This window comes from Microcoleus sp. D3_18_C4, assembly GCF_036702355.1.
Lineage (GTDB): Bacteria > Cyanobacteriota > Cyanobacteriia > Cyanobacteriales > Microcoleaceae > Microcoleus.
The window spans coordinates 57,672-115,342 of record NZ_JAUBTF010000006.1 but is presented as its reverse complement, the minus strand read 5'-3'; the positions used below and the strand labels follow the sequence as shown (position 1 = coordinate 115,342).

The following is a 57,671-nucleotide window of genomic DNA, read 5'->3' as shown; positions in this document are numbered from 1 at the left end:
ACTGGAGCGAGTTCAGGCATTGGGCAGGCGATCGCCATTCGTCTCGCCCAAGAAGGTTGCAACATTGCCGTTAACTATCGCAAAAGCTTAGAAGAGGCAGAAGATACTGAAGAAATAGCTCTGCAAAAAGCCTGTGGACAAGCATCGGAATGCGGGGTTGAAACGCTATTAGTTCAGGGAGATGTCTCCAAAGAAGACGACATCCTTCGTATGGTGAATACTGTCATTGATAAATTTGGTAGTCTGGATATCCTAATTAATAATGCTGGGATTCAAACAGAAAGCGCATCCCATGAAGTGCCAACCGATGAATTCGATCGCGTGATGGCAGTCAATTTGCGAGGTGCATATCTCTGTGCGCGGGAAACCATTAAGCATCTATTGAGTGAGCAGCGCTCTGGGGTGATTATCAATATTTCGAGTGTGCATGAAATCATTCCTCGCCCGATGTATATCAGCTATTCCATCAGCAAAGGCGGCATGGGAAATTTAACGAAAACCCTAGCGTTGGAATACGCAAACCGAGGCATCCGCGTCAATGCTATTGCGCCCGGTGCAACAATTACACCGATTAATGAAAGCTGGACGGACAATCCAGAACAAAAGGCAGTAGTGGAAAGCCATATCCCAATGGGGCGGGCAGGCACATCGGAGGAAATGGCTGCAGCAGCGGCATTTCTGGCATCAGATGAAGCGGCTTACATTACGGGACAAACGCTCTATATTGATGGTGGATTGACCCTCTATGGTGACTTTCGCGAAGCTTGGTCTGCCTAAATTAACTCGGAGAAACTATTTGGAGGAAATAGGCGATCGCTGTCATTCGATTTTAGATTTTAGATTTTAGATTTTGAATTGGCCCACGGATAAATTCGGGGCCTTGAGGATTTTAGATTTTAGCTTTTGGATTGATTCCACAGATAAATCTGGGGCTTGTACCATCAAGAAATTCGCTTGTCATTTTACCTAAACAAGGATTTTTTTTGGGCGATCGCTTTCTTTACTCACCGGACACTAGACTAAAACGCACTAAGGTGTCATGCAGATATGATTGAACGTGGCAGCCAGGAAGGTATTGCGGAGGAGTTATACGGCAAAGATGTCAAGTAGTGGTATCTTGCTGCATAAAAATCCAATAATTTATTTAGGTGATGAAATTAACAGAGAAGAATCATCGCTCTCGCTGGCGTGAATACGCTCCAGCAATCAATAGTTTCTGCTATTAATGTAAGTCATGAAATTAATTAATTAATTAATTAATTAATTGTGTTGACATTTGATTCGGATTTGGGAGCGATTTCCGGGGGGAATTTTTTCCACTTTTGCCCTTTTTTCGTGGGCAAAAAATGGTATTTTCCAGCGCCAAGACGCTGTGAGCTATAGATGCCCGCATGGCCTGAAAAAAGGTAGCTCATCACACAAGCGATCGCCACAAACACCCCAGATTCTAGTCCAAAAAGTTCAATTCCCATTAAAGTAGCAGCGATCGGTGTATTTGCAGCGCCGCCAAAAACTGCCACAAATCCCATGCCCGCCAATAAAGGTGCTGGTAATGCCAAGATTAATGACAAAGCATTACCTAATGTGGCGCCAATAAAAAATAGAGGAGTAACTTCACCGCCCTTAAAACCAGCCCCTAATGTCAACGCCGTTAAACCTATTTTTGCCGCAAAATCCCAAGGTGGTAACTGAGTATAAAACGCATCGACAATGGTAGGAATACCAAGACCAATATACTTAGTTGAGCCGATCGCCCAAACAGTCAATGCCACAATAACACCGCCAATTGCAGGACGTAAAGGAGGGTAGGATATCTGGGCTTTAAAGAAGTGGCTAATTTGATGAGTTAGTTTCGCAAAAATCATCGCTACAATGCCGAAAATTATACCAGCTATAATTGCATAAACTAGCCCCATTGGAGTTATGCTTGGTACAAGCGGAGCGTGGCGGTATGCGGTGTGATGCAACCCCAGATTTAAGGTAATGCGATCGCCCACAACTGCTGCAACTAAACAGGGAAAAAGAGCATTATGCTTAATCGTACCAATCGCTAAAACCTCTAAACCAAAGATAGTTCCAGCTAAGGGAGTTCCAAAAACCGAAGCAAATCCTCCACTAATCCCCGCCATTAATAAAATTCGGCGCTCCCTGGGTTTAAAGTGGAATATTTTAGTCAACTGATCGGCAAGAGATGCCACAATTTGTAGGGCTGTCCCTTCTCGACCTGCTGAACCTCCAAATAAATGGGTTAAATCTGTCCCTAACAGCACCATAGGAGCCATTCGTAAGGGAATAATACTTTGGGGATGATGAATCTCTTCGAGTAAAAGATTATTTCCGGATTCTACTTTTTTGCCATATTTATGATAAATCCAACCGCTGAAGAATCCACCTAGCGGTAGTAAGGCGATCGCCCATAAATGAGATTCTCGCCAATTGGTTGCCCATTCTAAAGATGCGAGGAGAGCAGAGGAACCAAGACCGGACAGCATACCAACTATACAAGAAATAATGAACCACTTGCTGAGTTGCGGAATGATGGTGAACTGCTCAAATTGAGGGAGACGTTTCATAAGAAATGATTCTTTGGGGTAAAGTTAGGCTCGTTGCGAGCGAGCCTAAATCTGCGTTAAATATCGCCTTGATTATGAACCGCAGAGGGCGCAGAGGACACAGAGAGGGGAGAAGAGGATCAAGGGGATATAAAACCCATATTTGGTATTACTTGTAACTAGATTCTACCAAGATGACAGGAATAGGACTGCTTTCTAAGACGGCTTGAGAAACTGAACCTACTAGCACTTGTTCCCACGGTTGATGCCCTCGTTTCCCGATCGCAATATATGCCACTTGCCGAGCTTGCGCCACGCGGATAATCTCCTCTGGAACTGTACCAGAAAGACTCAGGAACTCATAGCGAATATCTGATAATATTCGTTGTGCTTGTTGTTGTAATTGTAAGTTTGTGCTTTGATCTCCCACATTATCTACATACAAAACAATCACATCCCCATCACTGCGCCGAGCTAAGTCTGCGGCTTTAGTTAAAACATCTGTTGTTAGGGGGGAAGCGTCTACTGCGGCGAGAAAAACTGGACGACCGAAAATAGCTACTTTGGTAGGGTCAACTTCGCCTTTTTCTAATAGTTTGGGGGCAAAAGTGGGAATTGCCCAAGCACCCAAGGGAGCTGTTACTAAAATTGAGAGGGCTGCGATCGCCAAAATCGTCTCGCCACCAGCAATGCCCTGAGCTAGGGGAATTGCCCCAATTGCCGCCTGTACCGTTGCCTTAGCGGAATTTCCTGCTAGCAAAAACAGCCGTTCTTTCCCAGTCCAATTACTACCTAAAGTGGAAAGATACCAACCGAGCGATCGCCCAATCAGAGTCCCGATCGCCAACACCAACAGACCAACCAGCAAGGTATTGCCTAATACATTAAGTTGAATACTGGCTCCCAGCAGCACAAACAAAATAATTTCGGCGATCGTCCACAAACTGTCAAAGCCACCCCGCAATCTTCGTGCTAAAGGCACATCCAACTCTATCAGGAAAAACCCCGCCGCCATGACAGCTAAATAGCCAGAGAAAACCGGAATATGTTCGGCTGATACTACCAGCCCTAGGGCAAAGCCAGCAGCCACTAGGGAGTCCTGAACCGCAGTTTGAGTCCAGTTTTGGTTGACTAATAGTGACACCAAAAGTCGAGCAGCAACCCATCCCAACAGCACCCCCAAGGTAATTTGGATGATGATTTGAAATGGCAGCAATTGCAGAGGGCTGAGGGTGATTCCTCCCAGCAGGGTAATGGCTGTAGCTTTCCCTTGGGACAGAAATGCTAGCAGTAGGCTAAACACTAGCAAAAGCAATACATCGGACAAGGCACTTCCCGTCAGAATCGCATCGGGAATTCCTTTTTTTACTCCCCAACCTAAACTTTTTAACCGCAGCATCCCGGGAACAATTACTGCTGGAGATTCCGCGCCAATGATGCAGCCTAGCAGTAGCCCCGTCAAAAAATCAAACTGAAGTAGCCACATCGCAGCGACAGCAATAGAAATAGCCTCGCAAGCTGCTGGCAGAAAGCCTAATCGCAGCGCCACGGTTCCTTGTTGGGATAGCTTTTCGCGATCGAGTCCTAATCCCGCCTTCATCAAAATCACCATCACGGCAATGGTGCGAAGGGAATTCGCAGCGGCCAAAACCTCTGGGCTAATGACATTCCCCAGTTGCGGGCCTAATAAAATGCCCACCAGCACCATACCTACGAGTGCTGGAGCTTTCAGCCGTCGAGCAATCTGCCCGACAAAAAAGCCCATTAATAAAATCCAGATCATACTTTCTAACATCACGCCACCTTGAAGCTGAATGGAGAAACGTGACTTGTAGGGGAAAGATCGATCGAGGCATCCGCACCATCCTACCCTTCCGCCACAAGTCGGAACAGTAGGAGCCATCAGCCTTTTAAACGTTATGAAGATTATTAATAACGCAGGGCGGTTTCGGCGAGCTCCATCGCCATCATTACTTTTATACCACTATTGAAGCTGATAAGCTGTTCGGCATTTAAAAGACGATATTATGGTGCGTCAGTACAGAAGTGTTTCCCGCATAAGCGCGTAAGTGTTCACTCCTGACGCACCCTACAAGCCTCGTTAGTTGTTTAAATGCTCCACAGCTTATTCCATTTCCGTGCCTCCCGGAATGCCTACCCTTGTTCATAGACTTCGACGGTTTGAACCTATCTTTTTGGGATGGAAACTAGCTCATATCCTGGAAGGAATGCTATAGCAATCCTTCCAGGATTCTTACAAAGATGTAGGGGTAATGCCTTTCTTTGCCTACCCGGCTCCATGGGGGCAACCACGGGGGGTTTGCCCCTACAAGAATTACACAAATGATGCGAGCGAGGATTGCTATAGGTAATTGAGAACGGTGCAATATCTCAGTTATATTGGATTTTGCCCAAAATTAAATAACTTTCCTTCTCCTAGCTTTTTATCAATTTATAAGGGCGATAGTTTGCCTAATTTCGCTCGATCGCCTCGCAGCATCTGCCACCTTCAAAGCGTACAAACTACTGGCAGTATTCACGTACAAAGGCGTACCGTTTGACAAATATTCCAACACCATATCGGTGTCTTTGGCAAATAAACCGCGCCGCGTTCCTACTTTGAGGTTGCGCCGATTTTCTCCCTGAATTAATTGACCTGATTCGGGAGTAAAAACCAGCGTTCCTGTTTCTCCGTAGATGGTAAAAATGTTTTCCGACTGCCAAAAAGTCTCTCCTTTTCCATAAACAGCTTCAGCGACAAGGCCATTGGCAAAGCGCAACTGTGCGTTGCACAAACAAGCTTTGTAGAAATCCGGCTGACTGTCCCAAAATTGAGCTTGACAGTTAACGCTTGCCACTTCCCCGAACAAATCAGTAAATCGGTGCAGTCGCGAAATTGCACCAACTAACGGAAAGCCAAAGAGGGAATGTTGATAAGTCCACCGCTGCGCCGCTGGATGTTGAGGAGTCATAGTAATGTAGCGGGCGTAAAAAACTTTACCGATTAAGGGCAAAGATTCTTTGATTGCTTGGTGCAACCCGCCTAACAGTTCGATGTGTTCGATGTGGAGGAGTTTTTGCTTTTGGGCGGCAAGTTCGATCGCCCTTTCTGCTTCAGATACGTCTAAAGATAGAGGATATTCCACCACAACGTGCTTGTCATTTTCGAGCGCGGCCAGGACGATCGCCCCGTGATCCCGGTTCACCGTACAGACAATCACCAAATCTAAATCGTCTCTTTCTACCAGCTTGCGCCAGGAAACCGCAGCTTCTGCCCCGAAGCCTTGACAAAATTCTGCGGTTTTCTCCGGGGTGTGGCCCGCAACCGCTACCAAGTGCGATCGCCCATCAGCTTGAATTGTCTCGGCCCTCAACTTAGCGGCAAAACCAGTACCCACAATTCCCACGCGAATTGGAGAATTAACCGAAGAACCAAAGCGAGTATCAATATTAGTCATGGGATTTGAGATTTAAGATTTTAGATAGTTACAGACTTGCGCTGCTGGGGTTTAGGGTTCTATCGCCCCGATTTTAAGCTGTGGTTGTGGTGCGATTTATTCGATCGAGCCTTCAACACCCAAGTTTTGATGCGATCTAACTATACATTTCAGTGCCTGCTGGGACTTGCCTTGCACCAAGTCTTGCGGAAACTCGATCGACACACCGCATACCAACAACGTGGTTTTTGTGCTGTAGGGCTCAAAACAGGATTTTTCCTGGAAACCGGATTATTTCGCGCAAGTCTTGCGGCAACAGTATCACAAGGCTGGACCCAAGATAGGTATAAGTAATCAAGATGAAATTAGAAAAAGTTATAACTAATCCCATTCAAATGTTTTGTAAATAAGTGTGTCAACCTCCCTTCTATCCCCTACTATCATAGAGGGAACGAACCTAAGACCTAACCTCAAAGCTAATAGAGCCTTGAAGTTTGCATTAGGAAAAATTATCAATCTTGTTGAATTTTTGAGAGGATTTAGTGCATGGCAACTTACAAAGTTACCCTCATCAGCGAAGCCGAAGGAATTAACCAGACCATTGACGTTGATGACGATACTTACATTCTTGATGCTGCAGAAGAAGCAGGACTCGACCTCCCGTACTCTTGCCGCGCTGGAGCTTGCTCCACCTGCGCCGGCAAAATCACCAAAGGCGAAATTGACCAATCCGACCAATCTTTCTTGGACGACGACCAAATCGAGGCCGGATTTGTCCTCACCTGCGTCGCATATCCTAAGTCTGACTGTACGATCGAAACTCACCAAGAAGAATCGCTCTACTAAGAAAGGACGCTCTGCGTGATACCCTAAGAAACCCGGTTTCTCGTTTCCAGAATTAAGCTGAAATACGGCAATTATGTTAAGAAACCGGGTTTCTGTGTCTAACATTGCAACAAAGCCGCCAGCAGTCTGTCACTCCCAGCTATGAATTCATAGCTGTTTGAGCAGATAGCTGACCAAATAATTTTAGATTTTAGATGGCAGATTTTAGATTAACTGTGAAACCAATCTAGAATCCAAAGTCTAAAATCTAAAAGTTTTACGGCTGATATTTAGTCCGCAAAGGCGGGCTTTGTTTGTGTAGTGGGGAATTAAATCGCCGCCTCTTATGCCGAGTGCGATCGACTATTCGCGCCAAAATGTAATGTTATCGCTGAGCGGCACAACTTGAGCGCCGGGAAAATAAAAGCTGAGAATTTGAGATCCATTCCAGCCCAAATTAGCCAAATTGTAAGAACCAGTCTGACTCATTCCCACTCCGTGCCCGAAACCGCCTCCGACAAAAGCATAACCGTTGAGAGTTTTGTCTGGATTGTAAATTGGTTCTAGGTAAAAAAGCGTGCTAATCGGCGGGTAAAAAGCATTGCGAATCTCGTCTTTGTCGATATCGATGGGGCCCAAGTCAGTTTGAACCTTCATTTGCAAAACTCGACCTGCGGGCGACCTTTCTACCACTTCCACCTGAGTGACAGTTTTCAAATTAGCCATCGGGTGCTGTTTCTTCTGAAGATACTGTTTGAGAAATCCACCAATCGCTGTCAAAGAAGCGGGTTCGCGCCACCGAAAAGTGTCTTCTTTTTCCTCATTAAACCCTTTTTCCAAACTGATAAAGCGACGGAAATTGTTTTCGTCAGACAAACTCTGCTTGGACAAATCCCAAATATTATTAGGCGAATCGACGATCGATCGCAAATATGGACGTTCCGCGCCCTGCCACACATCGTTAAAAGAGGCTGTCACACCGCCGCTAGACGCGGAATAGAGTGCGTCTACTAGCTGATTTTCGTAAGCTAGCACCAAACCAGTCGTTTGGGCGATCGCCTTATCACTTTGCGGGTAAACCTCGGTTAAACCGTGATAAACTTGGCAGTTAACATCAGCGCACAACTCATAATTATCCACAGCAAACCGGCGCAAATTTCTCAGGGCGTAGGTTCTCGCCAAAATAGTTTGAGCGACAATCGCAGCGTAAGGCGAAAAAGCCCCTATTTCGTGAGGAACAACACCCCGCAAATAAGTTTCCGTCAGCACTTTATTTACCAAAGTATAAGTGCCGTAAGAATTTTTTTGCAGGTGCAAACTGCCGCCATAACGGCGAGTTTGTTGAATAGCTTTTTCGGGTTCAATGGCTGTCGCCTCTTGGGTAGTTTGTTCCAATACCTCAATCACATTTTTCCCCGCCGTCACATCCAACTCATTGCGGTTGAAACGAAAGCCGTTTAAAACCCAAAATGCCTGGGGTACTTGTTTAAAAACTTTGGAATCCAAAAAAGCTGTTGTGTTCCCTTGAGCTTGCAAACTTTGCAACAGCCAGCGCCGCACCAAAGGAGAGTTATAAACATCTCTTTTCGCCCAAACTTGCCAGCGCAAAGGTTGAGCAATTTCTACTTCTATTCCCTGGGCGCGCCACTGATTGGCGCTATCTTCTGCACTCTCGAAACTGCGGTGAGAACTTAGTACCACTCGTTCTTCTACTAAGGGCGATTCCAGCGGTTTTGGGGCTATTTCTAACTTGACGCTAGCAGCAGTTTTGGTTTCTATGCCTTGAGGAGTTTTGTAACGCAAAGTTAAGCTGTCGCCCGGTAATGCTTTCAGCGTCAGTTTGTCGGTTGCTTTCGTGCCAAACCGCTGCACTACGCCGATTTTGATGGGTCTATTTTGGGAAGTTTGGGCGTATCCCGCAGCGCTGAAAAGAGGAAACAGGCACAATGCGGTGAAAACAGTGCTAGAAACGCAGCTAAACCATTTGTAATTGGGAGTTGGAGGTGCTTGAGCGAACACGGTTATCTGTCTCGCGATAGTTGAAATTGGGGGATTTTTGATTGTACGTTAGCACATTTGGCCGCTGCTAGACGCGGATTCCGGAAGATTAGGTGGTTTGGTTCGTTAAACCGATAGTCCGACAGGGGTTGAAACCCCTGCCTCCAAGCAAAAGTCCTCTAAAAGAGGACTGAATAATTCATTAGTCCTCTTTTAGAGGACTTTCGCTATAAGCCCCGTGGAATTCATTCCCTGGCGGACTGCCGGGTGGGCGGGAGGAATGGCGGACAAAAAGCTTAAGTTGACACCCCTTGGGCACTGGCGGTTTCCTGGCTGTGGGTAATATTAATTCCGATGCTACCGAATTTGAGATGAAACGCAGTAATCGCAAAAGTTGGGGGAGCTTTACATCCTGTTAAACGCTAAAGTTTATTTGCACCTACCGACTGATTGGCTAATCATTTTTTCTGAGCGCTAATCTCATCGCAGAGGTGTTTATCGCTTTCATCAGCATTATTCTGCAAATAGTCGTGCAGCCAATCGCAGCCTTGCACCAGCATTTCATCTAAACTTTTAATTCGCCACAACCGCGCTGTATTGTCGCCTGATGCCGTAGCGATGTATTTGCCGTCGGGACTAAAAGTGACACTCCATACCGAATCTTGATGTCCTTTAAATTCCTGTATCAGCTTCCCTGTTAAATCCCACAACCGGGCTGTTTTGTCGTTTGATGCCGTAGCGATGTATTTGCCGTCGGGACTAAAAGTGACACTCCATACCGAATCTTGATGTCCTTTAAATTCCTGTATCAGCTTCCCTGTTAAATCCCACAACCGGGCTGTTTTGTCGTTTGATGCCGTAGCGATGTATTTGCCGTCGTGACTAAAACTGACACTCTCTACCGAATCTTGATGTCCTTTAAATTCTTGTATCAACTTACCTGTTAAATCCCACAACCGGGCTGTTTTGTCCCTTGATGCCGTAGCGATGTATTGGCCGTCGGGACTAAAACTGACACTCAATACCTCATCTTGATGTCCTTTAAATTCCTGTATCAACTTACCTGTGACATCCCACAACCGGGCTGTTTTGTCTGCTGATGCCGTAGCGATGTATTGGCCGTCGGGACTAAAACTGACACTCCATACCGAATCTTGATGTCCTTTAAATTCCTGTATCAGCTTACCTGTTAAATCCCACAACCGGGCTGTTTTGTCGTTTGATGCCGTAGCGATGTATTTGCCGTCGGGACTAAAACTCACACTCAATATCGAATCTTGATACCCTTTAAATTGCTGTATCAGCTTCCCTGTGACATCCCACAACCGGGCTGTTTTGTCCCTTGATGCCGTAGTTATGTATTGGCCGTCGGGACTAAAACTGACACTCAATACCCCATCTTGATGTCCTTCAAATTCTTGTATCAGCTTGCCTGTTAAATCCCACAACCGGGCTGTTTTGTCCCTTGATGCCGTAGCGATGTATTTGCCGTCGGGACTAAAACTCACACTCCATACCCATTCTTGATGTCCTTTAACTTCTTGTATCAACTTACCTGTGACATCCCACAACCGAGCTGTTTTGTCCAATGATCCCGTAGCGATGTATTGGGCGTCGGGACTAAAACTGACACTCAATACCCAATCTTGATGTCCTTTAAATTCTCGTATCAGCTTGCCTGTGACATCCCACAACCGGGCTGTTTTGTCCCTTGATGCCGTAGCGATGTATTTGCCGTCGGGACTAAAACTGACACTCAATACCTCATCTTGATGTCCTTTAAATTCCTGTATCAACTTGCCTGTGACATCCCACAACCGGGCTGTTTTGTCTGCTGATGCTGTAGCGATGTATTTGCCGTCGGGACTAAAACTGACACTCCATACCCAATTTTGATGTTCTTTAAATTCTCGTATCAGCTTGCCTGTGACATCCCACAATCGGGCTGTATGGTCTCGTGATGCCGTAGCGATGTATTTGCCGTCGGGACTAAAACTGACACTCAATACCCCATCTTGATGTCCTTTAAATTCTTGTATCAACTTACCTGTGACATCCCACAACCGAGCTGTTTTTTCCTCTGATGCCGTAGCGATGTATTTGCCGTCGGGACTAAAACTGACACTCCATACCCCCTCTTGATGTCCTTTAAACCGGTTTTGTTCTCGGATGTTGTCGAGAATCTGGTTGAGGGCAATCTGGGGAGTAGATATCGGGTAATCAGCAAGGGAACAAACGTCCTTGACTGTAGCTTTGAGTTCTTTTCCAGTCTTCACGGCAGAGATTAAAGCATCTATTTGGTTATTGTGCAACTCAAACTGTCTCAAAGCATCACTGGCAGATCGCTCTAATTCAGTCAATTTCTGTGCTGTTTCTAACAACTCTTCTGCTTGCAGCCGCGCCTCTGCTAATATCTGATTTTCAGCTTCAGTCTGCTTGAGTTTTTGGCGTAATTCTAGTAATTCCGCACCCCGCTGTTTGCGGATAAAAGGCACTAAATAATCGTGGACAAGTTGGTAACGTTCAATCGGAGTTGCTGGCACTTCTAACACCAATCCCGATTTAACGACAATCTCTAAAACCAACGGTAATCTTTTTGACTCTTTTCCTAAATCTGCTGCTAACTCAGCCAGAGTTTTCTGAGGACGAGTATTGTCTTCATCCGTCAGCAAGTACAAGACAAGTTCGGCAATATCTTTATTCTCCTGGCCGCAGTCGGCGATAACTTCTGCTAAAAATTCCTCAACCAGTTTGACCTTAGCCTGACTGCCTAGTTGCTGATATTCACTCAGTTGAGTAATCTGCCTTTTTTCCAGTTGCATTCCCACGACTTGAAGTTCGATCGGCCGTACTTCTCCCACTTCACCTGCTAAATCTGCTACCAGTGCGTTTGCCAAATCATCGTCCAAGTAAAATTGAGATCCTTTTGTTAAAGTTTGAACAATAGCTTTCGCATCTGGAATTGAGAAATTTCCCAAGTAATAGCAGATTTTTTTCGTAAGAATGTCGTTGTCAATAATTGATAAATTGGTGGCGCGATTGAACTCTAACAAGTAGAAAAGATAATCTTCCCGCAGCGACAGGATAATTTTGAGGTCGCTAATCTGATTTAAACATTCAGCCATAAAATCATATAACTCTCGCCTACCAATTGGATCTCGATAAGAAAAGAAAAATTCCTCAAACTGGTCAAAGATTAATACAGTTAATAAATTACGCTCTTGATTCAGTCGCAACTGTTTTAAAATAGCTGTTGGAGTGTCGATCGCCCCTGACAAATTCACAGCTTTTAATTGTTCAATTCCTGCTTTCAAACACTCACCGCAATCCCTCGCCCAATCATGATATGATTGCAATAAAATAGGCAATATGTCCCGCGCTTCAAAAGTTGTCAGTTGCAGTGCCGGAACTAACCATGCCTGAATTATCGAACTTTTTCCTACCCCTGATTGTCCGTGAACGATCGTCAGCTTGCAAGCAGGTGTACGTATCCGTTTACTTATCTCTTTAATATCGCGCGATCGCCCGGAAGCTGCTTCAATTTCCTCAACAATTTCGGCTTTTGATTTACCGGATTCTAAACCGCTGTCAATTATTTGTTGCGGCGACTGCAAGCGGCTGGCACCAATAAAAGCTTGCAACCCATATTTGCTTTTAACTGCTTGTTGTTCGAGTTTGATATCAAAGGCTTTTAAATATTCGCCTTGCTCAAAATAGAGAGTTTTCAACTCTTCTAAAATCCTCAGATAAAGCTGGACATCATCTTGAGGCTGGGTAATTACTTTTGCTTGTGTTAAAATTTCTATAATCTCAAGAGGGGAAAAAACTGACTGACTCCCCCCCTTAGCAAGGGCGGGCTGGGGGGGGTTAACTGTCGAACAGGGGATAAGATTTCGCTGCCCTTTTGCCAAAAGTAGCAGATACAAACCAGTCTCTTTTTTATTTATTCCTGCTTGTTCCAAAACCGACAATGCTAATTTAGCCGATTCGCAAGCTTTTTCCCACTGAGATTGTTGCAGTGCCACCTCAGCCAAAAAGCCGTAATCTTCAGCTATTTGACTCAGAGTGCCGTAATTTACGTGAATTTTTAATGCTTTTTTAGCTAAATTTTCCAACTCTTCCCAAGCTTGTAAAAGTCGCAGCACTTCGCAGAGTTCGCTAATACATTTGGCAGCTAAATCATGTCGCAGCACTGGCTCAAAAATCTCCAGAGATTGCTGTAAATACTTTCTAGCTTCTTGCCAATAACCTTGATTTCCAGCCCGGTGCAATTCAGCTTTGCGGTTGTAAGCTTCAGCAATCTTCTTGCCGACAATTCCTTGTCTTTCTAACTGGTGATTTTGCTGCCAAAATGTCAAACTTTGCTGATAATGTTCGAGTGCTAAATCTATTTGATTTTTCTTAACTTCAACTAAACCGCGAATAAATTGCCAACTAGCTTGCAATTCCGGGCCTAATGCTGCATTTAGCAGGTCATTCTCCAACAACTCAATTTCACAGTCATCTAACTTGAAATTCTCAACATCAGCAAAAGTCTGGTCTGCTTTTTGTCGCAAAAAAATCCTCAAATCATCGGGCGACATCGTAAACTGAATTGGAGGAGGAGCCCAAGACTTCAAATCATTCGCCGATCGACTGAATTTAGACAGTACGGAATCCGTCACCCATAATATCAAAGGAAAAGCAAAATCTTGCTTGAATTGATCTCGCGCTCTATTAGCCCCCGCTAGCAGGTCATCAAGAGCAACCACCGATTCGATACCGACAATTATTAAAGCTTTCGGCGGTTGCTCTTGGACGGCATTGAGAATGGTTTGATAAAGTGTTTTGGTAGCAGGTTCGAGGGCTAATTCTTGATATTCAACAGTCGAGCGATCGCGCAGCTTTTCCAGCATTGCAGAACGCAAGGTAGCATAATTGCAGCGCACTAGAGTTAAAGAAAACTTTCCTTGAAAGCGGGCGAGCGTCCTTACTAAAATAGAGAGCGATCGCTCATTTTCTGCTGCAATATCTTCGGCTAGATTTGAGTTTACCATAATCTCACGAATTTTGCTGCTGCCACAGCTTAAATTTGTCAGTTTCCATCAACAGCGGATTCAACGCAAACCAATTTCCTTGAGGGTCTACATATTCAAAAACCCACAGGTTTCGCAGCAAATCTTGGTATTCTTTATCTCCATTAATGCTTTGTTCTTTCACCACCTTAAAAAGTAATTTCCACTCATCATTATCAATGCCATTCCTCAGAGTGTCGCGGGAACTGCGAATCACTGATTTCAACACATTTTGCGAAATTGGAGGATCATCTTGCTGCAAGCAACCAAACAGCATCCCCATCAAATTTCGCAGATGACCTCCGCTGACGCGACACAATTCATCTAAAGTTTCAGGAGTGTCAAAAACTTCGGTAATTAATGTGATATGTTCCTCGGTTGGCATATCGGGAAAAGCCCGCGACATCACCATGCGCCGCAGCAAATCCATCCCCTCAACACATTCGCTGCCGTCTCTCTTCTTTACTGGTACCATTGGCAAAACTTTTGGGTCAACTCCGCCTCCCAAGCGATTTTTCAAAATTTCACTTTCATTGCCAAAAATCAATCCCAGCGGCAGGGTATAAACTAAATGGCAATTCAGTTGCCGCAACTGATCGCCCCGGTCAATAAAGATATATTCTGGCAACAGTCGCCCCGCTGCATTGGGTCGAGAAACTATCCTGTCTAAGTTGTCAACAATCACCACCAATCCTTTTTTACCCCGCTGCTTTAGCTGATTAATTGCTACATCAATAATTTCTTGATTAATCAGTTCTAACATTTTATTAGCTTGCGGTTCCATGTACTGTCTCAGTTTAGATCGCAAGTCGGGATTACTTTTGGTTTTGGCAGTAATTTTGGCGATGCCTAAAGGCAGAGAGACTTCCAGATTTCCGTCTGTATTGCCCTTATATTTGCTGCCAAAAAGTTCTCCTTCAGCTTCTAAAGTCACAGGGGTCTGTAAAAAATCCCAACTATTTTTTAAGAATTCTTTAAAGCGCTGGGGCTGCAAGGAAATTTTGCCCTCTTCCAAGCTTTGGGTGACTCGCCGTGCGATCGCTAACATGATATCTGTCAAATCGAGATCCATTTCATCGAGGTCTTGTGTTGACTCGAAGTAAACTACATGAAACCCCTCATCTGTCAACTCTTTTTCCAGTCGCGACAATTCAGTAGACTTGCCGCAACCAATATGTCCGCTAAATAATTGGCAAGTCGGTTTATCTGGTGACACGCGGGTAATTGTTCGTTTGAGTATGTTAATGATTTTCCCGCCGCGCACCTCAGCAAAATCAATGTAGTAGCGCCGATCTTCGGCATAGCCCAATATCAGGGAGCGACTGGGGTTGCAGGCGTCGCAGAATCGCTCAAAATCTAGGTTCATAAAATTTTCTAAATTAGTTTTTGTAGTTATTGTAGGGTGGGTCAGGGCTGAATGTTTTTACTAGAGACTAAACATTTTTCCGGCTAACCACCCTACTGTTAGTTAGCTGACCACCCATACGTCGAAGACTATTAGTGTGAACCTGGATGCTGTTTCCAATATTGGTAGGCGGCATAGGCTAGGGTGACAGCGCCGGTCACAATGGCCGCTTCATCAACCTCAAATTGCGGGTGATGGAGGGGATAGTTCGGTTTGTCAGTCAGTCCCACTCCTAAGCGAAACATGGTTCCCGGTGCGTGTTCTAAGTACATCGAAAAATCTTCCGCGCCGAGGGATGGTTCTGGTAAAATTTGGACGCGCGATCGACCTAAAGCTTCTAAAGCCGCAGTTTCGACTAATTGCGTGAGTTTTGGGTCGTTTTGGACTCCCGGCACGCCGCGCTTGTAGGTGAGTTCGTACTTAGCGCCGTAAGTCCCGCAAACGCTAGAAACAATTTGTTCGATCCAAGCCGGCAGGTTTTCGTGGGTTTCCGGATGGAGCGATCGCACGGTTCCCAATAATTTTACTCGATCGGCAATTACGTTCGGCGCTCGTCCGCCGTTAATTTGCCCGATCGTCAAAACCAGTGGCCTCAAAGGATTTTGCGTGCGGCTAATTGCCTGCTGCAAGGTGGTAATTATCTGAGAAGCTATCCAAATTGCGTCGATCGCCTCGTGGGGACGCGCACCGTGGCCTGATTCGCCCATCACAATCAATTCTATGTCATCTGCCGCCGCCGTCAGTGCCCCGTGGCGGATACCGATGCAACCGCCGGGAATCGTGGGGAAAACGTGCACTCCGAGGATGCCGTCAACATCTTGCATCGCGCCATCTTTAATCATCCATTGAGCACCTTGGGCAATCTCTTCCGCCGGCTGAAACAAGAAGCGGACGTGACCGGGCAATTTTTCCCCTAGCTGAGACAATATCATGGCTGCGCCCAAACCGACGGTGGTGTGGATGTCGTGGCCGCAGGCGTGCATCACTCCCTCGTTGCGGGAGGCAAATTCTAAGTTAGTGCGTTCTTGAATCGGCAAAGCGTCCATATCGGTGCGAATTGCCAGCCACCGGGACTCGTTGCTGTGGCCTTTGATTTCGCCGAGCACTCCTGTTTTGCCGATTCCTTCGATCGCGCGGACTCCGCTGGAAGCGAGAACTCCGGCTACGTAGGCGGCGGTTTGATATTCTTGGCCGCTGAGTTCGGGGTGGGAGTGGATGTGGCGGCGAATTTCGATTAAGCGGGGTGCTAGGGTGGCGGCTAATTCTTGGATGCGGGGAAGCATGAATTTACTTGGGGAGTGCGTTAATTAACTAAGGTAACGCAGATGCTTGGGGTTGAACCCGCATCAAGGGTGATTCTCGCTTAACAGGCTTTCCGGCCTGTTCCAGCGGATTAATCATCTTTGGATTCTTTGGATTCATTAAACTTGCCTTCCTTCTGCGCTCTTTCGAGTCCTTCTTCCACCAAAAGTAATGCCATTTGGGAAATCGAACGACGCTCAATGCTCGCCAGTTTTTCTAACTTCTCCTTGATTTCGGGCGGCGGGTAAAAGGCAACTCTGGGAGATTTTGCAGGACTCACATTGTTTGGGGGTAGCGTGTTAACGATGTTATTTTAGCTGACTGCAAATTTTTTAGAGTTTTTTTAACCCAAGGTAGCACACCACAATCTAGTTTAGGCTATGGCAATCTAAACACCCAAAAACCAAACCCCACTCCAACACAAAATCAACGGCCCGACAGGTTGGCAGTTGAGAATGACTCATCAGCGTAGAGATCAAAGGTTAATTGCTGCTGGGTTCATCTTCTGTAGTCTTTTTAGCCAAATAAGCATCTACAGCTTCAGAGACAATCCGACTTACGAGATTGCTGACTGTCCGGTCTTCTTTCTTGGCCCAATCTTCCAAGACGTTGTAGGCGTTTGGAGGAACGTAGCTGGTGACTCGTTTTAGGTTTTTTGCTGGCAAGTTAGGCAACTGGGAATTTACTTCATACATCGATCGTACTTTCTTTGTACGCCTCTTGCATAGTGACACACGGTGTGATACCGTGTAAATAGTCAAACACAAAACCCCCACCGGTCAGAGTTGCAATCGTTCGGTGGGGGCTTGAACTCCCATATTTAGGAGGAAACTCTATGATATCACCGCCAAAGTCAGTTCCCGAACTGCTCCGGGAAGAAATTCCTGATGTACCTCAAGGTAAGCAACCGATCCGTTTGCTGTTGTGTGGCGTTCCCAAAGCGGTAGACAGCATCGTTAATCTGTTGCACGTTTTAGGTTTTGCAGAAGTTGGGGAATGGAGCCCGCCTCTACCATCGCCGATAGCGGGTGAGGTGATTCGGATTTTAACCCGTTACTGGAAAGAGTAATCTTTGAGGGCGATCGCACGTTTTTTTGTGAAGTGCGATCGACCCTTAACTCAATTCCAAAAGTTGGCTCAAAAATTCAATAAAATTTGCCAAAGCCGGAACCTGCTGCTGTGTCTGTTCGCTCACCCAATTATTATCAGCAATACTTGCTGTATTAGTTTTGCCGGGTTTGAGAACGCTGACAACAGTAGCCACTAAAACTTTTTGTCTATCGAAATTTTTCCATTTTAAAGCTTTTATATCTGATTGTGAGAACTCATTTAGATATGAACTAGCTTTCTCCATGTACGCGGGATAAGCTATCTGTCCGCACTCGCACAGTAAAGTATCTAAAACACCTTGCTGCTGATTGTCTGGCAAAACATAGATTCCTGTACGCGGGCTATTAGTATCTACAACACCAGGGTTAACTGGAAAATTAGGAAAATAACTGCGGAACTTGTTAGAATATGTTGCGACAATGTGATCGGGAGTTGATTTGTCACAATCGGCAACTATCCCGAATGCTGCCAAGTTTGTTTGATACTCAGAATTAGCAGACAAAATGTCATCCAAATTAGTCACAATATTGCTTCCTTCGCCTTCATAAATTGCTACCGATAGGCTCTCTGTGAACAGAATAGAAGGCATATTAAGACGTTTGTACAAGCTTCCTTGTTTGGGATACTTAGGAATAAATTTGTGCCAGAATTTATCAAATTTACTTTCCAATTCTTTTGACATATCCAATCTTGTCAACTTATCCAATTTATCCCACTCTTCCCGAAAATATTTAAAACCCAAAAGCTTGAGAACCTTGCCGACAAATGCCTGATCGTGCGGGCCTTCTACTCCAATAATGGCATATCTCACACGCGAACCTCCAGACCTAAATCCTCCCGCAATCTTTGCAATCTTTCCCGTTCAATTCTAACGGCTTTAGTTTGTGACTCCTGTTTCTCTAAACGATAAAGAACTAAGTCCGTCTCCGTATCGCTAGCATCCAACATCGCATCAACTGTTTCTAAACTGTGAGTAGTTGCAAATAACTGAACATTCATTTGCTTGCACCACTGCACAATCCAAGCAAATGAACTGCGAAGTGCTTCAGTATGAATTGCTGTTTCTATCTCATCAATTAGCAAAACTCCACCTCTGACTTTTGTCAGTGTTAGAGCAATAAATAGCAAGCGACGTACTCCATCACCAAAAGAACTTAATGGTGAAATACCCACCTGTTTGTGGTCAATATAGAGACTGCTACGATTGCCGCCATGCGAGAGAATCACTAAATCAATAATTCCTGAATCCATCACTTGCAATAGCTTAATCACTTCCGGCTTAAAACGCTGAAAAATAGCTTCTGAGAGCAAGCCAACTTGTGACTGTTCTATGCGGTGAGAAAAAGGTGTCACAGTATCAACTGACAGCATTGCATCTGAGCGAATTCGCCGATTTGTTAAACGCTCATTTTCCCAAATTTCAAAAAATTCAGATAATTCATTTGGTGAATCCGATATAATAGCTTTCAGCTCTATTTCTGCACCTCGCAGAGTATTATCAAATCCAAGATCGTCTGAGGATTGACTTTCGTCATCATCCGATAATTCCACTCCCTCAAATTCTTGGTAAATTGCCCTCGACTCTCTCACTAGAAACTTACCATTACCAGAAACACGAGTTTCCATTTGGTAAAAATCCAATTGTTCTTCTTCTTTCTTTTGAGGAAACAGCCATTTTAGTGCCTCCAGTCTTGGCTTGCGAGAATATTTGATTTCTCGCCGCCACGATGTGTTCAGCCATTCCAGCGGATCTAAGGGGCGACAATAGGTTGATATCGCCTCTAAAACACTGGTTTTACCTGAGTTATTCCCACCAACCAATATGTTGATTTGGCCCAAGTCCTGCAAAGTTAAATCTCGCAGACCTCGGAACCGATGAATGGTTAAATTGTCAAGGTGTTTCATAATTATGACTTGGGCGTATAAGTCGATCGCACTTGCAACTCCTTCAACTGCTTCTCATCCACACCAGACGGCGCATTTGTCAGCAAACAACCCGGCTGCTGCGTCTTCGGAAACGCAATCACATCTATTCACTGTAATGATACTTACAAGCCACGATCGCAATTTCTTGCTCCGTAACTCGGTAAACTAAACGATGTTCGTTATCAATGCGCCTAGACCAAAAACCACTTAACTCGTATTTCAGAGGTTCAGGTTTTCCCAATCCTTCAAACGGTGAGCGGTCTATATCTTTAATCAATTCTACAATTTTGCGATAAATCTTTTTGTCTAATTTTGCCCATTCATTAAAATCTGCAAAAGCAGAAGATTCACAAACAATTCTTCTGCTCATTGCAAATTCTGTAAGTTAACTTCAACTAAATTTTGCCCCTCTTTAACATTTTCAATAGCTTTTAAAAGTCTATTTTTGTTGACTTCTGATTTCAAAAGATATTCTGTTTCATCACACTCAGAAACAATTATTTCAATCTCTTTATCTCCAAAAGTCGCCTTGATTTGTTCTAAAAAATGATGATTGAGTTCGCTGGCTTTTAAACGATAAACTGTTGACATCGTTTTTACCTATTTTCGATTATGCTAATTATAGCGTTTTTAGTCTCAAGACCTGGAATGTAACTCTAGCATACAGTATCAGCCAAAGTTTTGACTCAATGACAGTCCAGGACGCAGAATAGTGTCTGTCATGCTGAACAAAACGCAGTGTAGTGAAGCATCCAGCGAGATGCTTCCCTTCTCTCAGCATGACACATAGGCTTTGCCTAAGTCCCCATTCGCTTATGACTTGGGCGTATAAGTCGATCGCACTTGCAACTCCTTCAACTGCTTCTCATCCACCCCAGCCGGCGCATTCGTCAGCAAACAACCCGCCTGCTGCGTCTTCGGAAACGCAATCACATCGCGAATCGATTCCTCACCAGCCAACAGCATCACCAACCGATCCAAGCCGTAAGCAATGCCTCCGTGGGGCGGAGTTCCATACTCAAACGCATCCAACAAAAAGCCAAACTTATTATAAGCTTCCTCAGTCGATAAGCCGATCGCCTCAAACACCTTTTCCTGAACTTCCCGCTGATAAATCCGCAGGGAACCGCCGCCGACTTCTGTACCGTTTAACACCAAGTCGTAAGCTTGAGCTCTCGCAGTTTTCAAATCATTAATATCGTCGGGATGCGGCGCAGTAAACGGGTGGTGCAATGCTTCCAAACGCTTCTCGTCAGCGTTCCATTCAAACATCGGGAAATCTGTCACCCACAGCAGATTCATCTTGTCTTTGTCAATCAATCCCAATTCGTTACCGACAAACAAACGCAATCTATCCAAAGTCTTATTGACAGTTGTCGCGTCAGCCGCAGCAAATAACAACAAATGACCGGGTTGCGCGCCCGTGCGATCAAGCAATTCCTGTTTTTGCGCTTCCGTCAAATTATCCTTAATAGCGCCGATCGTATCAATTTCGCCATTATCCCGCACGCGAATGTAAGCCAATCCCTTCGCACCCGCTTCGCTGGCTTCCCTAAACAAATCGCCACCCGGTTTAATCCGCACGTTAGAAATCGCATCATTCCCGCCGGGAATCGGCAAAACTTTCACAATTCCGCCCGCAGCAACCGCCCCGGAAAATACCTTAAATCCCGAATCTTTCATCAAATCGGAAACATCGACTAATTCCAAACCGAAGCGAGTGTCTGGTTTGTCGCTACCGTAGCGATCCATTGCTTCCGCGTAAGTCAAGCGCGGAAAAGGACGAGGCAATTCTATGCCTTTGACACTTTGGAAAATCTGGGAGACTAAACCTTCGTTTAATTCGATAACTTCTTCTAAAGACATGAAACTCATTTCCATGTCTAATTGTGTGAATTCCGGCTGTCTGTCGGCACGCAAATCTTCATCGCGGAAACAGCGGGCAATTTGATAATATCTGTCCAAACCCGAAACCATTAACAATTGTTTGAACAACTGCGGCGACTGCGGCAAAGCGTACCATTCGCCCAAATTGACGCGGCTGGGCACTAAATAATCTCTCGCACCTTCAGGAGTCGATCGCGTTAAAATCGGTGTTTCAACTTCAATAAAACCTCCCACATCTTCCAAGTGGCGACGCATAGCTTTCACAACTTGGTGGCGAAGCTGCAAATTGCGACTCATACGATCGCGCCGCAAGTCCAAATAGCGATATTTCAGGCGCAAATCTTCCCGCACGCTTTCATTTTCCGCCGTCGCCACCTGAAACGGTAACTGTTTGCGAACCGCATTTAACAACTCAATTTCGTCAGCATAAATTTCCACCTCACCTGTAGGCAATTTCGGGTTGAGGGACTCTTCGGGGCGGTTGGTGACTCGCCCAGTAATTTTAACCACGTATTCGCTGCGTAAAGCCTCAGCCCCGTGATAGGAATCGGGGGTGCGTTCAGGATCGCTGACAATTTGCACAATACCCGATCGATCGCGCACATCCAGAAAAATCACCCCGCCATGATCGCGGCGGCGATCCACCCAGCCGTAAAGGGTGACAGTCTCTCCGATGTGTTCGCTTCGCAGTTCGCCGCAGTAGTAACTTCTCATAATTGGGGGTTAGGGACTAAAAATAAAGCTTTTTGATTATAGCGCTTAGTGTCAAAACCTTTTATGAACAGGCAAGATGCCTGTTCCACAAGAAAATTCAATCTTTGTGGAACAGGCATCTTGCCTGTGCTTTAAAATGGTCTCATATCTGAGTTTAATCCTTCTTGTCAAAAAACGCCGTCAGTGCGTTCCATGCAGACTTAGCCGTCTCTGTCAAGCGAGTGCCGATCGACTCAATTTGCTTCACAATAAGGTGCCAATTCTTTTCAGCTTCCGTGTGAATGTGGTCAACAGCTTGTTCGATGCGATCGCGTTCGATCAATTTATTTTGTTCCACCGCTTCTCGCGCTTGTCGCACTGCTTTCAAATAAGCTTCGCGACTGACTTCGCCTGCATCTTGCACCTGCGCTTGCGCCCGCGTTTTAATCGCATCTACCACCAGCCAATTTTTCTCAGTTTCTTGTTTAATCAGCCTGACTGCTTCTGTGAATCTCTCGTGGGCGAGATCCTTATTTTCTTCGATCGCCGCCGAGGCCTTATTCACAGCTTTTAAATAAGCTTCGCGGGTGAGTTCGCCCGCTGCTTGCACTTCGGCGGTGGCGCGTTTTTTAATTGCTTCCAACAGCGCCGCAGTTTCTGCGATCGCCTCATCAGTCGCATCGGGCATCTCTTTTTTGACGAGCTCCGTCGTTTCCAGAGTTGCCTCTAAAACTGGTTCCTCGGTTACTTTTGGATCTGTCATCTCAATCTTCTCCTGTGGTAGTAAACATTTTCAAAAAATCTCACAGTCCCTGGATGCAGACTTTGTAGGTGTAGCGCCAGAACGAATTGTGGTTTTTTATACAGACTTTGTACGTGTAGCGCCAGAAGGAATTCTGGCATTTAATAAGAACTAGGCAATTCTTTTTCCAGCTTGATCAACTTTTGTATCCGCGTTTACCTAGTTGGAATGACCTCAGTTCTATTACATTATATCTACCAAAGTTACTCTCGTGTGTAGGATACCACCAACTTGCAGGTACGGTTTAGCGCACTTAATTTTGTGATAAGTCTCTATACCTAAAAAAAAAACACCAATAAACTTGGTTTCTCAACACAATAAAACGGGCAAATTTAATAATTTCAATTTGCACCGTGCAAATCTTCGCTTTCTTCCGTATATAACAAGTGGTGACATCTTTGAGCGTGCAGTAAAGATTGAGGAAATTCGTACTTAGATAAGAGGATCTCTTCGAGTGCAACTTTCATTTGATTGGCGCAGATATGTGCTGGCACTTTGCCCGTTCCCGTACCCATGCCGGGAATAGCGATAGTTTCAATGATATGTTTGACTGGCGTTCCATCTGGGACTGAGCCAAATTTTACGAGAGTCAAAATAGCGCGGGTTGCTAGATAAACATTTACTGTTTCTCTTAAAACTGTGGGAACGCGCATAATTGGTGCAGCGATTAAATAGGGAATTTCAGCATGATCGGTGTCTACAATTTCTGCCATTCCTACTAAGAGTTCGCCGTGATGTCGAGCCTGAATTAGTTTTTGCAAGCGTTCAAGAACCTGCCCTCCAAAATATTCCGAAATTTCTAAATCTAAGCCGTCGTCCATGAAACCAAAACTATTCCCCGGACTAACAAGAGCATCACATTTCACATCAAATATTGAACCGTGATGTATCTTGACATTTTCCATACTGCCGCAAGTGCTTTCCCACGATCTAACTAAACTATCGTCTAAGGCAGCCAGCACAATTTGCATAAATACTCTCTCTTAATTTTAATTGCGAACAGCTAGAGCGATCGCCAATTTAATCCTACAATACTTTACATAAGTCTGCTGAATTTTAAATCCAGCTCGATTTCAACTAGCAAATGTTCAATAGCTACGACATTTTTTGATCGCACACACCCTTAAGCTAATACAGAGAGAGCTTTTAACCCGGTTGCCACCCTGTCAGGTTTAGGTGTGATGATGTGTACTGCATCGTGTTTTCCGGCTGAGGGGCTAAAGTTTTCAAGCTGTTTCCTTATCTTGTTTTCAGTGTACTCTTTCTCGGTTGAACTCACATTTAATAAATAATGCTTATGGCGCTCCGATCTCGCGATTATCAAAAGAACGGTTAAGAATTCAAACAGCGTTTGGTGCGTTTATGCTCGTACATTAGTTTGTCAGCCTTTGCCAGCAATTGTTCTAATAAAACTTCATTATTTAACTCCCCGAACTGCACACCAAGACTTATTGATATATAACCTCGCTCGGACTGTTGATTAAAGCAATCTATATTTTCTTGCAGGCGACTCTGAAAATTAGTAGATGAATCACTAGAAAAATTAGTAATAAATAAAGCAAATTCATCTCCTCCCAGTCGAGCTACAATATCCGCGTCACGAAAGGTTTGCTTTAATATTTGAGCTGCGTCAACAATTACTCTGTCTCCCATTTCGTGTCCGAAAGTATCGTTAATCTTTTTCAAACCATCTAAGTCAGCGAACAAAATACAATAAGAGGTTTGCGTGCGTTGAGCAATTTTCAGTTGTTGTTCTGCTAATAAAAAAAAGCCACGTCGGTTATATAATCCAGTTAATTGATCGGTCACGGATAGCTGCCTTACTTCTGCTTCTGCCTTTAGACGTTCCTGAATTTCGTGTTCTAAACGTTGATTTTGTTCGATCAGTTGTTGGCGTTGCTGTTGGATGAGTAATTGATTTTTTACTCGCATGAGTACTTCCTGCTCTTGAAAGGGTTTGGTAATATAATCTACACCACCCAGTTCAAAGGCTCGTAGCTTGTTTTCCAGTCGCTCGATCGCACTGATAAAAATAACCGGGATCTCTGCACTGGCTTCCGATGCTTTTAACTTTTGGCAGACTTCGTACCCATTCATCTCCGGCATATTGATGTCAAGTAAAATCAGACTTGGTGGGTCGCGATGAACACCTTGGAGCGCCATTCTGCCGTTGAGCGCTTTACGCACAATATAGCCCTGTGACTCTAGAATTTTGGCTAACAAGCGCAGATTGTCTGGGGTATCATCCACGATGAGAATATTCGTTTGGGCGGCAAGTTTGAATAGAGTTGTCATGGTCTTCTTCCTAAATCTGGGTGAGAGTTGCGATCGTTTCAAGCTGAAAGTTATCGACCAGAGATGTCATCGCTTCGATGAAATCTTGTTTCTCCTGGGGAATTTGAGCAATAAGTTGATAAAGCTTATTATCACTAAGATCGAGTGCTGCTTCATGAACTTCTGCAATCCACTGGGTGGGCATGGTTTTCAAGTCAGGAGTAAATATCTTTGGTGGCGAAGCTGATGAGTCTGGCGGAAATTTTTCGGCGTAGCAGTAGCGGACGCCCAAGTGATGAGCTATTTTGTCGAAAAGTGTGTATTCATTAAACGGCTTGGCAATGTAGTCATCGCAACCAACTTGCAGGCTGGCGGTGCGATCGTCTTCAAAAGCATAGGCAGTGAGGGCAATGATGCGTGTCATTTGTCTGTTGTCCTGTGACATTTGCTCTCTCGTGTCTGCTGATGACCCATGACTAATGACTAATGACTGTTGCGCTCGAATCTGTCTCGTCGCTTCATACCCATCCATCACAGGCATTTGAATGTCCATCAAAATCAGGTCAGGGTGCCATGTTTGCCAACGATTGATCGCCTCTACCCCATTTTCCACCGCACACACATCAAACCCAACTGACTGCAGCAGCGTCACCAGCAGTTGCCGATTTTCTAGAACGTCTTCTGCTACTAGAATTCGGTAGATAGGTTGCCCAGGTTCAATCCCGATAATCCGATCGCTAATTTCAGGTTCCTCTAAATCAAGGGACTCTGGTAGTTCCAAAACGACTTGGCAGGTAAAAGTAGAGCCTCGATCTAGGGTGCTTCGCACGGTGATATCGCCTCCCATCAGACGCGCAAACTCACGACTGATAGACAGTCCTAAACCTGTTCCTCGATCATGACGATCACGATTGGTTTGCATGAAGGCGTCAAAAATTGATTCTAAATCTGAGGGAGAAAGGCCCGATCCGGTATCCTCAACTTCGAGAGACAGGGTAATAGTTGGTTTAATATCGGGTGGATTAGTGGCGCGATCGCGATTTGTACCGGATGACATATCATCTGATGAAAAAGCTCGTCCGCGCAGGGCTATGCTTCCTGTTGTTGTAAATTTGATCGCGTTCCCCAACAAATTAATCAAGATTTGGCGAAGTTTTGCTTGATCGCCACAAACATAACGGGGGACAGTAGCATCCCACTCGCTGCTCAGATGTAACCCTTTCTCAGGCGCTTTGAGAGTGAACATCTCGTTAATAGAACCCAGCATTCGATGCAGATTAAAACAGCTTGTACTCAGTACCAATTGCCCTGCTTCAATCCTAGACATTTGCAAAACATCGTCGATCAATGTCAGCAGGTGTTCTCCACTACGGGTAATGATGCCTAAATGCTCTTGGAATTCTTCTGGGATATAGGGGCTGCGGTTCATAAGCTGGGTAAATCCCAGAATGGCGTTGAGTGGCGTTCTGAGCTCGTGGCTCATGTTGGCAAGGAACTGGCTTTTGGCACGGTTGGCTATAGCGGCCCTTTCTGCAGCGTGTTCTAGGGCAGCTTGCGAAAATTCTAACACCGCCAGCATGAGGATATGTCTCATTTCGGCGGCAGCTTCTAACTCTGCAATCTGCCACGGATAAGACATCTCCCGCACAGTCTCTTGCCACAGTTCAAAGGATTTGCGGGGACACAGGTGCATTTTTCCAATTTCGTCGATCGACACAGCATCCTGTGGATTACCTGCCCAGTTTATGGTTTGAATTTGTTCGGGTCGGAACCAAAGGATGTGGTATGACTTTTGTTTGGCGTAGGATAGGAAGATTGAGATTGCTAAAACACCGCTAGCTCGATCTTTGAATTGCTTCGCTTGGGCATACAACTGAGACAAAGAAGCTGTTGCAAACACTCGTTCTTTGTTCTGTTGCAGCAACCACTGCACGAGTTCGTCAACCTCAGCTTCAGATGGTGTTTGACCCACCAATGTCAGACGACCATCGAGCAGAATTGCAGCTCCCTGAGCATGAACTAAATCTAGCAATTGAGAAGCATTTTCGGTCAATACCTGTTCGATAAAATTAGAATCTCGCCGGAATGCCTGCTGAAGTTGAGCCTGAATAGTTTTCGCCTGCGATCGGTAAAGGTTCAATTCTCGCTGTTGCTGGTGCACCAGTTCGATCGAGGCAAATTGTCCTAAAAATTCACAGGTTTTGCGAGTGTCGTAATCTACCAATCGCGGGCTGTAATGGTGACAGGCAATTAATCCCCAGAGGCGCCGATCGTCAATTAACGAAATTGTCAGTGTCCCAGCAACTCCCATATTCTGCAAATATTCAAGGTGGTAGGGAGATACTCCCCTTAACACACAAGCAGTTAGATCCTGCGGTGTATCGGTTAGGGGATGGTTGGTGGGAATTAGGCGGGCCGGGGTGTAATTGATATTGGGAATTTGGCGTATCCAATTGCGGTAAAACAATTTGCGGGCGGGTACGGGAATATCGATCGCCGGGTAATGCAATCCCAGGTAGCTTTCTAAATAGCTTTCTTTCTCTTCGGCAATCACCACCCCATGCTCATCGGCTTCAAAGCGATATACCATCACGCGATCGAACCCGGTGATGGCTTTCACTTCTCTAGCAATGGTTTGAGCTAAATCCGAAAGATCGATCGCACTGCGAAAGTTGAGGATAACTGTTTGCAGATGATGATAAAAATCGATTTTCTGATTATTTTCAACAGTCAATTGGGGTTCTAGCTCCAGAATCAAATCATCTGGTAGCTGATGTACTGTGCTTCTAAATGTTTGAATTTTACCGTCTTTTAGAGGTATTTTTATATCAAAAGTATTATTAATGTTTATTTGTTCGTGACTGATCTGCCTGACAATTTCTTGGACTCGATCGTGACCAAATATTTTTGGCAATGAATGACCTAATAATTCTTGGACAGAAATTCCAAAAAACTGTTCGACATTTTCACTAGCTTGTAAAATATTGAGGTTGTTTCGTTGCATAAATAAAACGATTCCGTGTGGCTGAATATGACCGGGAGCGTACACGGATTCGTCACTGCATTCCTCTAAATTTGTTAAATCGCCAGGAGTAATTTGGGAAATATTGGGTATTTTATGAGGCATTTTAGAGCAGTAGTTATCAATAAAAATTAAGAAGTTTTTTGCCAATTGCCAAGAATTAAATTTAATTCTTTTTAGCTGTTCCTAATTCCCTAGTCCTAATCAAACGTTTAACTGCACAACACCTTATAAATCCAATGGACGGATTCCACTTGGGAAATTACGTTGAATTAGATTAAGGATTTTCTCAAATTGATACTGGTTGGCGAGTTCGGTCAGATGAATACCGAATTGAGCGAGTTCTGAGGAAAGTTGAGCTACCAGTCCAACGATCGCAAAATCATCCCCACATAAAGCAGCATCTTCCAACTGAACCACCCATTCTTTTGGTAATGTCGCCAGAAGCATTGGATCGAGGGAATCAGAAACGGAAGAGGAAACCGAACAGAGATCAGAAGGAAAACAATCTGTTCCCCGTTCCCCTTTTTCTGTGTCCTCTTCCTCATATACATACTCTAAACCTAGGTATTCCCCCATCTTAAGAAATAGGGTCTGTTCCCGGAAGGGCTTGCTGATGTAGTCGTTGCAGCCAGCAGCCAAGGCTAGGGCGCGATCGCTCTGGGAAGCCTGGGCCGTAAGTGCAATAATGATACTCTTCTGTCCGTCTTCCATTGCCCGAATTTGCTTCGTAGCCTCGTATCCATCTAACACGGGCATCCGAATGTCCATCCAGGTGAGGTCGGGTTGCCATTGTTGCCAAATCTGCACCGCTTCCTGTCCGTTGGTAGCTTCTTTTACTTCTAATCCTAATTGTGTCAGTAATCTGACCATTAGCAAGCGATTTTCTGCTTGATCGTCAACCACCAAAATGCGATGATCCGGTTGACTCGGAGCCAGCCCAATCACGAGGCGATTATTCTCTTCGGGTGTAACATTAACTCCACTGATGGGGCTGACGGGAAGGGTAAAGGTGAAGGTACTACCCTCTCCCAGAGTGCTGCTGACAGAAATTTCTCCGCCCATGAGTTCCAACAATTTGCGGCTAATGGTGAGACCTAGCCCAGTACCGCCGATCGATCGTCTCCCAGCTTGGGCTTGCACAAACGCATCGAAGATAGTATCGAGTTCGACCGATGCCATCCCTACACCTGTGTCAGCGACTACAAACTGGAGAATCGGCCGAGTTGTGGTTAATGCCCCTGTACCGTCCGCCTCAATGCTGACTTGCAAACTAATCCTTCCCCGATCGGTAAATTTGATGGCATTACTCAGCAGATTCAGCAAAACCTGGCGCAGTTTTTGAGCATCGACAAGCATAAATTGGGGAACTTCTGGCGCAATCTCGAAACAAAGGTCAAGTCCTTTAGAACTTGCTCGTTCCGCCAACATATTTCGGAGGGAATGCAGCAGCGCAATTAAGTCCAATCCGCTTTCTTCAACTGTGCAGTGTCCCGATTCAATTTTCGAGAGATCCAGCACATCGTTAATCAAACTCAAGAGGTGATCTCCACTGCGCCGAATTGTTTCCAGGTCTTGTTTTTGGTTGGGAGTTAGGGAGGGGTCATGGGTCATTACCTGAGCAAATCCTAGAATTACGTTGAGAGGAGTGCGTAATTCATGGCTCATATTGGCTAGGAAGGTACTTTTTGCCAAGTTCGCTGCTTCTGCTGCTTCCCTTGCGTGCTGCAGTGCCAATTCTTTTTGTTTGCGATCGCTGATATCTTGCCCAATGCCCAAAAAATGCCCGCTAGAAAGCCGCACGTTTGCCCAAGATGTCTCTAACTGCTGTCCGGTGGCAGTCAGTGTTTTCATATCTTGCCACTTGCCGGTTGCTGATAACATAAAGTCCCCGACATTTTGACGATCAACTGGGTCAGGATAACACTCAGCTAAGATATCTTTTTGCTGCCAATCTTCTAGCGACCAACCTAAAATGTTTTCAAATTCCGGGTTGAGCAATTCCATTTGACCTTGCCTGTTAAATAAAGCAATCATCACTGGGATATTATCGACGATCGTCTGAAACATCTCTTTCTGATAGCGCAGAGCTTCCTCTGCCTGTTGTCGAGCCGTAATATCTCGCAGAAAGGTAGTAAAAATAATTTCACCGTTGATCTCGATCTTGGAAATCGAAGCCTCTGCCGGAAACTCTGTGCCATCTTTGCGCCGTCCAAAAATGGCTCCTCGCCCTGCCATTTGCCTTGCATAGGCTCCATTGTGGGCATACTCGCCGATGTGCTGATGGTGAAATTCTGCAAAGCGCGAGGGCATCAACATCGCCACGGGTTTTCCTAAAACTTCCTCAGCGGCGTAACCAAAAATTCGTTCTGCTCCTTTGTTAAACAAAGTGATTTGCTGATTGGTATTGATCGAAATGATCGCATCGCTGGCAATTTCTAAAATTCCGGCAAATCGCGCTTGAGAGATTTTTAACTCGATTTCGGATTGTTGGCGCTCGGCTTCGTTGCGTTTACGTTCGCTAATATCCCGGCAGATACAGAAGTTCATCATCTCATCTTCTAATTTCACCCGGTTCCAGCTAATTTCCACGTCATACACGGAACCATCCTTGCGGCGATGTCGCGTCTCAAACAGCGGAATAACCTCCTCTCTCTGGAGTATAAGTTGTAGTTCTTCCTTCGTCCATTCAGCATCCCAATCAAACACACTCAGATTCAGGGTTTCTTCTAGGGTGTAGCCCAGCATTTGAGCAAAACTGGAGCTAGCTTCGACAACTTTTCCGATGCGATCCATGACCACAACACCGTCCAGTGAAGTGTTGAAGAAGGTTTTACTCCGCACGAGTTCCTTTTCTAGTGCAAGTTCGGCTTTTTTGCGATCGCTAATATCTTTCATGAAGCAGTAATGCCCCATAAATTGGTGCTGTTCGTCGTAAGTTGAAATCATCACCAATTGCTTATAAAAAACCGAACCGTCTTTACGGACTCCTTTCGTTTCAACTTCAACTCGGCCCTCTTGCACCATCAGCCAATAGGCCGCAACCAGTTTTTTCAACTCATCGGGATGTACGGTTTTTTCCCAAGACATCCCCACCATTTCTTCTGGCTGATAGCCTGTCACGTCAGAATATGCTTTATTGGCATAGAGGTAACGTCCTTGTACATCCACTTTTGAAATGCCGGACAGCGCATTTTTCATCACCTCACTCAGTTCTCTAAGCTCTGCTTCTGCGTGTTTGCGATCGGTGATATCTTCTGAAAAACAAAGTAGGTACTGGGGCTGATGCTGCTCGTCGTAAATGGGAATCTTCACCGTATGCAGCCAACATTTGCCCAGACTATGACTGTCAATGACTTCTTCGAGAATATCCTCAGTCTTACCTTTCTCAAAGGCTTCTCTATCCTTTTTGTCAAAAAAGATAGCCTGTTCTGTTGGGAACAAATCATAGCCACTTTTGCCGATCGCTTGTTCGGCTGATATGCCAAATAACCGTTCGCTGGTTTTATTCCAAAACTGAAATACGCCAAATCGTTTAGGCTGTGCGTCCTTAACAAAAACCGCTACTGGTAAATTATCCAGCAGTGCTTGTAAGAAATTGCGAGTTTTTTGGATTTCCAGCTCTACTTTTTTGCGCTGGCTAATATCAATAAACGTAACTACAACTTGTGTGATTTGACCGTTTGGATCGAACTCCGGGTAGGCATTAACTAATACCCATACACAACTCTCAATTCCTTTTTTAATTCCTAAAACATAATTTTTGAGGGAACTTCCAGTGGATAAAACCTGATTCACGGGATATTGCTCTAGGGGCATAACGCTGCCATCTTCGCGTACCAAATGCAATCCCGGATCGCTCACGGTTTTTCCCAGTATTTGATCCATTGAAAACCCTAGTAATTCAGCAGCCGTTTCATTACATAATTGGACGCTGGTATCTGTCGCATGAATCACAAAACCCGCATTTAAGTTATCGATCAATTGCCGATATCTGGCTTCGCTTACCTGTAAAGCAACTTCAGCTTGCTTGCGCTCTGTAATGTCGGTGTGAGAGCCAGCCATCCGAATTACGTTACCTGCATCATCCCACAGCGCCTGACCGCGATCCAAAATCCATTTGTAGGAACCATCTTTGCAGCGAATGCGATGTTCTGTGATATAAAAAGGAGTTTTCTTGGCAAAATGATCTTGAACGGCTTGCATCACCCATCCCAAATCATCGGGATGTATCAAATTAACCCATTGGTCTAAAATGTTTTGGATTTCATGGTCTTCATAGCCCAGCATTTCCTTCCAGCGACTAGAAAAGAAGATCTCATTGGTTTGAACATTCCAATCCCAAATGCCGTCATTATTCCCGCGTACAGAAAGTTCCCAGCGTTCTTCACTTTCACGTAGTGCTGCTTCTGCTTGTTTGCGGTCAGCAATATTCCGGGCAATCTTTGAGGCTCCAATTATATTCCCTGTTTCGTCTTTAATGGGAGACACACTCATCGAGACATCGATTAATGTTCCATCTTTCCTCAGCCTCTTTGTATCGTAGTGTTCGATGCGTTCTCCTCGCTGGATTTTGGTGAGAACTTCGTTTTCCTCATCTCGATAGTCTGCGGGAATCAGTTTTCTCCCTGATTGCCCTACTATTTCGGTCGCTGTATAGCCAAAAATTGTTTCGGCTCCTACATTCCAACTTGTAACTACACCCTCTAAATCTTTGCTGATAATGGCATCTTCCGAAGATTCAACGATCGCAGCTAGTCGAGCGATCGCAATTTCTGCCTGTTGTCGCTGGTGAATTTCCCATTGCAACTGGCGATTGGCTTTTTTGAATTGATGGACTTCGCGATAACTAACTTGTGCGAGATACATGACCAAAATCAGCAGCCAAACTAAACTCAATCCCCCAATTAACACAACTGTTGGTAAATACAATTTACCCTCTTTTACTAAATCTAAATTTGGATAAAGATCAACTCGCCACTCGGCACTATAGGCTCTTATTAAAACTGTTGTAAGAGGTAAACATTGAGACAAAAGCTCTTGACCGTAGATCAAATTCGTGTCATCATATATAGCCACCTTGTACCCAAATGGCACTTTTAAAATACTGTCAAATAGAGTTTTAAACTTAAAAACTCCGACAATAAACCCATCAAACCGCTCCCCTACAAATAAAGGAAAAGTTGCTAGAAATCCTTGACCCCCTTGAACGAGGGAAACATTGCGAGTTAACATAGGTTGACGCAAATCACGAGCCACTTGCAAAGTGATTTTGCGACGCATTTCCAGATTAAGATCTAGGTTTTGCGCTGCCTCATTCCCAGCCAGTGGCACAATCGATCGCACTTTAAATAATGGATCAACTAATGCGATCGCCTGATAACCGTAGAAATCCTTTACATAAGCCTCAGCATCGGCTTCCCAAAGAGCCTTTGGTGTACCGCCATTTGCTTCCCAGCGATTCGCCATTTGTCGAAGTGTCAGCATCCGAATTGATAATTCTTCGGTCAGTTTTGACTGAATCGCATTGGCTTCCTGCTGAATTAACTGCTCAATGTGAATTTGTCCGTTGATGGTTAGCTGTTGCCACGTAAATAAAACAGCAAGAGAAGCCACCACACCAAGCAAAAGAGGTAGCAATCGTTTAAGTCGTGTTTGGCATAAACTTCTAATTACGTTGAGTCGAGGGATTACCATAAATTAAGCGATAGATAAATAGATCTGTATTCCCTTTCTTGGGCTAGAGTTGGGTAATTTAATGAGGCAATAAAAAAAAGTTTCTAGCGTGAAAACCAGTTAGGCATAAGACAATATCTAAACTTTATCTGCCTCAAGTGACCTATTAGATTCCACCGACAAAGAATGTTGTTCATTAAGCCCTAGCCCTCTAACTAGATTAAGAGAGGGCGATGAGCAATATCTGTTCAGATTGTAAATAGGTGTTGTTTGCCAACATTGGCGACAAAACCAGTAGATTTGATGCTGGCGAACGTGACGGAGCATTTGAGTCGAGCAGCAGGGGCAGTGTGTCATAAAGACCTATTTTTTAACTAAGGGGTACTTCACTCTTGTTGCAAAGTGCTGTAAGCTCGCTTGAAGCAACGATAACAAGACCCTATACAAAAAAAATAAAGATTTGGTAAAGAATATAAAATGGTTAAGGAAAAGATACAAGTTTAAACATTCCGTAATAAAATTAAGAGCGAAAAGAATTTTTATCCCACAATACGCACCTTGTAATGTCACATCTTTTGTGTGATAATTCTACACTATTCAGATGCAGCTTTTGAGATCCATTCCTACATAAAATAATTTTCCTGTTCCCTATACCTTGATGTGATATGAGAGTCTAAATCCTAGCGTTACATCTTTGTATGAAGGTATCGCGGGCAGGTAGTCTGGTCTAGAAGATGCGGTATCAGGAGCAATCGATGCCTTCGCTAGCGACGGAATGCTGTTAGTAGGAGAAGCGCTGAAACAGGGTTTAACTCCAAGCCAATATTCTGTTATACCGGAGCAGCCTTTAACCTGCATTTCTTACGGCATGATCCTGCCAGCAAGTGACACTGAATGGAAAGAAACAGTCAATAATTATATTCGCAATCAAAGTTCGACGAACCTGTTGGAAAAAGTGATCGGGCGCAATTCTCCTTTCCTACCGAGGAGTGTCGCCGCTCAAGATAAATGTATTTGAACCCAAATCGGGCAAGGTGTTCGGCGCGCACCCGAAGAATAGGGGTCAGGTGTGGATATTGTCATGGCAAGTCCGATCGCTGCAACCAGTGGCGTCAATACGCTCTAAACTGGATTCAGGAAGGCGCGCAGCACAGGTTTAGGAGGGTCATCAGTGACAGAAAAAAGTTATCAATCGTCTTCTCTACCCACCTACGCGCGAAAAGAACTGCGGGAATTAGTTCGATCGCAGTTAAGGGCCCTGTTGGAAGAAGGAGACTTTAAAGGAGCAAAAGCGATTTTGCACCCGGTGCAGGAAGCAGACATAGCTGAAGCTATCGAAGGCCTGCCAGAAACCATGCAAGTAATAGCTTTCCGCTTGCTTTCCAAAGACGAAGCGATCGCAGTTTACGAATATCTCGACTCCAGCGTTCAGCAGTCACTCTGCGAAAAATTCAAACGCCAAGAAGTCATTGACATTGTAGACAAAATGTCCCCGGACGATCGAGCTAAACTCTTTGACGAACTGCCGGCAATATTAGTCCGTCGCCTGTTGGGTGAATTGAGCCCGACGGAACGGGAAGCTACGGCTCAACTTTTGGGTTACGAAGCCAGTACCGCCGGTCGGATCATGACCCCGGAATATATTTCTCTCAAAGAAAGCTTTACCGTCGCCCAAGCTTTAGACCGAATTCGCTCTTTGGCTAGAACTACCGAAACAATTTATTCTCTTTACGTCACCGACGCCGGACGCAGCTTGACCGGTATTTTATCCCTGCGGGATTTAGTCACTTCCCCCTTGGACAAAACTGTCGGCGAAATTATGACCCGCGACGTAGTTTCTGTTCAAACAGGAACGGATCAAGAAGAAGTAGCTAGGCTGATCCAGCGTTACGATTTTTTAGCTGTGCCCGTTGTAGACCGCGAACAGCGGCTGGTCGGGATCATTACAGTTGACGACGCGATCGACATTTTAGAACAAGAAGCAGCCAAAGATATTTATACCTTGGGCGGCGTCCAGTCCGGCGGCGACAATTATTTTCAGACCGACTTAATCACTGTTGCCCGGAAAAGAGTCGTGTGGCTGTTTGTTCTGCTTTTAACTAATACTGTCACCGGCGCAATTATTAGAGCTCAAGAAGATATTTTGAACCAAGTAGTCGCCTTAGCAGCTTTTATTCCCCTGCTGACTGGCACTGGAGGCAATGTCGGAGCTCAGTCCTCAACAGTTGTAATTCGCGGTTTGAACACTGATGAAATTACAGCAATGGGGCCGTTTCAAGTAATTGTGCGCGAGGGGATGGCGGGAGCGCTGCTAGGAGCTATATTGGGGACTGTAGCGACGGGCTGGGCTTATACTTTGCAAGGGAGTTTACCAGTGGCACTCGCGGTGGGAGTGAGTTTGTTTGCGATCGCAATTTTAGCTTCTCTTGCCGGTTCAGCTCTGCCGTTTCTATTTCGTTCTTTGGGTTTAGACCCGGCTTTAATGTCTGCTCCTTTTATTACCACCGCAGTTGATGTCCTCGGGGTCTTGATTTATTTCACTTTAGCTCGACAAATTTTGCAGCTTTAATATATTTAATTACATGGCTGTGAATAAAAAACTTAATCTGTTTTTCACCACTGCTAAATTCGGGGTTTACGTGCGATTACATACCGGATATCTGCCATCGCGCGTACTTTATTTTTATCCGCATACTTGTACCAGTTGAAAAAAATAATGCAACTATAAGCCCGTGCTCTAAACTCCGAGCTTCATCAGTCATTCCCAATCTAAAATCTACAATCTAAAATCTAAAATCTAAAATGGTATTAGCCTATGTCATCATCCAATTCACCAACGAAAATCCAAAATCCCAGGTCCAGCAATTTGTTAGAAACTGCTGAAGTGGTTTTTATTGCTGCCTCTGCTGTGGGATTGGCTGCTAGCTTGGTTTGGGAACAGAGCGTTTATGCTCAAGTGCCTGTAGTGATTGCGTTGGTGTTGAATTTTGTGAATCGGCAGAAGCTGCACAGGCAAGTTAAAGCAAGTACGGCGGCCACGTTCGATCGCGTAAATCAACAAGCAGCTACTACCGATCGCGCGATCGAGCAATTGCAACTTGCTGTAAATGCTTTAGACGAAGCTCTTGCTCAAACATCTCGCGAAAATCTCAATGTTGCGCCTGGAGAAAACGTACACTCTCTAATTTCAGCCATTGAGAACCTGCGCCAGCGACTAATAATTTTAGAAAAAACTATTAAAATGATTCAAAGCGAGATCGAACTCACCAGCCGCCAATTCAAACAGCGACCGGAGTTGCAACAAGTCGAAACTTTGACAACAATAATTCTGGACTTGCAGCAGTTTATCAACGAACTGCCGCAGTGGGGAAATTTGCAGCAGCGGCAGCTAACAGAACTTCAGCAAAAAGTAGACAATGCTTTGGCGGAACTCTCAGAAGAAATTGCTGTGATTCCCAACCGGGTCCAAGAAGCGCTAGCTAGTCGCGGTGGGGAAATTAACCCACAGCTTGGTTCTGGTTTGAATGCCGAGCAAAAGAATGGTTATCGACCTAAAACCCAGAATGAGAAAATTCGCCAGAAATATCCCAGAGCTTATGTCAAGTGGAGTCAGGATGAAGACGAGAATTTGAAAAAAGAATATGCTAGCGGTCAACAAATTGGCGAATTAGCTCAGAGATTTCAGCGACAGCCTAGTGCCATTCGTTCGCGATTACAAAAATTAGGATTAATCAAATAATTGTAATTGGTAATTGGTAATTGGTAATTGGTAATACCATTTCTCTAAAATCGTGCAACACTCTTCGACCGCCCCTAGCCCCCCCGCTGCATTGCGGGGGGACAAGAATACTGTTGCATTCTTTTTTAAAATTGGTATAACCACAGAAAACAGACAACAGACAACAGTCAACAGTCAACGGACAACGGACAAATAACAAAGCGATCGCCCTTTTTTTTCAAAAGAGCGATCGCTTTGTTTCTGTATTCAGTACCTGCTGCCAACAGCGGGTCACCAACATCACATCTCAAGGCTTTTTAGCCTTGGTCTACCTCATTTTAGAAATCTTGGGGTAACAAAGAACTTAAACGCTCCAACAAAGGATCGGAATTCCGAGGAGGAACAACTTCAGCATCAGACACTACATTATCATCCGCAACAGACTCAGACTCAATCGGGCCAGGCTCTACTACTTTTGAAACTGGGGCAAAAGAAACTTGAGCAAACTTACTGTTAACACTCCCCTGCAACTGATCCAACTGCGCGCTGAGTTGACTAAGGTGATGTTCCAGTCCCTCCAAACGGCTTAATTCCTCTGCCGAAACATTGTGTTCAAACTCAGAAAATTTGACCACAAGTTCAGCAATACGCTGTTCCAACCGCTGAAAGCTCTGTGTAGAGCTAGCAGACTCAGATACAGACAAAAACTGCCACAAAGCTTGCTTGCAGAGATTGCTGAAAGTCTGATACTTCGTGAAAGCCAACTCTTTTTCAATAGCGGCCAGCAAAGTTTGATCCGCAGCATCTTCCGTAAACGCCACGGAGAAATTCGCCTTATTTTTTGCCCACAGTGCCATAGGGTTCAAGCCTTAATGCGTTACTTTATCGTGGCTAGCTGAGCCTCAGCATAAATAAACTGTCCCAAAGCATTAGCTTTCCGGGAAGGCTGAGCCAAGTGAGCCTTAAGATTGGCGTCTTTAAGCAAAGGTTGCAATACCTCCCAGAAAAACTCGCCGCCGCCGCCAGTCAGAACCACATCCGTCACACGTTCCGGCAGCCACTGCACCAAACGTTCGGACAGTTCGTTAGCGAAAGCCTCCCGCAAATCCTTAATAATCGGATCTAAATTAGTCGGCTTAGTCGCTCCTCTGGGACGGTAGAAACGCTGGCCTTCGGGTTTATTCACCGCTTCCAGTAAAGACAGAGATTGAGGGTCTGCCCCCGGAATCTTTGAGGCAACTTGTTCGTAGAACTTGTTCATTGCGAAGGAATCGCTCTTTGAAGCCGCCCGGGCGAACCGGAAACGATCGACCATTAACAAATCGGTAGTTTGGTGTCCGATATCCACAACAGCCACCGACAGTTCCGGCAACTCCGGCGTAAACTCCTTGTTATCTTGAGCCTCGCACCAAATCAGGCTGCCGAACCCTTCCGGCATCACCCAAACATGACTGATATTAATATCCACACGCTCGCCCCGGTACACCACAACGTGGGGAGAGCGCAGTTGGCTGATAATCTCTTCCTTTTCCTTCTCAAACTGATCCTGCGAATAAAACGGCAAACCCAGCACAACTGCTATTTCGCCCTTCATCTGGAAATATCCTGCACAGGAAAAGACCTTAACCAAAGCATCTACTACTTTCGACTGGTCAGCGCCACCGAGATTAGCGCCAAAATCTGCCGCCAATTGACCTATAGCGTAACCCCTGCCCTGGTACTCCAGCCACATATCCAACAGAGGGTCTGTTGCTTTGGACTCAAAGCTGCCACCCCGCACCTTTTCCACGGGCATAGTAGCCACGTTGGCAGGGATGAAAACAACGCTACTTGGGTTGCGACTCACGCAAGCTTTAGTTGCCGTCCGACCCAAATCAGCACTAATAATCGATTTGTTAGAAGCGACTTTAGTCTGCTGGGTCAGCATAGCCGAATTAGGAACAAGCTGTCTAGTTGTCATTGAAATGTATTACCTCACTGAGCCTCACCATTATCATGCCTTATCCCTTGACACTGCCACGCTTAAAGACAGTGGGTGAAAGCGGCGATTCTTCTAACTCTACCTAGATCGGTATCGAAATCAGCACCAAACATTATATTCGGGACGATCGCCCTTAATAGATTTTAGATTTTAGATTTTAGAGGCGACAACAGGGGCCGCGGTCCGGGGGCTTGTACCCTGGATGGTTTCGGTCGAGGAGTATTCTCGATCGATCGCGGCAATACGGCCTGTTGCCTGAGAGTGCATTGTTAAGTTAAATTTAGTTAAGATTCTGAGTGTAAACTTTTGTCGCACTTCTCCCACACCGCGATCTTACCCGATCTGTCCCCAAATCAAGGCATCCTCATTTATGAAAATTTCTTGGCGAACTATACTACTTTGGACTTTACCCGCCTTAGTCATCGGCTTTTTCTTGTGGCAGGGAGCCTTTGCGCCATCCCCCGCAGAAATGAGCAAGAACACCGCCAGCACCCGCCTGAGCTACGGTCGATTCTTAGATTACTTAAACGCCGGTCGAGTGACCAGCGTTGACCTTTACGACGGAGGTCGGACGGCTATTGTCCTAGCAGTCGATCCCGAACTGGACAATCACGAGCAGCGGTGGCGGGTAGACTTGCCCTCAAATGCCCCGGAACTGGTTTCTAGGCTCAGAGACTCCAAAATCAGCTTTGACACTCACCCACTACGCAACGACGGTGCTGTCTGGGGACTTTTAGGCAATCTAGTATTTCCCCTATTGTTAGTAGGAGGGCTGTTTTTCCTCTTCCGCCGCGGTGGCAACGTTCCCGGCGGCCCGGGCCAAGCCATGAACTTTGGCAAATCCAAAGCTCGCTTTCAAATGGAAGCTAAAACAGGCGTACTGTTCGACGACGTAGCAGGCGTTGAGGAAGCCAAAGAAGAACTTCAAGAAGTGGTGACATTCCTCAAAAAACCCGAACGCTTCACCGCAGTCGGGGCGAAGATTCCCAAAGGCGTGTTGCTAGTTGGCCCTCCCGGAACCGGTAAAACCCTGCTGGCAAAAGCCATCGCAGGCGAAGCCGGCGTGCCTTTCTTCAGCATCTCCGGTTCGGAATTTGTGGAAATGTTCGTCGGTGTCGGCGCTTCCCGCGTCCGCGACTTGTTTAAGAAAGCTAAAGAAAATGCTCCTTGCATCATCTTTATCGATGAAATCGATGCAGTCGGTCGTCAGCGCGGCGCCGGTATCGGTGGCGGTAACGACGAACGGGAACAAACCCTGAACCAGTTGCTGACCGAAATGGACGGTTTTGAGGGCAATACTGGCATTATCATCATTGCTGCCACAAACCGCCCCGACGTGCTCGACTCAGCGTTGCTGCGTCCGGGACGTTTTGACCGCCAAGTTAGCGTAGATACGCCGGATATTAAAGGCCGCTTGGAAATTTTGGAAGTTCACGCGCGCAACAAAAAGCTGTCTCCAGAGATTTCTTTGGACGCCATCGCCCGCCGCACTCCTGGTTTTACCGGCGCTGATTTGGCTAACTTGCTCAACGAAGCGGCTATTTTAACCGCCCGCCGCCGCAAAGAAGCGATTACGATGCTCGAAGTTGACGATGCAGTCGATCGCGTGGTAGCAGGTATGGAAGGCACTCCTTTGGTGGACAGCAAGAGCAAGCGCTTGATTGCTTACCACGAAATCGGCCACGCGATCGTCGGTACAATCATTCAAGCCCACGATCCAGTTCAAAAAGTTACCTTAGTTCCTCGCGGACAGGCCCGCGGCTTGACTTGGTTCATGCCCAGCGAAGACCAAGGTTTGATTTCTCGATCGCAAATTTTAGCCCGGATTAGCGGTGCTTTGGGTGGTCGCGCAGCCGAAGAAGTAGTTTTCGGAGATGCCGAAGTAACCACCGGTGCCGGCAACGACTTGCAGCAAGTAAGCGGTATGGCGCGGCAAATGGTGACTCGCTATGGGATGTCTACCTTGGGCCCGATCGCCCTGGAAGCCCAGCAAAGCGAAATTTTCCTCGGCCGGGACTACACAGCGCGATCGGAATATTCCGAAGAAATAGCCTCTCGGATTGACGGACAAGTTCGATCGATTGTCGATCATTGCTACGACGACGCCCGCCGAATTATTCGCGAAAATCGCACTGTGATCGATCGCTTAGTCGATTTGTTAATTGAAAAAGAAACCATCGACGGCGAAGAGTTGCGCCTAATCGTCTCTGAATACACTTTTGTTCCTGAAAAAGAACAATACGTTCCTCAGCTTTAAGACTTGTTTAAAAATTAGGGACACGGCCTTGCTGTGTCTTTAAAAAGTAGGGACGCAAGACTATTGCCACGTCCCTACTTTTTTATTAAACTGTCAATAATATTAAACCGCCCCTAAACGCCAATTAACGCAGATGAATACTACATTTGCCATACATACTAAGAATCTGTCATATTTTTTAATAGCAACTTGGATATTTTTTTCACTCAATACTTTGAGCGCCCGCGCCGAAAAATCAAGATGTTTTGTAGATATTTGCATCGACTCCAGCAGCGTTGAATTAAGCAAATCCGATATTCCCGGTGCTCCCTCTTATCCAGTCAGAACTATTTTAGGAACTCAAAAGTTTAGGAACCAGAAATTGTTGGCGCAAATGGAAGTCAACTGCCAGCAGCGACAGTTTAGAACCGTCCGAGTTAGCGAAGATGGCGAAAATTGGTCGAATTTCGATCCGAGATGGACTTTAGTCGATCGCAACTCATCTTTGTCTCGGCTAGTTGACTATACTTGTAAATTGGCGATCGCAGAACAAGAGAATAAATAAGTAGAAAAAAAACACAGAGTAACTATATCTTCAACCCTTAGCTTGCGGGTTGTGCCTGTGTTCCCGTAAAATCAGCGGCTTAAACCGCCGAGTGTTAATATTAAAATCAATCTAAAATCTAAAATCGGATGAGTGTTAATATTAAATTCCATCTAAAATCTAAAATCTAAAATCGGATGAGTGTTAATATTAAATTCCATCTAAAATCTAAAATCTAAAATCGGATGACAAACCCCACAGAGTATCGGCAAAGACGCGAACAATTAATGGCAAAAATTGGCAGCGGGACAGCCATATTTCGCAGCGCGCCCGCAGCCGTCATGCACAACGATGTAGAATACGCATACCGACAAGATAGCGATTTTTTCTACTTAACCGGTTTCAATGAAGCTGCGGCGGTAGCAGTGCTCGCGCCGCACCACGAAGAACACAAGTTTGTTTTGTTTGTGCAGCCAAAAGACTTGGAAAAAGAAACTTGGCATGGTTATCGCGCCGGAGTAGAAGGCGCTAAAGAATTGTACGGCGCGGATGAAGCTTTCCCCATTGCCGAACTTGCGGAAAAATTGCCGAAATATTTAGAAAAAGCCGATCGCATATACTATCACTTCGGGCGCGATCGTACTTTCAACCAAACAGTCCTCAATCACTGGCAGCGCTTGATGGCAACCTACCCGAAACGCGGCACAGGCCCCACAGCAATCGAAGATTCCAACATCATTTTACACCCGATGCGGCTGGTGAAAAGCGAAACAGAATTAGCATTAATGCGAAAAGCCGCTAATATCTCAGTTGCAGCGCACAACCGCGCCCAAGAATTCGCCAAACCGGGCAGATACGAATATGAAATTCAAGCGGAAATAGAACATACTTTTGGCTTAAATGGCTGCACTCCCGCTTACCCTTCAATTGTTGCATCAGGTTACAATTCCTGCGTCCTCCACTACATCGAAAACAACCGCCAAATGCAGGAAAACGATTTGTTGCTAATAGATGCTGGTTGTGCCTGCGGGTACTACAACGCCGATATTACTCGCACCTTTCCTGTTAGCGGCAAATTTACAGCCGAACAACAGATAATTTATGACTTAGTTTTGCAAGCACAATTGCAGGCAATTAGTCAAGTATATCCCGGAAATCCTTACAGCAAAATTCATGAAACAGCGGTGCGCGTTTTGGTGGAAGGTTTAATGGATTTAAAACTTTTGGTGGGGGACATTGAAGAGATAATTAAAGAAGAGAAATACAAGCCATTTTATATGCACCGCACTGGTCATTGGCTGGGATTGGATGTGCACGATGTCGGGGTTTATCAGTACGGCGAAAATCCGCAAGTTTTGCAGGCAGGACAAGTGCTGACGGTGGAACCGGGGATTTATATTTCTCCTTATATTAAACCCGTTGAAGGACAGCCGGAGGTTCCTGAAAAATGGCGCGGTATTGGCGTGAGAATTGAAGATGATGTTTTGGTGACATTGGAAAGTCATGAAGTCTTGACGGCGGGAGTTCCTAAATAAAGGAAAAGTAGAAGGCTTTGGGCAGAAGTCAAGAAAGATTGATTAATTAAGTTAGCAGTGAAGGCTTGAGCTTTGTTAGTATTGGCTTGAAAAAGCTCAAGTCCGCAACTGCCAAACAAAGAGCGCTTATGTGTATTGATCCTACCAAGATCGATCGACCTCTGGAAACCTGCGAAGCATTAGTAGCAGAGCAAAAAGCAAAAATTCTACAACTTGAAGAGGATTTGCAGCAGCAGAGAGAATTGTGCCAGAAATTAGAAGCACAACTCAAAGCAGTCGAGAATCCTGGCATTTCGGGTTGGGCAACTGAATCGGATATCACCGAGGACGATCGCATTCAGTTAATTGCATCTCTGGAAAAAAGCCAGGAAATGTACCGAACTCTCATCAAACATTATCCGAATGGTTCGGTATTTTTGTTCGATCGCGATTTGCGCTATACTCTGGTTGATGGTCAAGGTTTGGCAGTAGTTGGTTTGTCCAAAGAACAGTTGGAAGGCAAAACATTGTGGGAAGTATCGCCACCTGAAGATTTGCCCCTTTTTGAGACTACATATCGCGCAGCTTTGGCAGGAAAAGAGAATACTTTTGAATATAAATACGGCAATCGCGTTTATTCAACAACAATTGCTCCCGTCAAAAACGACCGGGAAGAAATTTTTGCAGGACTGGTTCTTACTCAAGATATTACCGAAAAAAAACAGGCAGAAATAGCGCTGGAAGAAATCAAAAATCAGCTAGAAATTAAATATCAAAAGCGCACTGAAGACTTAAAAACAGCCAATAGTCAATTGCAGGAAGAAATTATTTCTCGCTGGCGCGCCGAAGAAGCTCTGCGGCAAAGCCAGGAACAGCTAGAATTGTTTTTCTCGCAATCTTTAGATGGCTTTTTCTTTGTGATGCTGGACGAACCAGTACACTGGGACGATACAGTTGACAAAGAGAAAGTCTTGGATTACGTATTTACTCACGGGCGGGTAACGAAGGCGAACGATGCTTTGATAGCCCAATACGGAGGTATTAGGGAACAGTTTATTGGCCGCACGCTTGACTCTTTATTTTCCAACAACTTTACTGGCAGCAGAGAGATAATCAAGCAATTTTTTGATGAAGGCCGGATTCATATCGAAAATGACAATCGCAAGTTTGACGGAGATCTAATTTGGGTGGAAGGCGACTATATTTGCATTTATGATTCCCACGGCAGAATCGTCGGGTATTTTGGCGTGCAGCGGGATATTAGCGATCGCAAAAAAGCAGAAGCAACCCTCAGAGATAGCGAAGAACGCTTTCGGGCAACCGTCGAACAAGCGGCAGTCGGCATTACCCACCCTGACGAAACAGGCCACTATTTGCGAGTCAATCAAAAATTCTGCGAGATAGTGGGATATACTGCGACTGAACTGCTGTCGCGCACTTGGATGGACGTTACTTACCCAGAAGATATAGATGCAGATTTAGAACAAAACAAGAAATTATTTGCCGGGGAAATTGACAGTTTTAAAATGGAAAAACGCTTGCTGCACAAAGACGGCACTGTAGTTTGGGTAAATATTACTGTATCGCTCATCCAAGAACCGCTGAGTGGGGCAATTTATAATGTAGTAGTGACAGAAGATATTAGTGATCGCAAAGCAACCGAAGCAGCGCTGAAAGAAAGCGAAGAAAGGTTCCGACAGCTAGCAGAAAACATTGAAAGCGTGTTTTGGATGGTAGGCATTCAACCCCAGGAAATTATTTATATCAGTCCGGGTTACGAAAAGATTTGGGGCAGAAGCTGCGCTGATTTGTATGCTAACGGGCGCTTTTTTGCAGATTCCCTCCATCCAGAAGATCGCGAGCGGGTTATTGGTAATTTAACTAGACAAATTGAGTCTGAAGACGAGATAGAATATCGAATTGTCAGGCCGGACGGCAAAATCCGCTGGATTCGCGATCGGGCTTTTCCGATTATAAATCAATCGGGTAAAGTTTACCGCATCGTGGGCATTGCAGTAGATATTACCGCACGCAAACAGGCAGAAAAAACCATCCGCGAAAGTGAAGAACGCTTCCGCCAGTTAGCAGAAACTATCCAAGATTCCGTCTGGCTAATGTCTGCGGAATTCACCGATTTATTGTATCTGAGTCCAGCTTACGAACAAATCTGGGGGCGCAGTCGCGAAGAATTGTATGCTGAGCCCTTAAAAATGATGGAGTGGGTGCATCCAGAAGATAAACATTTGTTGGAAGAGGCAATGGGGCGAGTGTTGCAGGGCGAGTCCACCAGTACCGAATATCGCATTTTTCTGCCAGACGGCACAATGCGCTGGGTGTGCGATCGAGCTTTTCCCATTTACGACGAATCGGGCAAAATTTACCGCATCGCGGGTATTGGCGAAGATATTAGCGATCGCAAATTTACCGAAGCCCGCATTCAAGGAGCACTCCGCGAAAAAGAAGTATTGCTGAAAGAAATTCACCACCGAGTCAAAAATAATATGCAGGTAATTTCCAGTCTGCTGCAGCTTCAAGCTCAATATATTGAAGACGAAGCAACGCTAACTTTATTTGAAGAAAGCCAGACTCGCATCCATTCAATGGCTTTGATTCATGAGCAATTGTATCAATCCGAAAATCTCGATCAGATCGCCCTGTCCCCCTATGTCGAAAATTTGGTTGCTAATTTGTATCAATCTTTTGGTTGTGGCAACACTTCCATCCAATTTAACCTCAAAGTTGACCCCATTTATTTAAACATAGAAACCGCTATTCCGTGTGGCTTAATTATTAACGAACTGGTTTCTAACTCTTTAAAATACGCATTTGGATCTAATTTAAATGGTGAGATCTCTATTAAGTTTAATGAAACAAGTAGTCATCAATTTCATTTAATTATTCAAGATAACGGTCGCGGATTTCCGGCTAATTTTGACGTGAAAAATACTGAAACATTAGGATTGCGATTAGTAAGAATGTTGGCTTACCAATTAGAGGCAAGTATTGCCATTGACAGTCAGCGGGGAACCTGCTACACTCTGATTTTCCAAGAGTTAAATTATCGGCAGCGTATTTAACGAAAAATGAACCCTATACAAATTTTGGTTGTAGAAGACGAAGTTATTGTAGCCCAAGACATAGCAGGTCGATTGAAAAAACTGGGATATGCAGTCACAGCTACAGTTTCTTCAGGAGAAGAAGCTATTCAAAAAGCGATAGAAAACCCGCCCGATTTAGTCTTGATGGATATCGTGCTTAAAGGGGACATGGACGGGGTAACAGCAGCCGATAAAATCCGAACTAATAGAAATGTGCCAACAATATTTTTAACCGCTTATGCCGACGATCAAACACTGCAAAGAGCGAAACTTACAGATCCGTTCGGTTATATTATCAAACCATTTCAACAAAATGATTTGCGGGTGGCGATCGAGATTGCCATGCACAGACACGAAATCGAAACCAAGATGCGAGAATCTCTCAAAGCTGCGGAAGCAGTCAGAGAGTCGGTGGAAGAAAAATCGCACCGCCAAAACCAGTATATTTCCATGGCCGCTCACGAATTGCGGAACCCGCTCAACGCGATTTTAATTTCTGCGGAACTTCTGGATCTCGATCGAACTCGCAGCAGTGACGAATCCCAAGTTAGAACCCTGCGGCTGGTGCACTCAGCTACCCAAAAGATGAACCAGCTAATCGACGATATGCTCTTCATGGGCAGGGCAGAATCAGGCCAACTCAAATGCAATCCATTACCGATAAATTTAATCGAGTTTTGTCAAAACTTGCTCGATCAATTGCAGTTAGGAAATGAAGCAAAGCACAAACTAACATTAATCCCTTCAGATGTTACCAGCGCGATGTTAGATCAACAATTGCTGCACGGTATTATTTCTAACTTAATCGTCAATGCCATCAAATATTCTCCCAACGGCGGGCAAGTCACCTTGGAATTGGAATGCCGTCCAGCAAGCGAAGGAGACAAAGAAGCTATTTTCGGCTTATCTCCTCAGTGTTTGTTTCCCAATTCCCAATTTACCAATATTAACTCTCCCTTACTAATTATGCGTATCCGAGACGAAGGTATGGGCATCCCAGAAACTGAAGTAGGGAAAATATTTGAAATGTTTTACCGCTGCAAGAATACTGGGAAGATTAAAGGTAATGGTTTGGGATTAACAATTGTTAAAAAAGCTGTGGAATTGCAAGGAGGCGCGATCGCCTGCGAAAGCAAAATGGGCATCGGTACAACCTTCACAGTCGCGCTTCCTTACGTAGCACTTTCCTGTAGGACTCAACGAGAAAGAACTTAAATACCCCTACAAACACTAATCAAAGTGTTGCAAAATCCACTCCACCGCCACGGCTAAATTTGCTGCAACAAAATCAGGTTTAGTATGGTGCTGATACTCCCCACTCAACACGCTTTCTCCGTAACCAGTCTGCACCAAAATACCAGTACAGCCGGCATTGTGAGCCATATCAACATCAGTCGCTTTATCCCCCACCATAAAACTATTTCGCAAATCTAAATCCTGTTCCCAAGCAGCGGCTACCAACATCCCTGTATTCGGTTTTCGCCACGTTGTATACCGCGTAAATTCTGGGTTGGTTCCGCCTTCTGCTGCGCTTAAATAAGGACAGTAATAAAGAGCATCTAACTTTGCTCCTGCTTCATTTTCTAATAGCTGACAGAGGCGTTTGTGCAAAGCTTCTACGTGGCTAACCGGATAATAATCCCTCGCCGGGCCGGATTGATTGGAAACCAAACAGCAAAATATTTGCTTGTCATTTAAACGGCGTACAGCTTCGGCGACTCCGGGGATTAAATGCAAATCTTCTACTTTGTGAATGTAGCCGGCTTCGATATTGAGAACGCCATCTCTGTCAAGAAATACTGCTGGTTTCATTGTTGTATTGTTTTTGATATAACTCGGCGATTGAAATCGCGTCTACACAAACAAAGTCCGACTGCGCGGACTGAAGAGAAGAAATGCAAGTCTAGGTAAACTCGTCATTCTAAAATAGATTGTTTTTCCAGCCATTCGCGGAAACTATTATGATACAAACTATAGCAAATTTCTCCTCCGATTTCCTGCTTATTTAAGAACTCGATCCAATTGTCTAACACCTTTTCAACATCGTATTCATCCTGATCAATTATATTGGCGATCGCACTTACAGATAAACTTGCTGTTGATTGTACCAAAACATTCAGCACAGACAACTCGATCGCCGATAAAGCATCACCTCTCATCCGCAGCCAGTGGTTTTGATAATACGCTGCTAAACCGGGAGGAAGTTCAGAGACAAGTGAGGACTCCCCCAGATTAGCATCGGGGCGTGAATTCTCGTTAATGGCAGGTAACATCTGACTCAGATACATGAAATTGTCTTCGCTGACAGTTGCGAGTTGTTGACCCAATTCCGGTGCAGTTAAATCCGGTGCGGTTGATAGGTATTGCTGAATGTAGTTCAGGGCATCTTCGCGATTTTGGGCGGGATAATCTCTTAAATCGAGAGTTTGAGAAGGGGTTTCAATTAACAAACCGGATTTCTCTCTCAAAAACGGGCGGCGGGCGAGGATAAAATAAGTACGATCGCCCAAATATCTCGGCAGATAAAACAGATTTGTGCTGGGAGGCTGACTGGTGCGGGCGATCGCGTCTACAGAATCAATGACTATTATCAACTTTTGGCGATCGGCTAATTTATCGCTAATTTGCTGAAGCAACAAAGACAGAAACCAACTCCCATCATCGGATTCGAGATTTTGAAGTTGAGATCTTAGCTTGACATTTTCCGATGTTTCCCCATTGGCGGCAAGGTATTTGTCAATCAGTTGAGTGCAGACAGAAGCGAGAAAATCTTCAGCTCGATTTTTGCCCTCAACTGCAGCGTTGTAATAGATACTGCGAGGATGGGCCCTGACATATTGGGCGAGGATGGAACTTTTGCCGCAGCCGGGAGTGCCGACAATTGTGAAATAACCGCGGCTGTGGGAGTTTAGGAAGTCGGAAATGGCAGAAAATACAAATTTGCGCCCGACAAAATTCTCGGTTTTTTCTCGCAGGAGTTGCTGAAATTCTTTTGGGTAAGCAGCGGTGGAGATGGGAGTTGGCAGAGGTGAGGAATTCATGTTAGTGCCTCCATCCCTTCTAAGCGCAGGAAATATACGCGGCCGGATTCGTCGCCTGCCACAATTGTGAGTCCATCGGGTGCAATGGCGCAACAGGCGATCGCACTTTCACCAGTGAAACTGGCAATGACATTTCCATTCGACAAATCCCAGACTTTGAGGGTGTTGTCCGATGAACCAGAAATCGCCCGCTTGCCATCAGCAGTGACGGTTACTGCTTTTACCGAGTTGCTATGACCATTGAGAGTAAACAGTTCGTTTCCAGTTGTTAAATCCCAGACTTTGATGGTGCTGTCCGACGAACCAGAAATCGCCCGCTTGCCATCAGCAGTGACGGCTACTGCATTTACCGAACTGGTGTGACCATTGAGAGTAAACCGTTCCTTTCCAGTTGTTAAATCCCAGACTGTGAGGGTCTTATCCGATGAAGCAGAAATCGCCCGCTTGCCATTAGCAGTTATGGCTACTGCATTTACCGAATTGCTGTGACGTATGAGCGTAAATTGTTCCTTTCGAGTTGTTAAATCCCAGACTTTGAGGGTGAGGTCGTCCGAACCAGAAATTGCCCGTTTCCCATCAGCAGTGACGGCTAGTGTATTTACTGAGGAGCTGTGACCCTGGAGAGTAAACAGTTCCTTTCGAGTTGTTAAATTCCAGACTTTGAGGGTGAAGTTATCCGAACCAGAAATCGCCCGTTTGCCATCAGCAGTGACGGCTACTGCATTTACCAAGTCGCTGTGACCTTTGAGAGTAAATTCTTCCTTTCCAGTTGATAAATCCCAGACTTTAATAGTCTTGTCCGATGAACCAGAAATCGCCCGTTTACCATCAGCAGTGACGGCTACTGTATTTACTGAGTAGCTCTGACCTTTGAGAGGAAACTGCTCATCTCCTGTCGTTAAATCCCAGACTTTAATGGTCTTGTCATCTGAAGCAGAAATTGCCCGCTTCCCATCAGCAGTGATGGCAACAGCATTTACAGAGTAACCTTGACCTTTAAGAGTAAACTGTTCATCTCCTGTCGTTAAATCCCAGACTTTGAGGGTGTCCCAGGAACCAGAAATTGCCCGCTTGCCATCAGCACTGACGGCTACTGCATTTACTGAGTCGCTGTGACCTCTAAAAGTAAACAGTTTCTTTCGAGTTGTTAAATCCCAAATTTTGAGAGTGTTGTCATCTGAAGCGGAAATTGCCCGCTTGCCATCAGCACTGACGGCTACTGCATTTACCCAATCGCTGTGACCTTTGAGAGTAAACAGTTGTTTTCGAGTTGTTAAATCCCAGACTTTGAGAGTGTTGTCTGACGAACCAGAAATCGCTCTCTTTCCATCAGCATTGACAGCTACTGCATTTACTGAGTCGCTGTGACCTTCGAGAGTAAACTGTTCCTTTCGAGTTGTTAAATCCCAGACTTTGAGAGTGTTGTCTCTTGAACCAGAAATCGCCCGTTTCCCATCAGCACTGACGGCTACAGCTTTTACTGAGTTGCTGTGACCTTTGAGAGTAAACTGTTCCTTTCCAGTTGTTAAATCCCAAACTTTGAGGGTGTCATCCCACGAACCAGAAATCGCTACCTTGCCATCAGCACTGACGGCTACTGCATTTACTGAGTTGCTGTGGCCTTCAAGAGTAAACACTTCCTTTCGAGTTGTTAAATCCCAGACTTTGAGAGTGTTGTCTCTTGAACCAGAAATCACTCGTTTCCCATCAGCAGTGACGGCTACTGCTTTTACCCAATCGCTGTGACCCGCAAGAGTGCGTATCAGTCCCCTGCCAGGGGGAGTGATACAGGGTGTGAACGGACGCAACCAAGGTGTTACTTTCCGCTGTTTGACTACCTCCAGCATTGCCTGAATTTCTGGTATTTTCAAATGTACCAAGCGCCCCCACAATTGCTCTGCGAGTTGTGTCTTATCTTGATCCAAAATATCGGCTGACATCCACAATACCCTTTGAATCAAGTTCAGGGCTTTCACTTTTTCTGAGTTGTACTCTGGGTGACTTAATGCTTCTGAATCGTCAACCAAATTGAAATCATCAATCAGTGCCTGCAGTCCAAACTCAGGATGCTGAATCTTTGGCATCAGGAAGTTAAAATCTGTCAGCGTTTGATAATATTTTCCTAAATTTCCAGACTTGACATAATTTGGCAGTAAGCTGCCCAGATAAGCACGTTGAAAGAAAAGTGGTTGGGCCTCTAACTTCTCAGCAAATTCTCCCATCTCACGCCATCCTCTTTTCTAAATACTCAGTAATCCGTTGATTTACTTCCCGAAAGAGCTTCCGCTTTGAATCCATCTCCCGTTTGTCTTTCAGAAAGTCAAGGAAACTAGCATGATAGATGCCGTAGCAGATTTCTCCGTCTACATTCTGCTTTTTCAAATACTCCACCCACTCATCTAAAACCGCTTCTACGTCGCATTCATCTTCCTTAGCAATTCCAGCAATCATCTCGCAGGGAATCGGCGTGCCAATCTCTAACAAAATATACAAGACAATCTCCATCAATTGCCCGGGCTTAGCTTCCAGCCCCATCCGCACCCAGTGGTTTTGATAATACTCTTGCAGCCCGTCTGGCAATTGCTTTAAACTTAAGTCATTGTAATCGCCATTAGCAACTGCTGGCAAAACATAGCGCAAATACATAAAATTATTTTCGCTTTTGTTTGCCACTTGTTCGACAAAATTTGTATCGGGAATGCTACGGATTTGAATCCAGTTTCTCAGTTCATCTTTATACTGAGAATCGGTATATAGCAGATGCCGAATATACTCTTTGATATCATCCTGATTGAAATTAACATACTCGCTGTCTCTTAAATCTAACTCTTTTACTGGAACTCCCGGAGATACAGACAGCCTCTTTTGATGGAGGTTATGCGGTCGCCTCGTCAGCAAGAAATAAACCAGATCTGGCAGAGTTGTCGGTAAATATAAAAGATTTTCTCCCGCTTCTTGTTCGACTTCATCCAGTGCATCAACTGCAATTACCAAACGTTCGCCCAAAGTGAGTTTTCCCGCCACCTTTGCCAGTAACGTCGGTAAATCCGCATCTGCTGAATTTTGCAATTCATAGCGGTCAATTAATTGCTGGCGAATGCTCTTCAAAAACAATTCTGGTCGGTTGCGGCCTTCGACGAGAATATTGAAATAGCAGGGAAATTTATGTTCCGAGACGTATTTAGCAACAATCGAACTTTTGCCCATTCCCGCATCCCCGATGATTGTAAAATAACCGTGAGGATTTTCGCTGATAAATTGCTGAAAAGTATCAAAAACAAATCGGCGACCGCAAAAAGTCTTAATTTTTTCTGCTATGAGTGATTCAAACTCTGGTGGCAGCGTATTTTCGGCATTCCAATCTTTTGGGTCAACAATATCTGTGGGTTCTATTCCTAATGCTTTAGCTATCTGGGTAACTTGCCGTCTTTCTACACCATTAATACATTCTTTTGTACCGAGTAAGCGCTTAATTGTGTCCTGGGAAACATTAGCTTTTGCTGCAAGTTGTTCTATCGTCAGGTTAGCTTGCTTGTAGGATTCTTTGAGCTTGATTTTTCCAGTTGCACTCGATTGAACCTTATCGGATTGGCGCATAGTAGGTTTTTAGCTATGGTTGTTAGTTTTTCAGTTAATTCGATAATTCGATGATCCGACACTCCGACAGGGAATGAATTCCCTGTCTCAGAACAAAAGTCCTCTTGCATAGGACTGAAAATTAGTATTTTAGTCGGTTGCAACCGACTTCTGCTATTAGCCAGGAAATTCATTTCCTGGCGGATTTCGGGGGAATGAAACAGCATGGGGGCTAGCGGCCGCGAGATTTCATGATTATTCATCCGTAACTCCGATCGCACTCACATTCTATATTTAAATATTTCTGTCTGTCTAGGGCAGATAGGTTGTAATCTCCTGCCTTATCTGCCCCAAAAATTAGGGCATATCGCAAGTTAAAACTCGCCCTATCTGCCCTTGAGTCTCGCTGTTTGCTTCGGTAGAGTAATTGTAGAAACAAAAAAATATCACTATTTTGGAGAGAAAACAGTTATGAATTTTAACTTATTCGGCAACTCGCAACCTGATGAAGATTATAGCGACATTGCAGAAGAAATACTGGAAGAATTGCTGCGGCAAGTTCGCCAAAGCTACAATGTCGCCCTTACCGTCATCGGTACATCGGCAATTCTTGCTTTCGTAGGTGTGGGACTTGTTTATGCTAATAAAGTTCAGGAAGGTGCTGTCACTACTGCCGCGGGAGGAGTGACAACTGTTGCCGCCACTCGGTTTGCCAACCAAAAAAAGAAGGAATTACAGGAGATGATGGAGCTTGTTGAAAAACGAAGAGCGAAAGAGGAATCACGGAAAATGATTCCTCGTCCCCAGGCTCTGCCTCCTGTGAAGCCCCGATAAGCGAGGCAGAGCCTCTAGATATGGGTTCCCAGGCTCTGCCTGGGAACCACCTAAATTGTAGGGACACGGCACTGCCGTGTCCTGACTTAGATATCCTAGTTTTTAGCCGCCCCAAACCTTCTTCAAAACATCTTGAGGAGAGATGTCCGCCATTTTGCCAGTAGGAGATTTAATGCCCAAAAATCGATCGCTCTTTGGCAACAATTTCGCCGGTTCAGTCGGGCCAAACAAAGCTATTGTATAAGTTTGAACCGCCACAGCTAAGTGCATCGGCGCACTGTCAGTACATATCATCAAATTAGCAGCAGCAATGGTGGCGGCCAACTTGCCCACATCATCCGGCGAGATAACTTTTACATTCGGACATAACTCGACTAACTTTGCCACGAACTCTGCATCTTCGGGGCCTTTCACAACAACAACGGGCAAATTAGGCTGCCGCTGCTGACAGTCTTGGATAATTTGCTTCCAGTTGTCTGTAGGGTAAATTTTGTCAATACCTTTAGACACAGCTAATTGACTGGAACCGCCGTGAATTAGAATGTAGCCGCTTTCTTTTACCCCCAACCGCTGCTGTTCGGCTTCCGCCCACTGAATGTCCTGTTTTGGTACATTAATTGCGATCGCCGGACAAGGATTTGTAATGTTGAATCCTTGCAGCAAATCGTGGTACATTGAAGCCGCGTACTGTTCAGTTTTCAGCGGTACCGCAGCGGTGAGAAATCGAGCGCCGTTGGTTCCCGAATAGCCAACTCTCTGCGGAATGCCGGTCAGCCACAGCAGCAGCCCTACAGTCCACCGCTGGCCGAGGGAAATCACTGCTTCGTATTCGCGATCGCGAATTACGCCCAGTAAATTGCCCCAATCCGCCATCGCGTTGCGGTCTTTGAAGTTGTAAGTTAAGACTTCTTTAACAGACTTGCAGACTCGGTAAGCACTTTTTGCCCTCGGTTCGACAATGACATCAATTTGCGCGTCGGGATAAGACTGCTTGAGGTCATCAAGAGTGGGGAAAAATAAAATTTGGTCGCCAATCCCGCCAGGGACAAGTGCTAGTATTCGCATCATAAACGATCGGGCTATTATTGATCGAGGTAGCTCTCAGAGATCGGCTCTCAACTATCAGCTTATAGTATTTCTAGACCTTAAAAGCTACTGGCTGACAGCTAAACAACTGACTCAAAAGTACAGGACGCTCTTATTATATATATCTAGTTGGGTTAAAAACGGTTAGTAAATGCACTTATTAATTCCTGCAGCGGGTTCGGGGCGACGGATGGGGAGTCAGCGGAACAAACTGCTGCTGACTTTGCTGGGAAAACCTTTGCTGAGTTGGACTTTGGCTGCGGCTGAAGCTTCGCAGCACATTAGCTGGATTGGCATCATGGGCCAGCCAGACGATTTTCCTGATTTTAAAGCAATTCTGAGCGATTTATCTTTGGTTAAGCCCGTGGAACTGATTAAAGGAGGCGCCACCAGGCAAGAGTCAGTTTACAACGGTTTGCAGGCTTTGCCGCCCAATGCCGATCGAGTCTTGATTCACGACGGCGCCAGGTGTTTGGCAACTGCTGAATTGTTCGATCGATCGGCAGAGGCCCTCTTGACCTGTCCAGGCTTGATTGTAGCCGTCCCGGTCAAGGATACGATTAAGGTCGTAGATGAGCGTCGGATAGTGCGAGACACCCCAGACAGAAGCAATTTGTGGGCTGCCCAGACTCCCCAAGGATTTGAAGTTAAATTGTTAAAGCAGTGTCACGAAGAAGGGCGACAGAAAGGTTGGGAAGTAACCGACGATGCGGCTTTGTTTGAAAAATGCGGTTTACCAGTGCAAATTGTGGAGGGAGAAGAGACGAATTTGAAAGTCACAACACCCGTAGATTTAGCACTAGCTGAATTTATTTTGCGGCAGAGATACGGGGAAAAGTTTTAAATTGTGTAAGGGAAGATTGGGAATTGGCAATGGGAATTTGTAAGCTAACTAAGTCCTCATAAAAACTCAGAATACCCAGATACCCGACTTTTTAAAGAAGTTGGGTATCTAATAACCCTCGCCTTTTAGCTTTAATTAAATTGACCTACTTAGTAAGGGCTGGCTGTTGGTCGGACGATAATTTCGCTAACATCAACATCGTCAGGTTGTTCGATCGCAAATACAATCGATCGCGCGATCGCAGCAGCAGGAATAGCTATTCTGCGGAATTCTTGCATTCCCGATCTTGCAGTTTCATCAGTGATGCTCTCGGCTAACTCAGACTCGGTTACTCCAGGAGAAATCACCGTCACCCGAATGTCGCCCCCAACTTCTTGTCTCAAGCCTTCTGAGATGGCTCTAACGGCGAATTTAGTAGCACAGTAAACAGCAGCAGTAGGAGAAACCGCGTGTCCGCCAATTGAAGAAAGATTAATAATCTGACCAGACTTTTGTGCTTTCATGACAGGAAGTGCCGCCGCAATGCCGTACAAAACACCTTTGATATTGACATCAATCATGCGATCCCATTCCTCAACTTTCAGTTGTTCGAGTGCGGATAGGGGCATGATGCCAGCATTGTTAATCAGGACATCTACGCGATCGAACTTACTTTGGGCAAATTGAACGATATCCTCCATTTGACTGCGTTGCGTCACATCTAGAGCCTGGTATTCGACTGTTCCACCCTCCGCACGAATGTCCTTGGCGATCGCTTCTAGGCGATCGGTGCGACGTGCGCCTAAAACAACTTTTGCGCCCTTTTTAGCAAGCAACTTAGCACTGGCTTCACCGATTCCACTACTGGCTCCAGTGATAATGATGACTTTGCCATTTAAGTTAGACATTGAAATCTCCTATTTTTGTGATGTTACTGGGAATTTGATTTGGTTTTCTTGGAATAGCTCTTTGAGAGTTCCTGCTGCAATCAAGGCACGGGGATAACCTGATGTCACGGTGGTGATATAAATGACTTCCATCAGTTCTTGTGGTGTAACTCCATAATTGAGAGCATATTGTGCATGAAGTTTGAACTGCGGCATCGTGCCCTGTGCGGCAAATCCCGCCAGAGAAATAAGCTGACGGGTTTTATTGTCCAGCACCTCACGCGCCCAGATATCGCCCAACGCATATTTGAGAGTCATGTCGGCAAGTTCTGGGAAATCCCTTTGAAGCTGTTCAAAATGCGGTGGTAGT

Annotated in this window: 41 protein-coding genes and 1 riboswitch (2 of these 42 cut by a window edge); of the genes, 13 read left to right on the top strand and 28 right to left on the bottom strand. The window is 45.2% G+C overall.

The annotated features are described in order from the left end of the window. Positions 1-777, top strand: partial view of a glucose 1-dehydrogenase gene (locus QUA90_RS04830; protein WP_333444120.1) — the 3' portion only. Its footprint begins 33 nt before the window's first position; only the last 777 of its 810 coding nucleotides appear in the window; its start codon lies off the left edge, out of view; its stop codon occupies positions 775-777. Positions 778-1,256: 479 nt separating this feature from the next. On the opposite strand, the gene QUA90_RS04825 is transcribed toward QUA90_RS04830, so the two are convergent. From QUA90_RS04825 to QUA90_RS04815, 3 genes are all read right to left on the bottom strand, one after another. Further along, complete coding sequence (locus tag QUA90_RS04825; RefSeq protein WP_333444118.1) at positions 1,257-2,573, bottom strand: voltage-gated chloride channel family protein; 1,317 nt, start codon at positions 2,571-2,573, stop codon at positions 1,257-1,259. Positions 2,574-2,721: 148 nt separating this feature from the next. Next, positions 2,722-4,347: a cation:proton antiporter gene (locus tag QUA90_RS04820; RefSeq protein ID WP_333444152.1), complete on the bottom strand. Its 1,626-nt coding sequence runs from the start codon at positions 4,345-4,347 to the stop codon at positions 2,722-2,724. A 91-nt stretch (positions 4,348-4,438) separates the two neighbouring features. After that, positions 4,439-4,527, bottom strand: a riboswitch (Fluoride riboswitch). 472 nt (positions 4,528-4,999) lie between these two features. Continuing rightward, the gene (locus QUA90_RS04815; RefSeq protein ID WP_333444117.1) at positions 5,000-6,010 is read right to left on the bottom strand and encodes a Gfo/Idh/MocA family oxidoreductase; all 1,011 of its coding nucleotides are present in this window, start codon (positions 6,008-6,010) and stop codon (positions 5,000-5,002) included. Positions 6,011-6,535: 525 nt separating this feature from the next. Between QUA90_RS04815 and QUA90_RS04810 the strand changes: the two genes are divergently transcribed. Next, positions 6,536-6,835 carry a ferredoxin gene (locus QUA90_RS04810; RefSeq protein ID WP_106149950.1) on the top strand — a complete coding sequence of 100 codons (300 nt, stop codon included), beginning with the start codon at positions 6,536-6,538 and terminating at the stop codon, positions 6,833-6,835. A 342-nt stretch (positions 6,836-7,177) separates the two neighbouring features. Here the strand turns inward: QUA90_RS04810 and QUA90_RS04805 are convergent, their stop codons facing one another. The 6 genes from QUA90_RS04805 to QUA90_RS04780 form a co-directional block, all read right to left on the bottom strand. Beyond that, on the bottom strand, positions 7,178-8,833 hold the full coding sequence (locus QUA90_RS04805) for a SpoIID/LytB domain-containing protein (protein WP_333444115.1): 1,656 nt from the start codon (positions 8,831-8,833) through the stop codon (positions 7,178-7,180). Between the two features lie 437 nt (positions 8,834-9,270). Next, entirely contained in the window at positions 9,271-13,848 is a 4,578-nt protein-coding gene (locus QUA90_RS04800) for a WD40 domain-containing protein (protein WP_333444113.1), read from the bottom strand. Positions 13,849-13,852: 4 nt separating this feature from the next. Further along, positions 13,853-15,232, bottom strand: a complete 1,380-nt coding sequence (locus QUA90_RS04795) for an ATP-binding protein (RefSeq protein ID WP_333444111.1) — start codon at positions 15,230-15,232, stop codon at positions 13,853-13,855. A gap of 131 nt (positions 15,233-15,363) precedes the next feature. Continuing rightward, positions 15,364-16,554 (bottom strand): M20 family metallopeptidase, encoded by a 1,191-nt coding sequence (locus QUA90_RS04790; RefSeq protein WP_333444109.1) that lies wholly within the window; start codon positions 16,552-16,554, stop codon positions 15,364-15,366. Between the two features lie 110 nt (positions 16,555-16,664). Next, complete coding sequence (locus tag QUA90_RS04785; protein ID WP_333444107.1) at positions 16,665-16,853, bottom strand: ribbon-helix-helix domain-containing protein; 189 nt, start codon at positions 16,851-16,853, stop codon at positions 16,665-16,667. A 202-nt stretch (positions 16,854-17,055) separates the two neighbouring features. Next, positions 17,056-17,268 (bottom strand): ribbon-helix-helix domain-containing protein, encoded by a 213-nt coding sequence (locus QUA90_RS04780; RefSeq protein ID WP_172189296.1) that lies wholly within the window; start codon positions 17,266-17,268, stop codon positions 17,056-17,058. A gap of 140 nt (positions 17,269-17,408) precedes the next feature. Here QUA90_RS04780 and QUA90_RS04775 point away from each other — a divergent pair, with 140 nt between their 5' ends. After that, positions 17,409-17,642 carry a hypothetical protein gene (locus QUA90_RS04775; RefSeq protein WP_242719202.1) on the top strand — a complete coding sequence of 78 codons (234 nt, stop codon included), beginning with the start codon at positions 17,409-17,411 and terminating at the stop codon, positions 17,640-17,642. Positions 17,643-17,687: 45 nt separating this feature from the next. On the opposite strand, the gene QUA90_RS04770 is transcribed toward QUA90_RS04775, so the two are convergent. The 10 genes from QUA90_RS04770 to QUA90_RS04725 form a co-directional block, all read right to left on the bottom strand. Further along, positions 17,688-18,494 carry a DUF3226 domain-containing protein gene (locus QUA90_RS04770; protein ID WP_333444104.1) on the bottom strand — a complete coding sequence of 269 codons (807 nt, stop codon included), beginning with the start codon at positions 18,492-18,494 and terminating at the stop codon, positions 17,688-17,690. Next, positions 18,491-19,588 (bottom strand): AAA family ATPase, encoded by a 1,098-nt coding sequence (locus QUA90_RS04765; RefSeq protein WP_333323764.1) that lies wholly within the window; start codon positions 19,586-19,588, stop codon positions 18,491-18,493. Before QUA90_RS04765 ends, QUA90_RS04770 begins: the two co-directional genes overlap by 4 nt. A 124-nt stretch (positions 19,589-19,712) precedes the next feature. Continuing rightward, positions 19,713-19,979, bottom strand: coding sequence for a Txe/YoeB family addiction module toxin (locus QUA90_RS04760; protein WP_333444102.1), 267 nt, complete (start codon positions 19,977-19,979; stop codon positions 19,713-19,715). Beyond that, a complete protein-coding gene (locus QUA90_RS04755; RefSeq protein WP_190655705.1) occupies positions 19,976-20,200 on the bottom strand; it encodes a hypothetical protein in 225 nt (74 codons plus the stop codon). The genes QUA90_RS04760 and QUA90_RS04755 overlap by 4 nt, the downstream gene beginning before the upstream one ends. 222 nt (positions 20,201-20,422) lie before the next feature. Continuing rightward, positions 20,423-22,210, bottom strand: a complete 1,788-nt coding sequence (gene aspS, locus QUA90_RS04750; RefSeq protein ID WP_333444100.1) for an aspartate--tRNA ligase — start codon at positions 22,208-22,210, stop codon at positions 20,423-20,425. Positions 22,211-22,364: 154 nt separating this feature from the next. Further along, positions 22,365-22,952, bottom strand: a complete 588-nt coding sequence (locus tag QUA90_RS04745) for a hypothetical protein (RefSeq protein WP_333444098.1) — start codon at positions 22,950-22,952, stop codon at positions 22,365-22,367. Positions 22,953-23,332: 380 nt separating this feature from the next. After that, positions 23,333-23,962, bottom strand: a complete 630-nt coding sequence (locus tag QUA90_RS04740) for a macro domain-containing protein (RefSeq protein WP_333444096.1) — start codon at positions 23,960-23,962, stop codon at positions 23,333-23,335. A 361-nt stretch (positions 23,963-24,323) separates the two neighbouring features. After that, positions 24,324-25,286: a diguanylate cyclase gene (locus QUA90_RS04735; protein ID WP_333323754.1), complete on the bottom strand. Its 963-nt coding sequence runs from the start codon at positions 25,284-25,286 to the stop codon at positions 24,324-24,326. Positions 25,287-25,296: 10 nt separating this feature from the next. Further along, positions 25,297-28,392: an ATP-binding protein gene (locus QUA90_RS04730; protein WP_333444094.1), complete on the bottom strand. Its 3,096-nt coding sequence runs from the start codon at positions 28,390-28,392 to the stop codon at positions 25,297-25,299. Between the two features lie 123 nt (positions 28,393-28,515). Next, the gene (locus QUA90_RS04725; protein WP_445300089.1) at positions 28,516-33,984 is read right to left on the bottom strand and encodes a PAS domain S-box protein; all 5,469 of its coding nucleotides are present in this window, start codon (positions 33,982-33,984) and stop codon (positions 28,516-28,518) included. Positions 33,985-34,738: 754 nt separating this feature from the next. Here QUA90_RS04725 and QUA90_RS04720 point away from each other — a divergent pair. The 3 genes from QUA90_RS04720 to QUA90_RS04710 all read left to right on the top strand — a co-directional run bounded on the left by QUA90_RS04720 (position 34,739) and on the right by QUA90_RS04710 (position 37,702). Beyond that, entirely contained in the window at positions 34,739-34,981 is a 243-nt protein-coding gene (locus tag QUA90_RS04720; protein WP_333444090.1) for a hypothetical protein, read from the top strand. Between the two features lie 153 nt (positions 34,982-35,134). Beyond that, on the top strand, positions 35,135-36,532 hold the full coding sequence (mgtE, locus tag QUA90_RS04715) for a magnesium transporter (RefSeq protein ID WP_333323743.1): 1,398 nt from the start codon (positions 35,135-35,137) through the stop codon (positions 36,530-36,532). Between the two features lie 246 nt (positions 36,533-36,778). Then, on the top strand, positions 36,779-37,702 hold the full coding sequence (locus tag QUA90_RS04710) for a hypothetical protein (protein ID WP_333323741.1): 924 nt from the start codon (positions 36,779-36,781) through the stop codon (positions 37,700-37,702). A 317-nt stretch (positions 37,703-38,019) separates the two neighbouring features. Here the strand turns inward: QUA90_RS04710 and QUA90_RS04705 are convergent, their stop codons facing one another. Then, positions 38,020-38,538: a hypothetical protein gene (locus QUA90_RS04705; RefSeq protein WP_333323739.1), complete on the bottom strand. Its 519-nt coding sequence runs from the start codon at positions 38,536-38,538 to the stop codon at positions 38,020-38,022. A 20-nt stretch (positions 38,539-38,558) separates the two neighbouring features. After that, the gene (locus tag QUA90_RS04700; protein WP_333082516.1) at positions 38,559-39,641 is read right to left on the bottom strand and encodes a ParM/StbA family protein; all 1,083 of its coding nucleotides are present in this window, start codon (positions 39,639-39,641) and stop codon (positions 38,559-38,561) included. A gap of 391 nt (positions 39,642-40,032) precedes the next feature. Here QUA90_RS04700 and ftsH2 point away from each other — a divergent pair, with 391 nt between their 5' ends. From ftsH2 to QUA90_RS04675, 5 genes are all read left to right on the top strand, one after another. Beyond that, positions 40,033-41,919 carry an ATP-dependent zinc metalloprotease FtsH2 gene (ftsH2, locus tag QUA90_RS04695; protein ID WP_333082514.1) on the top strand — a complete coding sequence of 629 codons (1,887 nt, stop codon included), beginning with the start codon at positions 40,033-40,035 and terminating at the stop codon, positions 41,917-41,919. Positions 41,920-42,052: 133 nt separating this feature from the next. Further along, complete coding sequence (locus tag QUA90_RS04690) at positions 42,053-42,463, top strand: hypothetical protein (protein ID WP_333385861.1); 411 nt, start codon at positions 42,053-42,055, stop codon at positions 42,461-42,463. Positions 42,464-42,687: 224 nt separating this feature from the next. Beyond that, entirely contained in the window at positions 42,688-43,977 is a 1,290-nt protein-coding gene (locus QUA90_RS04685; RefSeq protein ID WP_333323733.1) for an aminopeptidase P N-terminal domain-containing protein, read from the top strand. Between the two features lie 128 nt (positions 43,978-44,105). After that, positions 44,106-47,033, top strand: coding sequence for a PAS domain S-box protein (locus QUA90_RS04680; RefSeq protein ID WP_333444088.1), 2,928 nt, complete (start codon positions 44,106-44,108; stop codon positions 47,031-47,033). A 6-nt stretch (positions 47,034-47,039) separates the two neighbouring features. After that, complete coding sequence (locus QUA90_RS04675) at positions 47,040-48,269, top strand: response regulator (RefSeq protein WP_333323729.1); 1,230 nt, start codon at positions 47,040-47,042, stop codon at positions 48,267-48,269. A gap of 15 nt (positions 48,270-48,284) precedes the next feature. Here the strand turns inward: QUA90_RS04675 and QUA90_RS04670 are convergent, their stop codons facing one another. From QUA90_RS04670 to QUA90_RS04655, 4 genes are all read right to left on the bottom strand, one after another. Further along, the gene (locus QUA90_RS04670; RefSeq protein WP_333444086.1) at positions 48,285-48,866 is read right to left on the bottom strand and encodes an HAD family hydrolase; all 582 of its coding nucleotides are present in this window, start codon (positions 48,864-48,866) and stop codon (positions 48,285-48,287) included. A gap of 104 nt (positions 48,867-48,970) precedes the next feature. Beyond that, the gene (locus QUA90_RS04665; protein ID WP_333444084.1) at positions 48,971-50,095 is read right to left on the bottom strand and encodes an ATP-binding protein; all 1,125 of its coding nucleotides are present in this window, start codon (positions 50,093-50,095) and stop codon (positions 48,971-48,973) included. Further along, positions 50,092-52,317 carry a WD40 repeat domain-containing protein gene (locus QUA90_RS04660; protein ID WP_333444082.1) on the bottom strand — a complete coding sequence of 742 codons (2,226 nt, stop codon included), beginning with the start codon at positions 52,315-52,317 and terminating at the stop codon, positions 50,092-50,094. Before QUA90_RS04660 ends, QUA90_RS04665 begins: the two co-directional genes overlap by 4 nt. A 1-nt stretch (position 52,318) precedes the next feature. Next, positions 52,319-53,692 (bottom strand): helix-turn-helix domain-containing protein, encoded by a 1,374-nt coding sequence (locus QUA90_RS04655; RefSeq protein WP_333444080.1) that lies wholly within the window; start codon positions 53,690-53,692, stop codon positions 52,319-52,321. A 450-nt stretch (positions 53,693-54,142) separates the two neighbouring features. On the opposite strand from QUA90_RS04655, the gene QUA90_RS04650 reads away from it, so the two are divergent. Further along, on the top strand, positions 54,143-54,505 hold the full coding sequence (locus tag QUA90_RS04650; protein ID WP_333444077.1) for a TRADD-N-associated membrane domain-containing protein: 363 nt from the start codon (positions 54,143-54,145) through the stop codon (positions 54,503-54,505). Between the two features lie 102 nt (positions 54,506-54,607). Here QUA90_RS04650 and QUA90_RS04645 read toward each other — a convergent pair whose 3' ends face one another. Then, a complete protein-coding gene (locus tag QUA90_RS04645) occupies positions 54,608-55,570 on the bottom strand; it encodes a glycosyltransferase family 9 protein (RefSeq protein WP_333444151.1) in 963 nt (320 codons plus the stop codon). A 172-nt stretch (positions 55,571-55,742) separates the two neighbouring features. On the opposite strand from QUA90_RS04645, the gene ispD reads away from it, so the two are divergent. After that, entirely contained in the window at positions 55,743-56,435 is a 693-nt protein-coding gene (ispD, locus tag QUA90_RS04640) for a 2-C-methyl-D-erythritol 4-phosphate cytidylyltransferase (RefSeq protein WP_333444076.1), read from the top strand. 149 nt (positions 56,436-56,584) lie between these two features. On the opposite strand, the gene QUA90_RS04635 is transcribed toward ispD, so the two are convergent. Both QUA90_RS04635 and QUA90_RS04630 read right to left on the bottom strand, forming a co-directional pair. Next, positions 56,585-57,322, bottom strand: a complete 738-nt coding sequence (locus tag QUA90_RS04635; protein ID WP_333444074.1) for an SDR family oxidoreductase — start codon at positions 57,320-57,322, stop codon at positions 56,585-56,587. Between the two features lie 9 nt (positions 57,323-57,331). Continuing rightward, positions 57,332-57,671, bottom strand: partial view of a carboxymuconolactone decarboxylase family protein gene (locus QUA90_RS04630; RefSeq protein WP_333444072.1) — the 3' portion only. The gene runs 176 nt beyond the window's last position; only the last 340 of its 516 coding nucleotides appear in the window; its start codon lies beyond the right edge, outside the window — the gene reads right to left on this strand; its stop codon occupies positions 57,332-57,334.

Coding starts and splice junctions, on each gene's coding strand:
- QUA90_RS04825 (WP_333444118.1), bottom strand. CDS start 2,573: ATGAAACGTCTCCCTCAATTTGAGCAGTTCACCATCATTCCGCAACTC.
- QUA90_RS04820 (WP_333444152.1), bottom strand. CDS start 4,347: ATGTTAGAAAGTATGATCTGGATTTTATTAATGGGCTTTTTTGTCGGG.
- QUA90_RS04815 (WP_333444117.1), bottom strand. CDS start 6,010: ATGACTAATATTGATACTCGCTTTGGTTCTTCGGTTAATTCTCCAATT.
- QUA90_RS04810 (WP_106149950.1), top strand. CDS start 6,536: ATGGCAACTTACAAAGTTACCCTCATCAGCGAAGCCGAAGGAATTAAC.
- QUA90_RS04800 (WP_333444113.1), bottom strand. CDS start 13,848: ATGGTAAACTCAAATCTAGCCGAAGATATTGCAGCAGAAAATGAGCGA.
- QUA90_RS04795 (WP_333444111.1), bottom strand. CDS start 15,232: ATGAACCTAGATTTTGAGCGATTCTGCGACGCCTGCAACCCCAGTCGC.
- QUA90_RS04790 (WP_333444109.1), bottom strand. CDS start 16,554: ATGCTTCCCCGCATCCAAGAATTAGCCGCCACCCTAGCACCCCGCTTA.
- QUA90_RS04780 (WP_172189296.1), bottom strand. CDS start 17,268: ATGTATGAAGTAAATTCCCAGTTGCCTAACTTGCCAGCAAAAAACCTA.
- QUA90_RS04775 (WP_242719202.1), top strand. CDS start 17,409: ATGATATCACCGCCAAAGTCAGTTCCCGAACTGCTCCGGGAAGAAATT.
- QUA90_RS04765 (WP_333323764.1), bottom strand. CDS start 19,588: ATGAAACACCTTGACAATTTAACCATTCATCGGTTCCGAGGTCTGCGA.
- QUA90_RS04760 (WP_333444102.1), bottom strand. CDS start 19,979: ATGAGCAGAAGAATTGTTTGTGAATCTTCTGCTTTTGCAGATTTTAAT.
- QUA90_RS04755 (WP_190655705.1), bottom strand. CDS start 20,200: ATGTCAACAGTTTATCGTTTAAAAGCCAGCGAACTCAATCATCATTTT.
- aspS (WP_333444100.1), bottom strand. CDS start 22,210: ATGAGAAGTTACTACTGCGGCGAACTGCGAAGCGAACACATCGGAGAG.
- QUA90_RS04745 (WP_333444098.1), bottom strand. CDS start 22,952: ATGACAGATCCAAAAGTAACCGAGGAACCAGTTTTAGAGGCAACTCTG.
- QUA90_RS04740 (WP_333444096.1), bottom strand. CDS start 23,962: ATGCAAATTGTGCTGGCTGCCTTAGACGATAGTTTAGTTAGATCGTGG.
- QUA90_RS04735 (WP_333323754.1), bottom strand. CDS start 25,286: ATGACAACTCTATTCAAACTTGCCGCCCAAACGAATATTCTCATCGTG.
- QUA90_RS04730 (WP_333444094.1), bottom strand. CDS start 28,392: ATGCCTCATAAAATACCCAATATTTCCCAAATTACTCCTGGCGATTTA.
- QUA90_RS04725 (WP_445300089.1), bottom strand. CDS start 33,984: ATGGTAATCCCTCGACTCAACGTAATTAGAAGTTTATGCCAAACACGA.
- QUA90_RS04720 (WP_333444090.1), top strand. CDS start 34,739: ATGCTGTTAGTAGGAGAAGCGCTGAAACAGGGTTTAACTCCAAGCCAA.
- QUA90_RS04710 (WP_333323741.1), top strand. CDS start 36,779: ATGTCATCATCCAATTCACCAACGAAAATCCAAAATCCCAGGTCCAGC.
- QUA90_RS04705 (WP_333323739.1), bottom strand. CDS start 38,538: ATGGCACTGTGGGCAAAAAATAAGGCGAATTTCTCCGTGGCGTTTACG.
- QUA90_RS04700 (WP_333082516.1), bottom strand. CDS start 39,641: ATGACAACTAGACAGCTTGTTCCTAATTCGGCTATGCTGACCCAGCAG.
- ftsH2 (WP_333082514.1), top strand. CDS start 40,033: ATGAAAATTTCTTGGCGAACTATACTACTTTGGACTTTACCCGCCTTA.
- QUA90_RS04690 (WP_333385861.1), top strand. CDS start 42,053: ATGAATACTACATTTGCCATACATACTAAGAATCTGTCATATTTTTTA.
- QUA90_RS04685 (WP_333323733.1), top strand. CDS start 42,688: ATGACAAACCCCACAGAGTATCGGCAAAGACGCGAACAATTAATGGCA.
- QUA90_RS04680 (WP_333444088.1), top strand. CDS start 44,106: ATGTGTATTGATCCTACCAAGATCGATCGACCTCTGGAAACCTGCGAA.
- QUA90_RS04675 (WP_333323729.1), top strand. CDS start 47,040: ATGAACCCTATACAAATTTTGGTTGTAGAAGACGAAGTTATTGTAGCC.
- QUA90_RS04670 (WP_333444086.1), bottom strand. CDS start 48,866: ATGAAACCAGCAGTATTTCTTGACAGAGATGGCGTTCTCAATATCGAA.
- QUA90_RS04665 (WP_333444084.1), bottom strand. CDS start 50,095: ATGAATTCCTCACCTCTGCCAACTCCCATCTCCACCGCTGCTTACCCA.
- QUA90_RS04660 (WP_333444082.1), bottom strand. CDS start 52,317: ATGGGAGAATTTGCTGAGAAGTTAGAGGCCCAACCACTTTTCTTTCAA.
- QUA90_RS04655 (WP_333444080.1), bottom strand. CDS start 53,692: ATGCGCCAATCCGATAAGGTTCAATCGAGTGCAACTGGAAAAATCAAG.
- QUA90_RS04650 (WP_333444077.1), top strand. CDS start 54,143: ATGAATTTTAACTTATTCGGCAACTCGCAACCTGATGAAGATTATAGC.
- QUA90_RS04645 (WP_333444151.1), bottom strand. CDS start 55,570: ATGCGAATACTAGCACTTGTCCCTGGCGGGATTGGCGACCAAATTTTA.
- ispD (WP_333444076.1), top strand. CDS start 55,743: ATGCACTTATTAATTCCTGCAGCGGGTTCGGGGCGACGGATGGGGAGT.
- QUA90_RS04635 (WP_333444074.1), bottom strand. CDS start 57,322: ATGTCTAACTTAAATGGCAAAGTCATCATTATCACTGGAGCCAGTAGT.